At 69.5% G+C, this 57,128-nt stretch carries 51 protein-coding genes, 1 tRNA gene and 1 pseudogene (1 of these 53 running past the window's edge); 27 read left to right on the top strand and 26 right to left on the bottom strand.

All coding sequences use genetic code 11. The features are described from left to right. Positions 1-1,492 carry the 5' portion of a thioredoxin domain-containing protein gene (locus tag ACT3TD_RS02270; protein WP_441588277.1) on the bottom strand. The gene continues 506 nt to the left of window position 1, outside the view, so the window shows 1,492 of its 1,998 coding nt (coding positions 1-1,492); its start codon is at positions 1,490-1,492; the stop codon falls past the left edge of the window. Positions 1,493-1,568: 76 nt separating this feature from the next. Between ACT3TD_RS02270 and ACT3TD_RS02265 the strand changes: the two genes are divergently transcribed. From ACT3TD_RS02265 to ACT3TD_RS02255, 3 genes are read left to right on the top strand one after another with little or no spacing between them, the layout of a single operon-like run. Next, entirely contained in the window at positions 1,569-2,957 is a 1,389-nt protein-coding gene (locus ACT3TD_RS02265; protein ID WP_301443920.1) for an FAD-binding oxidoreductase, read from the top strand. Further along, a complete protein-coding gene (locus ACT3TD_RS02260; RefSeq protein ID WP_301443919.1) occupies positions 2,954-4,360 on the top strand; it encodes an FAD-binding oxidoreductase in 1,407 nt (468 codons plus the stop codon). Before ACT3TD_RS02265 ends, ACT3TD_RS02260 begins: the two co-directional genes overlap by 4 nt. Beyond that, positions 4,357-5,163 (top strand): RecB family exonuclease, encoded by an 807-nt coding sequence (locus tag ACT3TD_RS02255; protein ID WP_301443918.1) that lies wholly within the window; start codon positions 4,357-4,359, stop codon positions 5,161-5,163. The genes ACT3TD_RS02260 and ACT3TD_RS02255 overlap by 4 nt, the downstream gene beginning before the upstream one ends. A gap of 30 nt (positions 5,164-5,193) precedes the next feature. On the opposite strand, the gene ACT3TD_RS02250 is transcribed toward ACT3TD_RS02255, so the two are convergent. The 6 genes from ACT3TD_RS02250 to ACT3TD_RS02225 all read right to left on the bottom strand — a co-directional run bounded on the left by ACT3TD_RS02250 (position 5,194) and on the right by ACT3TD_RS02225 (position 10,517). Further along, on the bottom strand, positions 5,194-6,123 hold the full coding sequence (locus tag ACT3TD_RS02250) for a Sir2 family NAD-dependent protein deacetylase (protein ID WP_301442574.1): 930 nt from the start codon (positions 6,121-6,123) through the stop codon (positions 5,194-5,196). 10 nt (positions 6,124-6,133) lie between these two features. After that, a complete protein-coding gene (locus ACT3TD_RS02245; protein WP_441579426.1) occupies positions 6,134-6,934 on the bottom strand; it encodes a DUF1266 domain-containing protein in 801 nt (266 codons plus the stop codon). 122 nt (positions 6,935-7,056) lie between these two features. After that, positions 7,057-8,574, bottom strand: a complete 1,518-nt coding sequence (gene aspA / locus ACT3TD_RS02240) for an aspartate ammonia-lyase (protein ID WP_301442572.1) — start codon at positions 8,572-8,574, stop codon at positions 7,057-7,059. Between the two features lie 43 nt (positions 8,575-8,617). Beyond that, positions 8,618-9,463, bottom strand: a complete 846-nt coding sequence (hisG, locus tag ACT3TD_RS02235) for an ATP phosphoribosyltransferase (protein WP_301442576.1) — start codon at positions 9,461-9,463, stop codon at positions 8,618-8,620. Positions 9,464-9,504: 41 nt separating this feature from the next. After that, a complete protein-coding gene (locus ACT3TD_RS02230; protein ID WP_301442571.1) occupies positions 9,505-9,768 on the bottom strand; it encodes a phosphoribosyl-ATP diphosphatase in 264 nt (87 codons plus the stop codon). A gap of 56 nt (positions 9,769-9,824) precedes the next feature. Then, positions 9,825-10,517, bottom strand: a complete 693-nt coding sequence (locus tag ACT3TD_RS02225) for an HAD family hydrolase (RefSeq protein ID WP_301442570.1) — start codon at positions 10,515-10,517, stop codon at positions 9,825-9,827. Between the two features lie 48 nt (positions 10,518-10,565). Here ACT3TD_RS02225 and ACT3TD_RS02220 point away from each other — a divergent pair, with 48 nt between their 5' ends. Then, complete coding sequence (locus tag ACT3TD_RS02220) at positions 10,566-11,414, top strand: thioesterase family protein (RefSeq protein ID WP_301442569.1); 849 nt, start codon at positions 10,566-10,568, stop codon at positions 11,412-11,414. Positions 11,415-11,428: 14 nt separating this feature from the next. Here the strand turns inward: ACT3TD_RS02220 and ACT3TD_RS02215 are convergent, their stop codons facing one another. The 3 genes from ACT3TD_RS02215 to ACT3TD_RS02205 form a co-directional block, all read right to left on the bottom strand. Next, the gene (locus ACT3TD_RS02215) at positions 11,429-11,812 is read right to left on the bottom strand and encodes a hypothetical protein (protein ID WP_301442568.1); all 384 of its coding nucleotides are present in this window, start codon (positions 11,810-11,812) and stop codon (positions 11,429-11,431) included. Then, on the bottom strand, positions 11,809-13,056 hold the full coding sequence (mshC, locus tag ACT3TD_RS02210; RefSeq protein ID WP_301442567.1) for a cysteine--1-D-myo-inosityl 2-amino-2-deoxy-alpha-D-glucopyranoside ligase: 1,248 nt from the start codon (positions 13,054-13,056) through the stop codon (positions 11,809-11,811). Before mshC ends, ACT3TD_RS02215 begins: the two co-directional genes overlap by 4 nt. Before the next feature lie 61 nt (positions 13,057-13,117). Next, the gene (locus tag ACT3TD_RS02205; protein ID WP_301442575.1) at positions 13,118-13,945 is read right to left on the bottom strand and encodes an undecaprenyl-diphosphate phosphatase; all 828 of its coding nucleotides are present in this window, start codon (positions 13,943-13,945) and stop codon (positions 13,118-13,120) included. A gap of 170 nt (positions 13,946-14,115) precedes the next feature. Between ACT3TD_RS02205 and ACT3TD_RS02200 the strand changes: the two genes are divergently transcribed. Both ACT3TD_RS02200 and ACT3TD_RS02195 read left to right on the top strand, forming a co-directional pair. Continuing rightward, complete coding sequence (locus ACT3TD_RS02200) at positions 14,116-15,258, top strand: hypothetical protein (protein WP_301442566.1); 1,143 nt, start codon at positions 14,116-14,118, stop codon at positions 15,256-15,258. 24 nt (positions 15,259-15,282) lie between these two features. Beyond that, positions 15,283-16,389 (top strand): quinone-dependent dihydroorotate dehydrogenase, encoded by a 1,107-nt coding sequence (locus ACT3TD_RS02195; RefSeq protein WP_301442565.1) that lies wholly within the window; start codon positions 15,283-15,285, stop codon positions 16,387-16,389. A gap of 27 nt (positions 16,390-16,416) precedes the next feature. Here the strand turns inward: ACT3TD_RS02195 and ACT3TD_RS02190 are convergent, their stop codons facing one another. After that, complete coding sequence (locus ACT3TD_RS02190) at positions 16,417-16,971, bottom strand: YbhB/YbcL family Raf kinase inhibitor-like protein (RefSeq protein WP_301442564.1); 555 nt, start codon at positions 16,969-16,971, stop codon at positions 16,417-16,419. Positions 16,972-17,178: 207 nt separating this feature from the next. On the opposite strand from ACT3TD_RS02190, the gene ACT3TD_RS02185 reads away from it, so the two are divergent. The 3 genes from ACT3TD_RS02185 to ACT3TD_RS02175 all read left to right on the top strand — a co-directional run bounded on the left by ACT3TD_RS02185 (position 17,179) and on the right by ACT3TD_RS02175 (position 18,681). Continuing rightward, positions 17,179-17,267: transfer RNA gene (locus ACT3TD_RS02185), tRNA-Leu, on the top strand. 66 nt (positions 17,268-17,333) lie between these two features. Continuing rightward, the gene (locus ACT3TD_RS02180) at positions 17,334-18,008 is read left to right on the top strand and encodes a TVP38/TMEM64 family protein (protein ID WP_444614827.1); all 675 of its coding nucleotides are present in this window, start codon (positions 17,334-17,336) and stop codon (positions 18,006-18,008) included. A gap of 28 nt (positions 18,009-18,036) precedes the next feature. Beyond that, the gene (locus ACT3TD_RS02175; RefSeq protein WP_301442562.1) at positions 18,037-18,681 is read left to right on the top strand and encodes a DNA-binding protein; all 645 of its coding nucleotides are present in this window, start codon (positions 18,037-18,039) and stop codon (positions 18,679-18,681) included. On the opposite strand, the gene ACT3TD_RS02170 is transcribed toward ACT3TD_RS02175, so the two are convergent. Genes ACT3TD_RS02170 through ACT3TD_RS02160 form a run of 3 tightly spaced genes read right to left on the bottom strand, consistent with a single transcriptional unit; the run spans position 18,578 to position 21,196 of the window. Next, positions 18,578-19,861 (bottom strand): SPFH domain-containing protein, encoded by a 1,284-nt coding sequence (locus ACT3TD_RS02170; protein WP_301442561.1) that lies wholly within the window; start codon positions 19,859-19,861, stop codon positions 18,578-18,580. The genes ACT3TD_RS02175 and ACT3TD_RS02170 overlap by 104 nt on opposite strands. 9 nt (positions 19,862-19,870) lie before the next feature. Continuing rightward, positions 19,871-20,308 (bottom strand): NfeD family protein, encoded by a 438-nt coding sequence (locus ACT3TD_RS02165; protein ID WP_301442560.1) that lies wholly within the window; start codon positions 20,306-20,308, stop codon positions 19,871-19,873. A 12-nt stretch (positions 20,309-20,320) separates the two neighbouring features. Beyond that, positions 20,321-21,196 carry a DUF3097 domain-containing protein gene (locus tag ACT3TD_RS02160; RefSeq protein WP_441579423.1) on the bottom strand — a complete coding sequence of 292 codons (876 nt, stop codon included), beginning with the start codon at positions 21,194-21,196 and terminating at the stop codon, positions 20,321-20,323. A gap of 25 nt (positions 21,197-21,221) precedes the next feature. On the opposite strand from ACT3TD_RS02160, the gene ACT3TD_RS02155 reads away from it, so the two are divergent. Continuing rightward, positions 21,222-22,085, top strand: coding sequence for a hypothetical protein (locus tag ACT3TD_RS02155; RefSeq protein WP_301444201.1), 864 nt, complete (start codon positions 21,222-21,224; stop codon positions 22,083-22,085). 36 nt (positions 22,086-22,121) lie between these two features. Here the strand turns inward: ACT3TD_RS02155 and ACT3TD_RS02150 are convergent, their stop codons facing one another. Beyond that, complete coding sequence (locus ACT3TD_RS02150; RefSeq protein WP_441579647.1) at positions 22,122-23,966, bottom strand: DIP1281 family NlpC/P60 protein; 1,845 nt, start codon at positions 23,964-23,966, stop codon at positions 22,122-22,124. Positions 23,967-24,509: 543 nt separating this feature from the next. Then, on the bottom strand, positions 24,510-24,986 hold the full coding sequence (locus ACT3TD_RS02145; protein ID WP_301443783.1) for an Rv1476 family membrane protein: 477 nt from the start codon (positions 24,984-24,986) through the stop codon (positions 24,510-24,512). 337 nt (positions 24,987-25,323) lie between these two features. Here ACT3TD_RS02145 and acnA point away from each other — a divergent pair, with 337 nt between their 5' ends. The 5 genes from acnA (at position 25,324) to ACT3TD_RS02120 (ending at position 31,331) form a co-directional block, all read left to right on the top strand. Continuing rightward, on the top strand, positions 25,324-28,125 hold the full coding sequence (acnA, locus tag ACT3TD_RS02140; protein WP_441579648.1) for an aconitate hydratase AcnA: 2,802 nt from the start codon (positions 25,324-25,326) through the stop codon (positions 28,123-28,125). Between the two features lie 84 nt (positions 28,126-28,209). Then, positions 28,210-28,791, top strand: a complete 582-nt coding sequence (locus ACT3TD_RS02135) for a TetR/AcrR family transcriptional regulator (protein ID WP_301442664.1) — start codon at positions 28,210-28,212, stop codon at positions 28,789-28,791. Positions 28,792-28,884: 93 nt separating this feature from the next. Further along, complete coding sequence (locus ACT3TD_RS02130) at positions 28,885-29,151, top strand: ACT domain-containing protein (protein ID WP_301442665.1); 267 nt, start codon at positions 28,885-28,887, stop codon at positions 29,149-29,151. A gap of 14 nt (positions 29,152-29,165) precedes the next feature. Further along, the gene (locus tag ACT3TD_RS02125) at positions 29,166-30,536 is read left to right on the top strand and encodes a PFL family protein (protein WP_301442666.1); all 1,371 of its coding nucleotides are present in this window, start codon (positions 29,166-29,168) and stop codon (positions 30,534-30,536) included. 6 nt (positions 30,537-30,542) lie between these two features. Further along, positions 30,543-31,331 carry a hypothetical protein gene (locus tag ACT3TD_RS02120; protein WP_301442667.1) on the top strand — a complete coding sequence of 263 codons (789 nt, stop codon included), beginning with the start codon at positions 30,543-30,545 and terminating at the stop codon, positions 31,329-31,331. Between the two features lie 17 nt (positions 31,332-31,348). Here ACT3TD_RS02120 and ACT3TD_RS02115 read toward each other — a convergent pair whose 3' ends face one another. Beyond that, complete coding sequence (locus tag ACT3TD_RS02115) at positions 31,349-32,662, bottom strand: alpha-hydroxy-acid oxidizing protein (protein WP_301442668.1); 1,314 nt, start codon at positions 32,660-32,662, stop codon at positions 31,349-31,351. A 117-nt stretch (positions 32,663-32,779) separates the two neighbouring features. Between ACT3TD_RS02115 and ACT3TD_RS02110 the strand changes: the two genes are divergently transcribed. Further along, complete coding sequence (locus tag ACT3TD_RS02110; RefSeq protein ID WP_301442677.1) at positions 32,780-33,934, top strand: agmatine deiminase family protein; 1,155 nt, start codon at positions 32,780-32,782, stop codon at positions 33,932-33,934. Positions 33,935-34,109: 175 nt separating this feature from the next. Here ACT3TD_RS02110 and ACT3TD_RS02105 read toward each other — a convergent pair whose 3' ends face one another. Beyond that, positions 34,110-35,738: an ABC-F family ATP-binding cassette domain-containing protein gene (locus ACT3TD_RS02105; RefSeq protein WP_301442669.1), complete on the bottom strand. Its 1,629-nt coding sequence runs from the start codon at positions 35,736-35,738 to the stop codon at positions 34,110-34,112. 454 nt (positions 35,739-36,192) lie between these two features. Here ACT3TD_RS02105 and ACT3TD_RS02100 point away from each other — a divergent pair, with 454 nt between their 5' ends. After that, positions 36,193-37,311: a lycopene cyclase family protein gene (locus tag ACT3TD_RS02100; protein ID WP_301442670.1), complete on the top strand. Its 1,119-nt coding sequence runs from the start codon at positions 36,193-36,195 to the stop codon at positions 37,309-37,311. A 2-nt stretch (positions 37,312-37,313) separates the two neighbouring features. On the opposite strand, the gene ACT3TD_RS02095 is transcribed toward ACT3TD_RS02100, so the two are convergent. The 7 genes from ACT3TD_RS02095 to ACT3TD_RS02065 are packed head-to-tail and all read right to left on the bottom strand — an operon-like array spanning position 37,314 to position 43,649. Beyond that, positions 37,314-37,739: a metal-sulfur cluster assembly factor gene (locus ACT3TD_RS02095; RefSeq protein ID WP_301442671.1), complete on the bottom strand. Its 426-nt coding sequence runs from the start codon at positions 37,737-37,739 to the stop codon at positions 37,314-37,316. A 12-nt stretch (positions 37,740-37,751) separates the two neighbouring features. Next, complete coding sequence (sufU, locus tag ACT3TD_RS02090) at positions 37,752-38,204, bottom strand: Fe-S cluster assembly sulfur transfer protein SufU (RefSeq protein ID WP_301442672.1); 453 nt, start codon at positions 38,202-38,204, stop codon at positions 37,752-37,754. Further along, the gene (locus tag ACT3TD_RS02085) at positions 38,201-39,496 is read right to left on the bottom strand and encodes a cysteine desulfurase (protein ID WP_301442673.1); all 1,296 of its coding nucleotides are present in this window, start codon (positions 39,494-39,496) and stop codon (positions 38,201-38,203) included. The genes sufU and ACT3TD_RS02085 overlap by 4 nt, the downstream gene beginning before the upstream one ends. A gap of 6 nt (positions 39,497-39,502) precedes the next feature. After that, the gene (sufC, locus tag ACT3TD_RS02080) at positions 39,503-40,267 is read right to left on the bottom strand and encodes a Fe-S cluster assembly ATPase SufC (RefSeq protein WP_301442674.1); all 765 of its coding nucleotides are present in this window, start codon (positions 40,265-40,267) and stop codon (positions 39,503-39,505) included. 36 nt (positions 40,268-40,303) lie between these two features. Continuing rightward, positions 40,304-41,506, bottom strand: a complete 1,203-nt coding sequence (gene sufD, locus ACT3TD_RS02075) for a Fe-S cluster assembly protein SufD (RefSeq protein WP_301442675.1) — start codon at positions 41,504-41,506, stop codon at positions 40,304-40,306. 3 nt (positions 41,507-41,509) lie between these two features. Further along, on the bottom strand, positions 41,510-42,976 hold the full coding sequence (gene sufB / locus ACT3TD_RS02070) for a Fe-S cluster assembly protein SufB (RefSeq protein ID WP_441579381.1): 1,467 nt from the start codon (positions 42,974-42,976) through the stop codon (positions 41,510-41,512). Between the two features lies 1 nt (position 42,977). Further along, positions 42,978-43,649, bottom strand: coding sequence for a helix-turn-helix transcriptional regulator (locus ACT3TD_RS02065; RefSeq protein ID WP_444614826.1), 672 nt, complete (start codon positions 43,647-43,649; stop codon positions 42,978-42,980). A 190-nt stretch (positions 43,650-43,839) separates the two neighbouring features. On the opposite strand from ACT3TD_RS02065, the gene mptB reads away from it, so the two are divergent. The 4 genes from mptB to ACT3TD_RS02045 all read left to right on the top strand — a co-directional run bounded on the left by mptB (position 43,840) and on the right by ACT3TD_RS02045 (position 48,479). Further along, positions 43,840-45,531: a polyprenol phosphomannose-dependent alpha 1,6 mannosyltransferase MptB gene (gene mptB, locus ACT3TD_RS02060; RefSeq protein WP_441579380.1), complete on the top strand. Its 1,692-nt coding sequence runs from the start codon at positions 43,840-43,842 to the stop codon at positions 45,529-45,531. A gap of 11 nt (positions 45,532-45,542) precedes the next feature. Next, complete coding sequence (locus tag ACT3TD_RS02055) at positions 45,543-46,490, top strand: ABC transporter ATP-binding protein (protein ID WP_301443551.1); 948 nt, start codon at positions 45,543-45,545, stop codon at positions 46,488-46,490. Continuing rightward, the gene (locus tag ACT3TD_RS02050; RefSeq protein ID WP_301443552.1) at positions 46,487-47,287 is read left to right on the top strand and encodes an ABC transporter permease; all 801 of its coding nucleotides are present in this window, start codon (positions 46,487-46,489) and stop codon (positions 47,285-47,287) included. Before ACT3TD_RS02055 ends, ACT3TD_RS02050 begins: the two co-directional genes overlap by 4 nt. A 154-nt stretch (positions 47,288-47,441) precedes the next feature. After that, the gene (locus ACT3TD_RS02045; RefSeq protein WP_301443554.1) at positions 47,442-48,479 is read left to right on the top strand and encodes a COX15/CtaA family protein; all 1,038 of its coding nucleotides are present in this window, start codon (positions 47,442-47,444) and stop codon (positions 48,477-48,479) included. Between the two features lie 371 nt (positions 48,480-48,850). On the opposite strand, the gene ACT3TD_RS02040 is transcribed toward ACT3TD_RS02045, so the two are convergent. Next, positions 48,851-49,777, bottom strand: coding sequence for a heme o synthase (locus ACT3TD_RS02040; protein WP_301443282.1), 927 nt, complete (start codon positions 49,775-49,777; stop codon positions 48,851-48,853). Positions 49,778-50,043: 266 nt separating this feature from the next. On the opposite strand from ACT3TD_RS02040, the gene tkt reads away from it, so the two are divergent. The 6 genes and pseudogenes from tkt to ACT3TD_RS02010 all read left to right on the top strand — a co-directional run. Next, a complete protein-coding gene (tkt, locus tag ACT3TD_RS02035; RefSeq protein WP_301443283.1) occupies positions 50,044-52,125 on the top strand; it encodes a transketolase in 2,082 nt (693 codons plus the stop codon). A gap of 50 nt (positions 52,126-52,175) precedes the next feature. Next, the gene (gene tal, locus ACT3TD_RS02030; RefSeq protein WP_301443284.1) at positions 52,176-53,270 is read left to right on the top strand and encodes a transaldolase; all 1,095 of its coding nucleotides are present in this window, start codon (positions 52,176-52,178) and stop codon (positions 53,268-53,270) included. Next, positions 53,267-54,802 carry a glucose-6-phosphate dehydrogenase gene (gene zwf, locus ACT3TD_RS02025; protein WP_301443285.1) on the top strand — a complete coding sequence of 512 codons (1,536 nt, stop codon included), beginning with the start codon at positions 53,267-53,269 and terminating at the stop codon, positions 54,800-54,802. Before tal ends, zwf begins: the two co-directional genes overlap by 4 nt. After that, positions 54,802-55,854: a glucose-6-phosphate dehydrogenase assembly protein OpcA gene (locus ACT3TD_RS02020; RefSeq protein WP_301443286.1), complete on the top strand. Its 1,053-nt coding sequence runs from the start codon at positions 54,802-54,804 to the stop codon at positions 55,852-55,854. The genes zwf and ACT3TD_RS02020 overlap by 1 nt, the downstream gene beginning before the upstream one ends. Next, positions 55,851-56,654, top strand: a complete 804-nt coding sequence (gene pgl / locus ACT3TD_RS02015) for a 6-phosphogluconolactonase (RefSeq protein WP_301443287.1) — start codon at positions 55,851-55,853, stop codon at positions 56,652-56,654. Before ACT3TD_RS02020 ends, pgl begins: the two co-directional genes overlap by 4 nt. A gap of 141 nt (positions 56,655-56,795) precedes the next feature. After that, positions 56,796-57,128 (top strand): annotated as a pseudogene (locus ACT3TD_RS02010) (HNH endonuclease signature motif containing protein); the annotation flags it as partial.

The following is a 57,128-nucleotide window of genomic DNA, read 5'->3' as shown; positions in this document are numbered from 1 at the left end:
GGTGACGGATCAGTTCGGAGACCGACCCCGCCACGTCCATCCCCCGGTAGGTCGGCCCCTGGTGCTCCCAGAGCCGCACGAGCGCCAGCAGCAGCCACGCCCCGTCCTCCAACGTGCCCGGGGCGTGCGGGGTGCCGGCACACCGCAGGACGCCGCGAACGGTGCTGTCGCCGTCGCCCGTTCCGGTGTCCACGGCGTGGTGCCACAGCGCCAGGGTGGTGCGTGCCCCGGCCTCCGGATCACCGGCCTCGGTGAGCGCGACGGCGGCCATCGCGTTCCACGCGGTGACGACCTTGCCGTCCACCGCAGGACGCGGCCGCCCGGCGCGCGTCCGGTGCAACTCCTCGCGCACCTCCGGGTCCAGGGGCAGCCCCTCGCGCCGGGTGAGCACCACCCGCCCGTCCACGTCACCCTCACCGGTCAGCCCGACGGCCTCGAGTTCGCCGGGTGCCCAGGTGTACGTGTAGCCCTCCACGCGGGCGCCGTCGACGACGGTGTCGGCGTCTAGCCCGCTGGCGAGCAGGTCTGTTGCATCGGCAGGCAGGTCACGGCGAAGGAAGCCGCGGGTCAGCTCGCAGGCCTCGGCGGCCAGGGCGTCGTCGGGACGCCGCACCAGGTAGGCGGACAGGGCGCGCAGCAGCAGGGCGTTGTCGTAGAGGGTCTTCTCGAAGTGCGGCACCGTCCAGTCACCGTCCACGCAGTAACGGTGGAACCCGCCGTCCACCGCGTCGAAGAGGCCCCCGCGCAGCATCGCGGCGACGGTACGTCCCACGATGTCGAGCACCTCGGTGGCGGCGTCCGGCGATCCGGTGCGCTCGGCCCAGCGCACCAGGCCCAGCAGTGCGCCGGCCGGCGGGAACTTCGGCGCCCCGCCGAAGCCGCCGGTGGGGTGCTCGGCGGCGCGCATGCGCTGCACGATGCGGGTCGGCAGCTGCGTCGTGGCGTCCTGCGCGGCCCAGGAGGCGGTCGAGGACGCGTCACTCTCTTCCTCGCTGCCGCCGATCGCCTCGTTGAGCCGGGCGCTGATCTCGTCGACCCGGCCCCGCTCGGTCGTCCACGTGCGGGTGACCGCGTCGAGTACCTGGGAGAACGACGGGCGGCCCTGCCGCGGTTCCGGCGGGAAGTAGGTGTCGGCGAAGAACGGGCGTCCGTCCGGGTCGGTGAACACGGTCATGGGCCACCCGCCCTGGCCGCTGAGCGCCACCGTGGCCTGCATGTAGTAGGCGTCCACGTCCGGGTGCTGCTCGCGGTCGACCTTCACCGCCACCATCGTCTCGTTGATGGTCCGGGCGATCCGCGGGTCGCTGAAGGACTCCTCGGCCATCACGTGACACCAGTGGCAGGTGGCGTAGCCGACGGACACGAGCACCGGCACGTCGCGCTCCCGGGCCTCGGCGAAGGCCTGCTCACCCCAGGGTCGCCAGTGCACCGGGTTGTCGGCGTGGGCGAGGAGGTACGGGGACGTCGATCCGGAGAGTGCGTTGCTGTGCATGCACACCACGGTAACCGCGACGGCGGGCGAGCACCGACGGAACACCGGTGGAACACCGCCTACTACAGTGACGGGAATGAGCTTCCCCGACACCGCCGAACTCGCCGCCCAGCTGACCGGCTCCCTCAGCACGGACCCCGACGTGCTCGCCGCCTACTCCTCCGACGAGGCGCTGTACAGCCCGGTCGGCACACCGCTGGCCCTGGTGCGCGCGGTGGACGTCGACGACGTGGTCGCCACGATGCGCTTCGCCCACGCCCACGGCGTCCCCGTGGTGCCGCAGGGCGCACGCTCGGGGATCTCCGGGGCGGCCAACGCCGTCGACGGTGGCATCCTGCTCTCCCTGGCGTCGATGACCCACGTGCTGGAGGTTGACGAGGCGAACATGACCGTCACCGTGCAGCCCGGCATCATCAACAAGGACCTGAAGGACGCGCTGCGCCCGCGTGGGCTGGCGTACCCGCCGGATCCCGGCAGCTACGCGATGTGCTCCATCGGCGGCAATATCTCGACCAACGCCGGCGGCATGTGCTGCGTGAAGTACGGCGTGACCCGCGAGTACGTCCGTGAACTTACCGTGGTGCTCGCCGACGGGACGGTGACCCGCCTGGGACACCGCACCGTCAAGGGCGTGGCCGGTCTCGACCTCGCCAGCCTGTTCACCGGCTCCGAGGGAACCCTCGGGGTGATCGTGGAGGCCACTTTGAAGGTCGTGCCCCTGGGGGCGGACCCGCTGAGTGCGCTGGCCACCTTCCCCACCGTGCGCGCCGCCGCCGAGGCCGTCTCGGCCTACATGGCGACCGGTGCTGCGCCGTCGCTGCTGGAGATGATGGACGCCGCGACCATCGCCATGGTCAACGACCTCGGCGACTTCGGACTCGACGCCTCGGTCGGCGCGGTGCTGATCATGCAGTCGGACGCCACCACCGCCGCCGACGACACCGAGGCCTTCGCCGCCGTCGCCGGTGAGCACGGGGCGATCGACGTGGCCTTCGCCGACAACGCCGTGGACTCCGAACTCCTCGTCGCCGCCCGGCGCTCCGCCCAGCCCGCCTGGGAGCACTACGCCCGCGCCCACGGCGGCGGACAGCTCCTCGACGACGTCTGCGTGCCGCGCTCCCGCATGGCGGAGTTCTGTGACGGTATCGAGGACGTGCGCACCGCCACCGGCGCCCAGGTCACCGTGATCGGCCACGCCGGCGACGGCAACATGCACCCCTCGGTCTTCTTCGACACCTCCGACGAGGCCTCCGTGGCCGCCGCGCAGGACGCCTTCGACCGCATCATGGCCCTGGGCCTGGAACTCGGCGGCACCATCACCGGCGAGCACGGTGTCGGCAACCTGAAGAGCCACTGGCTCGCCACCGAACTCGACGAGGGCAGCCGACGCCTGCACCGCGACATCAAGGCCGCCGTGGACCCGACCGGGATCCTGAACCCCGGCAAGATGCTGGAGCACCTGTGACGGAAACTGCTACTGGTCTCGATACTGCTCTCGCCGAGCTGCGCGGCCGGCTCAGCGGCTCGCTGAGCACCGACGCCGACGTCCTGGCGTCCTACTCCACCGACCAGTCCGCGCACCGCGCCGACGGCGCGGCACGGGCCCTCGTGCGCGCCGGGTGCGTCGACGACGTGGTCGCCACGATGCGTTTCGCCCACGCCCACGGCGTCCCGGTGGTGCCGCAGGGTGCGCGCTCCGGGCTGTCCGGTGGTGCGTGCGCGGTGGACGGCTGCATCCTGCTGTCCGTGGCGTCCATGGACCGCGTGCTGGAGGTCGACGAGGCGAACATGACCGTCACCGTGGAACCCGGCATCATCAACAAGGACCTCAAGGACGCGCTGCGTCCCCGCGGTCTCGCCTACCCGCCGGACCCCGGGTCGGTGGCGATCTCCTCGGTCGGCGGCAACATCGCCACCAACGCCGGCGGCATGTGCTGCGTGAAGTACGGCGTGACCCGCCAGTACGTCCGTGAGATCTCCGTGGTGCTCGCCGACGGCACCCTCACCCGGCTGGGCCAGCGCACCGTCAAGGGCGTGGCGGGCCTGGACCTGGTGTCCCTGCTCACCGGGTCCGAGGGGACCCTCGGGGTGATCGTGGAGGCCACGCTGAAGGTCGTTCCCTTAGGGGCCGATCCGCTGAGCGCGCTGGCGACCTTCCCCAGCGTCGCCGCCGCGGTGCAGACCGTGGCCGCCTACATGGCGACCGGGGCGTCCCCGTCGATGCTGGAGATGATGGACGGCATGACCATCGGGCTGCTCGGCGAGGTCGGTGACTTCGGGTTGGACGCTTCCGTGGGCGCGGTGCTGCTCATGCAGTCCGACGCCACCACCGCCGCCGACGACACCCGCGCCTTCGCCGCCGTCGCCGAGGCCCACGGGGCCGTCGACGTCGCCTTCGCCGACAACCCGGTCGACTCCGACCTGCTCGTCGCCGCCCGGCGGGCGGTGCAGGTCGCCAATGAACGCTACGCCTCCACCCACGGCGGCGGGCAGATGATCGACGACGTGTGCGTCCCGCGCAGCCGCCTGGCGGACTTCTGCGCCGGGGTGGAGGCCATCCGTGACGACACCGGCACCACCGTGGGCCTGGTCGCCCACGCCGGCGACGGCAACGTCCACCCCTCGGTGTTCCACGACCTCGCCGACGAGACCTCCGTCGCCGCGGCGACCACCGCCTTCGACCGCATCATGGCCCTGGGCCTGGAACTCGGCGGCACGATCACCGGCGAGCACGGCGTCGGTGCGCTGAAGGCAGCCTGGCTGCCCACCGAGCTCGACGCCGGCAACCGCGCCCTGCACCGCGCGGTCAAGAGCGCCCTTGACCCGACCACGATCCTCAATCCCGGAAAGATGCTGGAACACCTGTGAGCCGCCGTCCCCTCGCCCTGTCCCCGTCGCGTGTCGGCGACTACCGCCAGTGCCCGCTGCTCTACCGGCTGCGGGCCATCGACCGACTGCCCGAACCGAGCACCGTCGCCCAGGTCAAGGGCACACTCGTGCACGCCGTGCTCGAGGACCTGCACGGCATGCCGCGCGAGGAACGCACCTACCCGGCGGCGGTGAAGATGCTCTCCCCGCACTGGACGGAGATGAAGGCCAAGGACCCGCAGCTCGACGAGCTCGTGCCCGAGGACACCACCATGGACTTCCTGGTGGAGGCCCGTTCCCTGGTCAAGGGGTACTTCCAGATGGAGAACCCGGGCGGTTTCGACGCCGAGTCCGTGGAGAAGTTCGTGGACACCACGCTGCCCAACGGGGTGCCTGTGCGCGGGTTCATCGACCGTGTCGACGTGGCACCCACCGGCCAGGTCCGGGTGGTCGACTACAAGACCGGCAAGAAGCCCATCCCCCGGTTCTCCGCGCAGGCGGTGTTCCAGATGCGTTTCTACGCCCTGGTGTGGTGGCGCCTGTTCGGCCACATCCCCGAGCAGCTGCGTCTGATGTACCTGAAGGTGCAGGACGACATGGTGCTCTCCCCCACCCCGGCGGAACTCAACTACGTGGAACGCGACCTCGGTGACATCTGGTCGAGTATCGGGGCCGACGCGCGTAGCGGGAACTTCGCGCCGAAGACCTCGAAGCTCTGCGGCTGGTGCTCCTTCAAGCCCATCTGCCCCGCCTTCGGCGGGACACCGCCGGAGTACCCCGGGGTGCCCGAGGAGTTCGCCTGAGGAGTTCGCCTGAGGAGTTCGCCTGAGCGCTCAGGAGAGGTCGAGGGCGTCCAGCAACGAGAGGAACGCCGGGGCCACCGGGGTGCGCCAGAGCACGTCGGCGCGGCGGTCGGCGCGCCCCGGCCCGCCGTTGACCACCGCGACCGTCTTGCCCTGGCGTGCGGCGTCCAACGCCAGGCGGTACCCGCTCATCACCGCCAGCGACGAGCCGACGACCAGCAGGCTGGACGCCGTGTCCAGCATGGAGTCCGCGCGGTGCTTTCGTTCGGCCGGCACCGGCTCACCGAAGTAGACGACGTCCGGTTTGAGCAGGATGCTGCCGCACCGCCGGCACCCGGCCATGCGGAACTCGCGGACGTGGGCCTCGTCGAGGCTCACGTCGCCGTCCGGGTTGACCTGCGAGGCGTCCAACCGGATGCTCTCGGCGTAGCCGGGGTTGAGTTCCTCCAGCCGGGCGTCCAACGACGGACGGTCCTCGAGGTGCCCGCAGTCCAGGCAGATCACCCGCGCCAGATCCCCGTGCAGGCTGAGCAGGTTGTGCGAGCCGGCCGCGGCGTGCAACCCGTCGACGTTCTGGGTGACCACCCCGGTGACCAGACCCGCCTGCTCAAGCTCGACGAGGGCGTAGTGGGTGAGGTTGGGCCGTGCGGCGGCCATGCGGCGCCAGCCGACGAAGGAGCGTGCCCAGTAGCGGTGCGAGGCGTCCGGGTCGTGCCGGAACTCCTGGTAGGTCATCGGACGGTGGCGGGTCAACGACCCGGACGGGCCCCGGTAGTCCGGCACCCCGGAGTCGGTGGACACCCCGGCGCCGGTGAGCACCAGCGCCGGGGTGGCGCGCAGCTGCGCGGTGAGCGCCTGCAGCGCCTCGTCCGGCGGGGTGGGTGTGGCGGTCTCGTCGACGACCCGGGCGATCGAGCGCAGTGCGGACCGGTGGACCGGGGTCACGAGGTCAGGGAGCATGCCCGCCAGGCTACCCCTGCAGGTCCAGGCGGAACCACGGCGAGTCCGGGTGGTTCAGCGCCACGGCGGTGTCGTGGACGAAGCGGTGGCAGGAGTCGTCCAGGCGCCCGTCGGACACCGCCCGGCCGACGACCACACCGTCGGCGTAGTCCGTCCAGCTGCCGTAGGCGTCCCGCGCCATCGCCAGGGCGCGGCCCAGGGGTGCATCGCACTGCTCTTCGGTGAGCAGTCCCCCGCCGTGGGCCAGCCACAGCAGGTGTACGGCGACCGAGATGTCCCAGGCACAGATGTCCTCCGGCGGGGTCGGGGTAAGGGCCTGGTACGCCTCGGGCTGCAGGAACGGCACGACCACGTGGTGGTGGTCGGCGTCCACCGGCCCCAGGACCGTGTGGGCCGCCGGACGCTCGGACCATGCGGTGGCGCACAGGTCGGCGAGGACGCCGTGCTGTGAACTGTAGGCCGGGTCCCCTGCCGCGGAGAGCCGGTCGGCGACGGCGTCGAGGGCGTCCTGGCCGGAGCGGATGCCGAAGACGCGGGCCAGGTGGTGGCGGTGGGTCTCGCCCGGGTCGACGACGAAGATCTTCTGGAACCCCGCGTTCGGGGGGTGTGCGGCGGCGGGGCCGTCGACCATCCTGCCGTCGGCGAGTCCGTGGGGCAGACTGAGTGCCCAGGCACGGGCGGAGTCGTCCGGTCTCCCCTTGTCCCGGACGACGGCGATATCACGCAGTGACCAGGGAACTTCCCCCAGGATGGTGCGGTAGCTGAGTGTGGTGGTGTCGGTGGTGCTGGTGCTGTCAGCGGGGTATGTCACGCCCATGATGTTAGTCATGAAAACTAACCTCGTGGGCGGCCGTGCGGGATTCACCCCCCGCGTGGGGACACCCGGGGAACACCCCCGGTGCCGTGGCAGGGTGCCGTGGCGGGTGTCGGGGCTCAGTTGTCGTAGAGCGTGCCGCGCCACACCGGGTGCAGCAGGTTCTCCTTGCTGAGCACCTGGTCGAGCGTCTCGGCGTCCAGCAGCTCGCGCTCCAGCACGACCTCACGCACCGACTTGCCCGTGCGTGCGCACTCCTTGCCGACCAGGTCACCGTTGTGGTGGCCGATCAGCGGGTTGAGGTAGGTGACGATACCGATGGAGTGCTCGACGTAGGAGCGGCACACGTCCTCGTTGGCGGTGATGCCCACCACGCACAGCGTGCGCAGCGTGGTGCAGGCGCGGGCGAGCAGACGGATCGACTCGAACAGGGACTGCGCGATCACCGGCTCCATCACGTTGAGCTGCAGCTGGCCGGCCTCCGCGGCCATCGAGATGGTCACGTCGTTGCCGAAGACCTTGAAGCAGATCTGGTTGACGACCTCCGGGATCACCGGGTTCACCTTCGCCGGCATGATCGACGACCCCGCCTGACGCTCCGGCAGGTTGATCTCGTTGAGCCCGGCACGCGGACCCGAGGACAGCAGGCGGAGGTCGTTGCAGATCTTCGACAGCTTCATCGCCACACGCTTGACCACGGAGCTGGCGTTGACGTACGCGCCGGTGTCGCTGGTGGCCTCGAGCAGGTCGTTGGCGGAGACGATGTCCAGGTCGGTGACCTCACGCAGCGCCTCGATGACCTCGGCGCGGTAACCGGTGTGCGCGTTGACGCCCGTGCCGATCGCCGTACCACCGAGGTTGACCTCCAGCATGAAGCCGGCGGCCCGGTCGAGCTGGGCCTGCTCCTCCGACAGGTTCTGGGCGAAGGCGGTGAGCTCGTCGCCCAGGCTCACCGGCACGGCGTCCTGCAGCTGGGTGCGGCCCATGGTGATCACGTCGCGGAACTCGTCACCCTTGTTCGAGAAGGCGCGCTCCAGCGCGCTGAGGTGGCGGATCAGGTCCTGGAAGGCGGTGTGGATGCCCAGCCGGAACCCCGTCGGGTAGGCGTCGTTGGTGGACTGGCCCATGTTGACGTCGTCGTTGGGGTTGATCACGTCGTAGCTGCCCTTGGGCTTGCCCAGGTACTCCAACGCCAGGTTGGCGACGACCTCGTTGACGTTCATGTTCGTCGACGTGCCCGCACCGCCCTGGTAGACGTCGATCGGGAACTGGTCCATGCAGCGGTGGTCGAGCAGGATCCGGTCGCAGGCCCAGACGATCGCCTCGGCCTTCTCCGTCGGCAGGGTGTGCAGCCGCTGGTTGGCCAGCGCCGCCGCCTTCTTGACCTGCACCATGCCGCGGATGAACTCCGGCAGCTGGTTCAACGTGGTCCGGGAGATCTGGAAGTTGTCCACCGCACGCAGTGCGTGCACGCCGTAGTAGGCGTGCTCGGGCACCTGCATGGTGCCGAGCAGGTCCTCCTCGGTGCGGAAGGTGTCCGCGGCATGGGCGCTGAGGGAATGGGTCTCAGCAGCCGTGATCAGCTGAGTCGAGGACGTGACCGGCGAAGACTCGGGCCGGTACTCGGGGACGGTCATGGGAGGTCGTGGCCTTTCGGGAAAGGGGGGTTGGAGGGTCAGATCAGATTCGTGCGATGCGGATGTCGCTGGCGAGGATCGCCTCGGCACCCAGCGCCGAGAGATTGTCCATCAGGGTGTTGGCGTCCTTGCGCGGCACCATGGCACGCACCGCCACCCAGTTGTCCTGGGCCAACGGGGCGACCGTGGGCGCCGACAGGCCGGGCGTGACCGCCGCGGCCCGGTCGAGGATGTCCCGGGAGCAGTTGTAGTCCAGCATCACGTAGTTGCGTGCGTGCAGGATCCCCTCGATGCGCTTGAGCAGCACCCGCTGCCGGTCGTCGACGGGGGCACCGCGACGCCCCACGACCACCGCCGTCGAGCTGATCACCGGGTCGCCGAAGGGACGCAGCCCCTGCTGGCGCAGGGTACGGCCGGTGGAGACGACGTCGGCGATGGCGTCCGCCACGCCGAGGCGGATCGAGATCTCCACCGCGCCGTCCAGACGCACGACGGTGGCGTCGATGCCGCGGGACTGCAGGTCGCGGCGCACGAGGTTGGGGTAGGACGTCGCGATGCGACGGCCCTGCAGCCCCTCCACCGTCCACTCCTGGTCGGCGGGCGCGGCGTAGCGGAAGGTCGAGTCGCCGAAGCCGAGCTCGAGGAGCTCCTCGGTCTCCTCACGGGTGTCCGCGGCCAGGTCCCGGCCGGTGATGCCCATGTCCAGGTGGCCGCTGGCCACGTAGATCGCGATGTCCTTGGGGCGCAGGAAGTAGAACTCGACGCCGTTGTCGGCGTCGACCACGGTCAAGGACTTGGAGTCGCCACGGCCCGGGTAACCGGCCTCGGAGAGGATCTCCGTGGCGGTCTCCGACAGCGACCCCTTGTTGGGGACCGCGACCCGCAGCAGGTCGGGCTGGTTGTTCTCTGGATTGCTCACGCCGCCGCCTCTCAGAGGAACTTGTAGATGTCGGCAGGGTTCAGGCCGCGGCCGACCATCACGACCTGCAGCCAGTAGATCAGCTGGGAGATCTCCTCGGAGAGCTCGTCGTCGGACTGGTACTCCGCGGCGAGCCAGACCTCACCGGCCTCCTCGACGATCTTCTTGCCCTGGAAATGCACCCCAGCGTCGAGTGCCTCCACGGTTCCGGAGCCGGCGGGACGATCCGCGGCACGCTGGGACAGTTCCTCAAACAGGGAGTCGAAGTTCTTCACGGCACTCATTCTGTCACAGACCAGCACCCGCGCGCCGACGCGGTCACCCCGACCGCTCACCCCACCCGGGCGCGACCGAGCTGTTCCCAGAAGCCGCGCAGGTCGTCGATGACCAGTCCCCCGAGATTCGGCTCCCCGCCACGCAGCACCGCCACCGGCACCGCACCGTCCGGCACCACAGCCCCGTCCGCGGGAAGTCCCACGACCCGGCACCCCGCGGCGACCGCGGAGGTCATGCCGTTGGTGGAGTCCTCCATCACCAGGCAGTCGTCGGGGGCCAGGCCGAGCCGGTCGGCGGCCAACAGGTAGGGCGTCGGGTCGGGTTTGCCCGTGGCCACCTCGTCGCCGCACACCGAGTCGACGAAGAACTCGTGGCCGATCGAGCCCAGGGCCTGGTCCGTCAGCGAACGGAAGGTGTTCGTGACCACCATCATCGGCAGACCGGCCCGGTGGCCCTCGGCGAGCAGCCCGCCGACGCCCGGACGCAGTTCCAGCCCCTCGGCGAAGAGGGCGGAGACGTGGTCGTAGAGCCAGGTGATCCACCCGTCGACCTCGTCGTCGGTGGGCTCCAGCCCCGCCCACCGCGCCACCAGGCGCACCGTCCCGTCCGCGGTGCCGCCCACCGTCGTGGCCCGGACCTCCGGGGTCAGTTCACGGCCCATCGCCGCGGCCATCGCGTACGTCGCCTCACCCCACAGCGGTTCGGTGTCGACGAGTGTGCCGTCCATGTCCCAGAGAATCGCCTTCATGCTTCCCATCATGCCCGCCGGGACGACCGGCCGATACAATCGCCCACCATGACCTCCGTCACCCCAGACATCTCCACCCCCGCCCACTCCACCGACGCCTACTTCGAGCCCGCGGCCGTGACCACCGACGACCTCGGGGCCACCTGGACCGACTACGTCGCCACCGCGCACACCGTGAGCCCCTGGGGCCCGGACCTGCAGCACGGCGCTCCCCCGTCCGCCCTGGTCACCCACGTCCTCGAAAAGGCCGCACCGCAGGGAGGGCGCCTCGTGCGCGTCACCACCGAACTGCTCGGCGCCGTGCCGGTGGCACGGTTGCGCACCACCGCCAGGGTCGTGCGCCCGGGCCGGCGGATCAGTTACCTGGAGGCCGTCGTCACCGACACCTCCGGCCGCGAGGTCGTGCGCGGCAGCGCCTGGTGGATCAGGACCACCGACACCACCGCCGTGGAGAACCCGCAGGTGCCCAGCGCCGCGGAGATGCTCCCCCGTGACCGGTGCGCCGACGCCACGGAGTTCCTCGAGGCCTGGGCGAGCCCGTACATCGACACCATCGAGATGTACGGCTCCGGACGCCAGGCCTGGATACGCAGCACGATCCCCGTCGTCGCCGGTGTCCCCGACTCCCCCTGGACCTCCCTGATGGCCGTGGCGGACGCCACCAACGGCGTCGACCGCGTCCTCGACCCGCGTGAGTGGCAGTTCATGAACACCGACCTCACCGTGTCGCTGCACCGCCTGCCCGGGCAGGGGTGGGCCGGCGACGGGTGGACCGGGGTGCAGGCCGAGGCCAACCTGGGACCCGACGGGGTCGGGCTGACCATCGGACGCCTCCACGACGCCCGTGGTCCCCTCGGCTCGACCAGCCAGTCGCTGCTGCTGCAGCCGGCCGGGTGATGTAGCTCCCCCGGCTACTCCTGCTCGATGATGCTGTCGAGGTCGTCGAGCACCTCGTGGGAGTCCGCCCCGACCTCCTCGCACAGCACGGTCACCAGCGCACGGAAGTCCTCGACCTCCTCGTCCTCGTAGACCGCGTCGGCGTGCCGGTCGCTGAGGGCACGCAGTGCGTCGTGCGCGGAGATGACCTGCAGCACGACCTCCCCGGTCGGGTCGGCGCGCACGCCGGCGACCAGGCGGTGCAGGATCTCGGCGGACTCGTCCACCACGGACTCCGGGAACGGAGCCTCCCAGAACTCCCGGTCCTCCTCGCGCAGGTAGCTGCCGGTGGCCATGGACCGCAGGTTCCCGATGAACTCCTGACGGGCCGCGTCGGTCGCGGCGACGAACTCGTTCACAGTGCCACCCCCAGCAGGGCCGCGCACACGGTGCGCAGCGTCGGTGCGTCCGGTTCCGGTGCCCCGTCACTCCCGGCATCGCCCCAGGCGACACACCAGGAGTCGAGGAGACGCAGGACGCCCGGGGTGTCCAGGTCGTCGGCCAGCGCGGCGCGCACCGCGGTGACGGTCCCGGCGTCCACCGCGGCGTCCGCCGCCGTGCGCCAGTGCGCCAGGCGCCGCTCGGCGCGGGCGAGCACCGCGTCCGACCAGTCGCGGTCGCGGCGGTAGTGCTCCTCGTAGAGGCCCAGGCGGATGGCCGCCGGGTCGTGGCCCTGCGCGGTCAGGCGGGAGACGAACACCAGGTTGCCCAGCGACTTGCTCATCTTCGTGCCGTCCAGACCGATCATGCCGGTGTGCACGTAGTGCCCGGCCATGCGCTCCACGCCGTGCGCGGCCTCGGCGTGGGCCGCGGAGAACTCGTGGTGCGGGAAGCGCAGGTCACTGCCGCCGCCCTGGACGGCGAACGAGGAGCCCAGGCGGTTGGTGGCGATGGCGGAGCACTCCACGTGCCAGCCGGGTCGTCCGGCGCCGAAGGGCGAGTCCCAGGCGGGCTCGCCGTCGCGGTGGGCGCGCCAGACCAGCGCGTCCATCGGGTGCCGCTTGCCGGGACGCTCCGGGTCTCCGCCACGCTCGCCGAAGAAGCGGGCCATCGTCTCGGAGTCGTAGCGCGACTCGTAGCCGAACTGTTCGGTGAAGGTGTGGTCGACGTAGACGTCGGGGAAATCGTCTTCGAGACGGTAGGCGGCACCGGCGGTGACCAGGCGCTCGACCATGTCGATGACCTCGTCGACCGACTCCATCGCGCCGACGTAGTCTCGCGGCGGGACGACGGAGAGCGCCGCCATGTCCGAGCGGAAGAGGTCGATCTGGCTGTCGCCGAGCTCGCGCCAGTCCACCCCGTCGCGCTCGGCCCGCTCGAACAGCGGGTCGTCGACGTCGGTGATGTTCTGCACGTAGTGCACGCCGTGACCGTTGTCGAGCAGCTGGCGGATCGCCAGGTCGAAGGTCACGTAGGTGGCCGCGTGGCCGAGGTGGGTGGAGTCGTACGGGGTGATCCCGCAGACGTAGACACCGACCTCGCCGGCCGGTGTCAGGGTGCCGGTGTCGACCGGCAGGACGTGGTCGGCGGCGGTGTCGTGGAGAGTGAGCGGGACACCGTCACCGGCGAGGACGGGGACGTCGGGGGTGGGCCAGGAACGCATGGGGCCTGAGTCTAGTCACCCCGGGCCCGGCGGTACGCCACCGGTGGGGCCGGTGCGTGGATCAGGCGTTGATCATGCCGGTGGCCAGCAGGATCAGCACGATCACACCCACCGGGATGCGCCACAGGGCGAACCAGGCGAAGGAGTGGTTGGCGACGAACTTCAGCAACCAGGCGATCGAGACGTAACCCAGGACGAAGGCGATGGCGGTGCCCACGACCAGCTGGGGCGCGCTGGCGGCCTGCCCGGCGGCGGGGTCGAAGGCGTCCGGCAGGCTGAACAGGCCGGACGCCAGGACGGCGGGGATGGCCAGCAGGAAGGAGAAGCGGGTGGCGACCTCACGGTCGAGGTTGAGGAACAGGCCGGCGGACACCGTCGCACCGGAGCGCGACACCCCGGGGATCAGCGCCAGGCACTGGGCGAAGCCCATGAGCAGGGCGTCCTTCATGGTGAGCTTGTCGTAGCTGCGCTGGTGGGTGCCGACCTTCTCCGCCCAGATGAAGACGAAGGAGAACAGGATCAGCACGATCGCGGTGATCCACAGGTTGCGCAGGTTGTCGCGGATGAGGTCCTTGGCGAGGAAGCCGATCAGACCGACCGGGATCGTCGCGGCGATGACCATCCAGCCCATGCGGTAGTTCTGGTTGTCGCGCTTGGCCGGGTCGAAGACACCGGCGAACCAGGCCGACAGGATCATCCAGATGTCCTTGGCGAAGAACACCAGCACCGCCAGCTCGGTACCCAGCTGGATCACGGCGGTGAAGGACGCGCCCGCGTCCTCCCCCCAGATCAGCTGGGAGACGATGCGCATGTGCCCTGAGGAGGACACCGGCAGGAACTCGGTGAGCCCCTGGACGATCGAGAGGATGATGGTCTGCAACCACCCCATGTCGGTGGTGGTGACGACGTCGCCGGCGTCGGAGGCGAGATGTGAGGAAAACTCCATGGCTGACGAGAGTACCCTGCCGCGACCCCGCCATCACCTCGCCGTCACTTCGCGACAGCCCCCCGCCCCGACACAGGCCGGAGTCCCGCACCGCGTGTAGTAGCGTGATTGGCGTGAGAAGCCTGTTGACACAGCCGCGGATGAGCCCGGCCAAGCCCCTGACCGTCGCGGCCCTGGCCATGGTGCCGCTGGTGACGTTGTCGGGGTGCGCCGAGCAGATGATCGGGACCGACGGTTCCGACGACGGTGACGGGGAGACCGTGGTCGGCGTCGCCGCCAAGCCGCTGGAGTCCCCCGACACCGACGCCTCCGACGTGACGGGCACGCTCGACTCCGGCGAGGCCCTGCTGGGCCTGGTCCGCGCCGGCGTGGGGACGTCCGTCACCGAAGACTCCCCCGCCCTGGTCGCCGCGCTGGAGCAGGGGCGGCTGGTGATCGGCCCGCTGGAGGACGTGGCGTCCGGCTCCGCACCGTCGGTGGACGTCGACGACACGTGCACCACGGTGACCGGTGCGGTCGACGGCGTCGTGCTGGGCTGTGGGACGACCGTGCGCATCCTCGACGCCGAAGGCCAGGAGGTGCGCAGTCTCGAGGCCCCCGGCGAGGTGACCGCCGCCGCGGTGCACCCCGACGGCAAGGTGGCGTTGACCGTGGAGTCCGACAGCGACGTCCACTGGTTCGACGCCGACGGCGAGGAGACCAGCTCCGAGGACATGACCGCCACCGGCAGCGACATGCAGCTGGTCGGCAACACCCGCAACGCCGACAACGAGGACGACGCCGACAACGAGGACGCGGAGTGGCGCGCCGCGCTCATCGACGCGCAGCAGACCAGCGTCACCGACATCGACATCGCCGGCGAGTCGCGCGTGGCCGCGCTGCGCATCGGCCAGGGCGTGGGGACGGTCTCCGCCGGCACGCAGCCCGACGGGGTGCTCGTCGCCTCCGACGCCCGTCGCGGACAGGCACTGGTCTACACCCTCACCGACGTCATCCGGCACACCCAGGCGGTGCCCACCGGTGAGGGCGCGTGGGCGGTGCTGTGGGACTCCGAGCGTGAGGTCATGTGGGTGTCCACCACCGGCGACAACACGCTGACCGGCTACGACCTGTCGACCGGCACACCGGAGGAGGTCGGCAAGGTGCCGACGACCTCGGACGTGCGCCACATCATCGACGACGGCAGCGGCGACCTGCTGCTCGTCGCCGCCGACGGGACCCGTGAACTCATCCCCGCCGACGACCTCCCCAGCTAACCCTCCCGAGAGGACACCAGACTCATGACCACCTTCCGTGCCTTCCGCGGGGCCGTCTACGACTCCTCACTGCGCGTGCTGTTCACGCTGCGGGCCGAACGCATCCACGGGCTGATGACGTCCGCACTGTCCGTGGCCGCCCGGTCCGCCGCGGCGCGCGCGGCACTGCGCCGCTGCCTCGTGGTCACCGACCCGGTGCTCGCGCAGACCGTCGCCGGGGTCCGCTTCCCCCGCCCGCTGGGGCTGGCCGCCGGCTTCGACAAGAACGCCACCGAGGTCGACGTGTGGGGCCCGCTCGGATTCGGTTCGGCAGAGGTCGGCACCGTCACCGCGGTGCACCAGCCGGGCAACCCGACCCCCCGCCTGTTCCGCCTCCCGGCCGACCGGGCGCTGCTCAACCGGATGGGCTTCAACAACGACGGTGCACTGGCCGCGGCCAAGCGCCTGGGAACCCGGGTCTCCCCCGAACCGGTGGGGGTGAACCTCGGCAAGACGAAGAACACGCCCGTGGAGTGCGCCCCCGGCGACTACTTCGAGTCCGCCCGCGCCGTCGACGACGTCGCCGACTACCTGGTGATCAACGTCTCCTCGCCCAACACCCCCGGGCTGCGCGACCTGCAGGCCGTGGAGAGCCTGCGGCCGATCGTGGAGTCCGTGCGCCAGGCCAGCGACCGGCCCCTGTTCGTGAAGATCGCCCCCGACCTCACCGACGAGGACGTGGACGCGGTCACCGACATGGCCCTGGAGTTCGGCCTCACCGGTCTGATCGCCACGAACACGACCATCAGCCGGGACAACCTCGCCACCGGCGCCTCCGACGTGAAGGCGCTCGGTGCCGGCGGGATCTCCGGCGCCCCGGTGGCAGACCGGGCGCTCGAGGTGCTGCGGCGTATCCGGCAGCGCGCCGGCGACCGTCTCGTCCTGATCGGCGTCGGCGGCATCGAGACACCGGAGCAGGCGTGGGAACGCATCGGCGCCGGGGCGACCCTGCTGCAAGGCTACACCGGCTTCATCTACGGCGGCCCCGACTGGATCCGGGACATCCACCTCGGTATCGCCCACCAGGTGCGGCAGCACGGTCTGACGAACCTCTCCGAGGCCGTCGGTGCCGAACTTCCCTGGAAGGACTAGCCGAACTGCCCGGGGGCGGTCGGTCGTCTAGTTCTCGGCCCAGCCCCAGAGCAGGCCGCGGGCGGTGGCCGTGAAGTTCAGGTTGAATCCGAGGATCGTCGGGGTGGAGCGGTCGTTGATCTCCAGGAACTGCGGGAGGGCGTGCACGGCGAAGATGTAGCGGTGCGGACCGTGCCCGGCCGGGGGCATCGCACCGTAGTAGCCGCGGCTGCCCGAGTCGCCGCGCAGCGCCATCGCCCCGTCCGGCAGGCCGGCCAGCTCGGCGTCGCCCGTGCCGGCGTCCAACGAGGTGACCGAGGCCGGGATGTTGAACACCGCCCAGTGCCAGTAGCCCGACGTCGTCGGCGCGTCCGGGTCGAAGCAGGTCACCGCGTAGGACTGCGTACCCTCCGGAGCCCCCGACCACGACAGCTGCGGGGAGACGTCGCTCCCGCCGAGCTGGTCGCCGGGCAGACGGTCACCGTCACCGAAGTCCGCGCTGGAGACCTCCAGGCGCGGCAGGTCGGTCAGCGGGGCGTAGGGGTCCGCGGCGGGGAACCGGTCGTCGAGGTAGGTGGGCTGGTGGTGGGTCTTGTCACTCATGGCAACCAGTATGCCGCAGTGTTTCGTACCCCGCAGTAAGACTCTGAAGTCATAGCCTGTGGTGGCCCGACCTGTGCCCCGATATACGCGCCGGCCTGGGCATTCGGCACAGATTTGTCACCGCGGCACCGACTCGTTATAGTTACCGGAGTGCGACGGACACAGGGTTGGATATCAGCCGCGACCGTGTTCGGCGTCCGCATCCATGTCCGGGTGGCGGAATGGCAGACGCGCTAGCTTGAGGTGCTAGTGTCCTATTAACGGACGTGGGGGTTCAAGTCCCCCTCCGGACACCACAGAAGAGGCCCACTACGGTGGGCCTCTTCGTCGTTTCAACTGACCCTCGCGAAGGCGTACCCGACATGTCCAGAGACCACCTGCTCCCCTTCGCCGGGCTCGTGGCTCTGGGGATCGCCGTCGTGGTCGCGGCCGTGCTCCTGCCCACCCCGGACCTCGACTCCGTGCGCACCACCGTGGAGAACAGCGGGAGCGTCGCGTGGGTGACCTTCCTGGCCCTGATGGTCGGCGCCACCCAGCTGCCTGTCCCCCGCACCATCTGGACGGTGTCCGCCGGCGTGCTCTTCGGCCCCCTCGTCGGCAGTGTGCTGGCACTCACCGGCATGGCCCTGTCGGTGACGCTGTCGCTGCTCCTCGTACGCTGGATCGGCGGCCCGGCCGTGCGTCGTGCCGAGACCATGCCGCGCGTGCACGCCCTGCAGCGGGCCCTGGAGGCCCGTGGCTGGCTCGCGGTCCTCGGGCTGCGCATGGTCCCCCTGGCCCCCTTCAGCCTGCTGAACTACGCCTGCGGGCTGAGCCGCATCCCGCTGGTGTCCTGTGTGCTGGCGACCGTGGTGGGCTCCGCCCCGCTCACCGTCGCCCTCGTAGTCTCCGCGGACACGCTGGCCGGCGGTGGTGAACCGTGGTTCCTGCTGCTCAGCGTGGTGCTCGCCGTGGTGGGCCTGGCGCTCACCGTCGGTGCGTTGCGCGGCGTGCGGGCCGAACTCGCGGCGGCGGGGACCGGGCCGGTCAAGCCCTGACAGTAGACACACATGTAGGGTGGCGGGCATGTACTCCGTCCACGCCACATACCGCGGAACGTCACTCCGGCGGGCCGACTACGTCCGACAGGTCGCCGACGCCCTGGGCAACGCCCACAACGTCGTCGACGTCCGGGTCCTGGGGCCCGGTGAACTCGCCGTCCTCGCCGACGACGCGGACAGTGCCTCGGGCGTCGTGATGAACCTCATCCAGGCCGGCGACTTCGCCATCGGGATCGGCGCCGTGGTCGGCGGGGACGGAGAGGCGGACGGGCGGGAGGACGCGTCGGACGCCGTGCTGCGCGACCAGCTCGTGGCGGCGTCCGGCCGGGCGGTGCGGGGTTCCCGGCGTGCCGGCATGATCCGTGCGAGGGTCGAGCAGGCCGGTCCCGGTGGCGTGCAGGCGGTGGGGCGTGGCGCGGACGTGGCCGGGGACATCGCCGCGGCGTTCACCCTGGTCTCCCACGTACTGAACCGCCGCACCGCCGAAGGGCGGGAGGCGACGGCTCTGGTCCGGCAGGGCCACCTGCAGAGTGAGGCGGCGGAGATGCTGGGCATCTCGAAACAGGCTATGTCTCAGCGTCTTTCTGCTGCGGGGTGGCAGGCTGAGCAGGCTGGTTGGCTTCTGGCTGTCCATATGTTGGCCAGGACGGAGACTCTTCCCCTCGGGTGATCGCCGCCGCCTCCTCGGTCGCCGCGGAGGAGGCGGATGAGGAGGTGGCGGACGGGGACGCAGGTGACGGGGTGGGCACGTCGGTCGGTTCGTCGACCGAGCGGTTGGCCACCGCATTGGCCTCGGCCACGGCCTTGGCGATCTCGGGGGCGGACTCGGTGTTGAACCAGTTCTCCGAGGTCGTCTCGTTGGCGACGTCGCGGAAGGACTCGTCGACCGGGGTCGGCTCGTAGCGGAAGGTGCCGTCCTCGTCCTTGTTCGCGAAGGCCTTCGCGAACTGCTCCAGGGAGTCGCCGAACTGCATCGGCAGCATCCACACCTTGTTCGCGTCGCCCTGCGCCATCTCCGGGAGCTTCTCCAGGTACTGGTAGGACAGCACCTCCGGGGTGACCTGGGAGGACTTGATGGCGGCGGTGACCTTCTGGATCGCCTTCGCCTGGCCCTGCGCCTCGAGGTACTTCGCGGCACGCTCACCCTCGGCCAGCAGCATGCGAGCCTGTCGCTCGGCCTCTGCGGAGAGGATCTGGGCGTGCTTGTCACCCTCGGCACCGAGGATCCGGGCCTGCTTCTTACCCTCGGCGGTCTTGATGTCCGACTCGCGCTGGCCCTCGGCGGTGAGGATCATCGCACGCTTCTCACGGTCCGCCTTCATCTGCATCTCCATGGACTGCTGGATGGAGGGCGGCGGGTCGATGGCCTTGAGCTCCACGCGGCTGATGCGCAGGCCCCAGCGGGTGGTGGCGGCGTCCAGCTCGCCGCGCAGCCGACGGTTGATCACGTCACGGGAGGTCAGCGTCTCCTCCAGCGTCATGCCGCCGACGACGTCACGCAGCGTGGCCACGGAGATCTGCTCGACGCCGATGATGTAGTCGTTGACACCGTAGATCGCCCGCGCGGCGTCGTTGATCTGGAAGGTCACGACGATGTCGATGGCCACGGTCAGGTTGTCCTGGGTGATCACGGCCTGGGGAGGGAACGACACGACCTGCTCACGGGTGTCCACCCGGTCGCGGACCCGGTCGATGAACGGCACGAGGATCGTCAGCCCGCCGGACACCGTCCTGGTGTAGCGGCCGAGTCGCTCGATGACCGCAGCCTCCCCCTGTGGGATCAAGGCCACGGACTTGAACAGGGCTACTGCGACGAGGATGACGAGGAGGATCAGAAGGATCGAGATCATCTCCACGGGTCACACTCCTTTCCACACCACGGCTGTGGTGCCGTCAATGGAGACGACCTGCACACGGTCCCCTTCACTGAATGAGGACCCGGGGTGTGCCGCCCGGGCTGACCAGATCTCGCCGGCGATGCGCACCTGGCCCGACGAGTTCTCGGAGGTGACGTCGGTCAGGACCTGCGCCGGCTGCCCCTCGAGCTCCTTGGTGGTGAACTCCCGGACCTCGCCCTGCGCGATGTAGCGGCGCCGAAGCACCGGGCGCAACAGCAGCAGCGTGGCCGCGGAGGTGGCCCCGAAGACACCGACCTCCGCCCACACCGGGATGTCCACGACGGCGACCCCGGCGGTGGTCAGGGCGGCGACCGCGAGCATCAGCAACGTGAAGTCCATGACCAGGAATTCGCCGACCGCGAGGACGGCCGCTGCAATCAACCAGATAATCGGGCCCATGCCCGCAGAATATCAGTTCGCGGGGTTCCCGGGTTCCGTGACGAAGTCCACGAGACGTTCGACGGCCCCGATGAGGGTGGCGTCGAGATCCCGGAACGTCCGCACCTTGGAGTACACGTGCCGCCACCCCTCGGTCGGCGTGCCCCACCCCAGCCGCTGGCACACGCCGGTCTTCCAGTCCTCCCCGTAGGGAACCTTCGGCCAGGCCCGGATGCCGACGGTCGCCGGTTTCACCGCCTCCCAGATGTCGATGTACGGGTGTCCGGTCACCATCACGTCCGGTCCGAGACCCTGGGTCAGCCGGGTCTCCTTCGACCCCTCCACCAGGTGGTCGGCGAGCACTCCGACCCGCCTGCCGGGGCCCGGGCGGAACTCCTCGAGCATGGCGGGCAGGTTGTCGAGTCCCTCGATGAATTCCACCACGACCCCCTCCACGCGCAGGTCGTGGCCCCACACCTGCTCGACGATGGCGGCGTCGTGCAACCCCTCCACCCAGATCCGCGAGGGGGCCGCGACCTTGGCGCGCACGTCCCTGACCCTGCGCGACCCGGAGTTCGAGCGCTGCTGGTCCTGCGGCGTCTGCGACGGGGCCACGTAGCGGGTGAGGGTGACCGGCCGACCGTCGACGAGGAAGCCCCCGGGACGCAACTTGAACAGACGGTCGCGGCCGTGCCGGTCCTCCAGCCGGACGAACTGCCCGTCGTAGGTCTTCTCGAAACCGACGACGGCGCCGACCCAGCCCCCGTCGGCGACCTCGACGACGGTGCCCGGCTTCGCGGGCATTTCCGGTGCCGGCGGGGCCTGGCGGGAACGGTGCCCCCCGGCCGCCCCCTGCCCGTCTCCGGAACCCCCGAGGATGTCACGGCCGTACCTGTCGTTGAAGCTCATGGGCTCCAACTCTAGGCTAGGTGCAATGTCGTCAAGAAACCCCGCCGGTGACGCCACCGGCACGAGGCGGGCCACCCCGCTGCGCGAACAACTGTGGTCCCCGGTGCAGAACACCACCGTCTGGCTGGGATGGTGGCTGCACGGCCTCGTCTCCGCCGACGACGTCATCGACGCGTTCCAGGACGTCCAGGGCCCGGCGCACTCCCTGACCGTCGACCCCGGCGGCGACGACCCCTTCGCCGGACGCTTCGACGACCGTGCCACCGGCCTGGTCGACCTGCTGCACGCCGTGCGCGAGGTCACCCGTGACGTCCCCGTCGAGCTGTCCTCGCGTCCCCTCGTCGGACTCGTCCTCGCCGGTCCCGGCGACCCGCCGGCCCTGCCCGCGGGAAGCCGCGGGGCGGCCGCGGTGTCACGCGCCGGTGCCGGTATCAGCGTCGCCGACGCCGACCCGCTGGTCACCCATGTCGTCGTGCCCACGGTCGTGGACAACTCGCTGGTGCAGTGGGTGTGGTACCGGTGCGAAGGCCGCGTGCGCGCCGGCGAGTTCTACGGCCCCGGCGAGGCGGACACCCGGCTGCGCGAGGCCACGGAGGCCGCGGCCGCACTCGTCGAGGCGTCCGGCACGACCGGGATCCGTCACCACTCCCCGCGCCTGGCGGTCGGCGCCCTGACCGACTTCTTCGGTCTGCCCGGACTGCCGCCCGGGGTCTCGCCGCGGGCGGAGAAGCTCATGGCCCGTGCCGACGTCGTCGCCTCCGTCATCGAGGTCACCCGCGCGACCGACCACGGCGCCGAACTCGACCCGCAGCTGCTGCCGCTGTCCGGGGCGGTGCGCACAGCGAGAATCACCGCAGTCGACCACGCGATGCGTGAACTCCTGCGGTGATGTCGGTGTGACGGGGCCGCCGTGGCCCCGGGTGCGCTACTCGATCATGCGCACGGCCATCGGCTCGATCCCGTCCCAACGGACCGGCGAGACCTTGACCACGTCGCCGGACTGCGGTGCCTCGAGCATCGTCCCGTCGCCCAGGTACAGGGCCACGTGGGAGCTGCCGCCCACACCCCAGAAGAGCATGTCGCCACGCTTGGCGTCGCCGACCGGGACCTGGTTTCCGGAGGTGTACTGGTAGCCCGAGTACTTCTCCAGCTGGATGCCGGCCGCGGCGAAGGAGTAGACCATCAGACCGGAGCAGTCGAAACCGACCTTGGAGTAGTCGCCGTGGGAGTCGGCGACGCCACCGTCACGCACACCCATGGTGGGACCGTCGGCGTTGCCGCCGCCCCAGGCGTAGGTCACGCCCAGCTGGCCCATGCCGCGCTCGATGACGCGCTCGATCTGCTCCTCGCTGGTACCGGAGGAGTCCGGCTCCGCAGGCTCCTCACCCTCACCGGGGTTGACCTCCGGCAGGACGCCCTCCTCGCCTTCGGTGCCCTCGACACCCTCGACGCCTTCGGTGTCCTCGACGCCCTCGGTGCCTTCGGTACCTTCAGGCAGGTTTGCGTAGGCGTTGGCGGCCGACTCACGGCCGGCGTTCGTCGCAGCCTCGAGAGCCCCGTCGGGGTCGCCGGAGAGGTGGGAGCTGATGCCGGCGTACGCGGCATCGCCCGCCGCGCCGACGAGTCCGTCGATCGCGGCCTGCCTCAAGGCGTCACCCTCGGTGCTGCCGTCGAAGCTCCCCGGGATCTCGTCGACCTCGGGCACCTCACCGGTGTCGGCGGCGTCGTCGGCCTCGTCGGCCTCGGTGTCGTCGACGAGCTGGTCGTCGAGCGGCTCCTCGGTCACCGCGTCCTCACCGGTGGCCTCGTCCGTGGTGTCCTCGGTGACTTCGTCGGTCGCCTCGTCGGTCGCCTCGTCAGCGGTCGGACCGGCGACCTCGTCGCTCTCACCGTTGCCGTCGTCGACGTCGACCTTCGTGTCGACGGCGGGCGTCGACTCGATACCGTCGGCGGCCGCCTCGGCGGCGCGGCGCTTGTCGAAGGAGCTGGCGGCGGCGTTCTCGGAGACCTTGTCCACGGCCTTCTTCGCGGCAGCCAGACGCGACTGCGCATCGGACAGGGTGTTCTTGACGCGCTCGAGTTCCGCGGACTTCGCGGAGATCGTCGACTGTGCGTCGGTGAACGCCTTCTCCGCGGCGGAGTGTGCGTCACGGGCCGCGGTGACGAGACCGTCGGCGTCATCGCGGGAGACGCGCAACGAGGACTCCTCGTTGGCGGCCTGGGTGCGCGCGAGGTCGAGCTTGTCGATGTCGGCCTGCTGCTTCTCGGCGGCCATCCGCATGTAGGTCGCGCGGTCGATCGTGTCGCCCGTCGCGTCCGACCCGGAGGCCAGTGCGATCGGGGCCGAGTCGCCGCCGCGGGTGTATGCGGAGCGGGCCAGCTCGTCGAGGGTGGACTGCGCGTCCTTGACCTCGGAGTCGGATCCGTCGAGACGGCTACGCGCCTCGGTGACGTTGTCCTGTGCCTCCTGGGCGGCGCGCTGGCTCCGGTCCACGTCGACGCGAGCCTTGTTCACCGACTCACGGAGCCCACCGAGCTCGAGTTCCAGTGAAGACACCTCACCCTCTGTCGAGGAGACGGTGCCAACGAGGTCGGCGAGGTAGGCCTCGGCGGTCTGGTCTTCAGCGCTCGATGAGCTGTCGGACGGGGCGGCGACGGCAGTGGCGGCGGGGACAGCGAGTCCTGCGGCCACCGCGAAGGACAGCAGCGCCCGAGTGGACCGGACGGTCGACCTGCGGACGGTGCCGCGGGTGTTCAGCCTAAGTGCCACGGTGAGTCTCTCCTTGCAATGGCGTACCGGTCATTACGGTCAAGTCGTCGTTCTTGACGTCAGCCTGTCTCGGCCACCTGTCCACCGCGCTTCCCCGCGAGGTGGTCCAGGGCCCGGGCCCAGGTTCCGGCGGCCCGGTTGATCACCGCCGGAAATGTCACGAACAGGTCTCGTTCCGATATCGGATCGTTACCAATTGACGACAACTGAACCGTAAGCCACTCCGGACCCATGCGAAACCCGAATCCCACTAACCACATAAGAATCAGCAGGCACACTTGTCACGCTGAATGCCTTGACCTGCGGCCACAGAGGCCAGTTCCTTAAATGTGATCTTTGTCACAAAGATGGTGGCTTCGGCGTGTCCCGTTGCAATGATCCCCCGAGGTCAACTCAAACTCTGAACCTTGACTTGAGCATAGACAATCCCAGTGCCTTGACTAGTGTATTCGCGCGGCTCCCCGCCCCTATTTATGATGGCTCGCGCTAGCTTCTAACTGCAGAACTGTCTGGGCGCCACGGGGGCGCTCTCCGGGCTTCCGCTCAGCGGCGGTAGGTGATGCGGGCGAACACGGCGGTGGCTGCGACCGCGAGCAGGACGCCCGCGACGGCCAGGACGTAGATCCAGGAGAACGCCGGCTGGGCGTCCTCGGCGGAAGACAGGAACGCGGCCACGTCCTGCGGTCCCGTCGAGCCGTGGAGCTCGCCCTGGGTCGACTCGATCTGGTAGCGCGACATCACGTCGCTGACGACCTGGGTGTTGTTCGGGGCGCTGACGACGACCGTCGACGCCTCCGCGCCCGCCTCGCCGGAGTCCTTCACGGTCTGCGCCAGATTGCGCAGGTCCGTGGACTGGAGTGCGTCGGTGTCGACGACCACGACCCCCACGCCGTCGTCGGCGAGGTCCCGGTAGCCGGCCAGGTCCGAGGCGGACGGCTGCTCCCCCGCCTGGGAGGTCGAGTACCCGGTCTCGGCGATGTCGTCGAGGACCGCCTGCAGGTCGACGTTCTCGAAGTCCACGGCGTGCTCATTTCGCTGGAGGTGGGTGGGTTTGTTATCTGACTGTATAGATTTCTAGCACCTGACCCCGCCGTCCGGGGGTGCCGACACGCGGGGTTGGGACGCATAAATCTCTACGTCCTGCGGTTATGTAGCATTACGGTCGTACTGTTATAGTAGTTCCGACGGAATCCGCGACAACTGCTGACACAATGGTGGTAGTCCGCGACGGCACCATCGTGCCCGGTGCCGGGGACCAGGTCCAGACGAGGTCCGTGAGGTCCGCGCCGCGGGATGACGTCAGACGAACGTCAACACAACTGACGACGATAACGAGAAGAGATTCAGGAGTACTGCCGTGACTGACAGCAAGAATTCTTTTGGAGCAGAGGGGACTCTGGAGGTCGGTGACCGGTCCTACAAGATGTACCGCCTGAGCGCGGTCCCGGGTATGGAGAAGCTGCCCTACTCGCTGAAGGTCCTCGGAGAGAACCTTCTCCGCAACGAGGACGGCGCGAACGTCACCAGTGAGCACATCCAGGCCATCGCCAACTGGGACCCGTCCGCCGACCCGAGCATCGAGATCCAGTTCACCCCGGCACGTGTGGTCATGCAGGACTTCACCGGTGTGGCCTGCGTGGTCGACCTCGCCACCATCCGCGACGCGGTCGTGGCCCTCGGCGGCGACGCCGACCAGGTCAACCCGCTGAACCCGGCCGAGATGGTCATCGACCACTCGGTCATCATCGAGGCGTTCGGTGACGAGAACGCCCTCGAGCAGAACGTGGCCATCGAGTACCAGCGCAACGAGGAGCGTTACAAGCTCCTGCGTTGGGCCACCGGCGCCTTCGACAACTTCCGCGTCGTGCCTCCCGGAACCGGCATCGTCCACCAGGTCAACATCGAGTACCTGGCCCGGTCGATCTTCGACAAGGACGGCATGGCCTACCCCGACACCTGCGTCGGTACCGACTCCCACACCACGATGGAGAACGGCCTGGGCATCCTGGGCTGGGGCGTCGGCGGCATCGAGGCCGAGGCGGCGATGCTCGGCCAGCCGATCTCCATGCTCATCCCCCGCGTCGTCGGCTTCAAGCTCTCCGGTGAGATCCCCGTGGGCGTCACCGCCACCGACGTGGTGCTGACCATCACCGACATGCTGCGCCAGCACGGCGTGGTCGGCAAGTTCGTCGAGTTCTACGGCAAGGGTGTCGCCGAGCTGCCGCTCGCCAACCGTGCCACCATCGGCAACATGTCCCCGGAGTTCGGCTCCACCGCCGCGATGTTCCCCATCGACAAGGAGACCGTCGACTACCTGGCGCTGACCGGTCGCGACCAGGAGACCCTGGACCGCGTCGAGGCCTACGCCAAGGAGCAGGGCATGTGGCTCGACCCGGAGAACGACGCCGAGTACTCCGAGTACCTCGAGCTCGACCTCTCCACCGTCGTGCCCTCCATCGCCGGCCCGAAGCGTCCCCAGGACCGCATCGAGCTCTCCGACTCCAAGGCACAGTTCCGTAAGGACCTGCACAACTACGCCGACAGCAACTCCGGCAACGCCGACGCCCAGAACTTCGTCGCCGAAGGCGGCAACGTCGGCGGCCACACCGGCAACCCGGCCACCGCCGCGGACGCCAAGGGCAACCTGCCGTCCGCAGCCACCGGCAACGAGGGCCGTCCGTCCAACCCGATCGAGATCAACTACGACGGCAAGGACATGGTCCTGGACCACGGCATGGTCGGCATCGCGTCGATCACGTCCTGCACCAACACCTCGAACCCCTCCGTCATGGTCGGCGCCGGCCTGCTGGCCCGCAAGGCCGCGGCACTCGGCCTGCACTCCGCACCGTGGGTCAAGACCTCCATCGCCCCCGGCTCCCAGGTCGTCACCGGCTACTTCGAGAAGGCCGACCTGTGGAAGGACCTCGAGGCCATGGGCTTCTACCTCGTGGGTTACGGCTGCACCACCTGCATCGGTAACTCCGGTCCCCTGCCGGAGGCCATCTCCGAGGGCATCAACGAGGCCGACCTCGCCGCCACCGCCGTGCTGTCCGGTAACCGTAACTTCGAGGGACGTATCTCCCCCGACATCAAGATGAACTACCTGGCGTCCCCGATCCTCGTGATCGCCTACGCCATCGCCGGCACCATGGACTTCGACTTCGAGACCCAGCCGCTGGGCCAGGACAACGACGGCAACGACGTCTTCCTGCGCGACATCTGGCCGGCCACCGAGGAGATCGAGTCGGTCATCAAGTCCTCGATCACCAAGGAGCTCTACTCCGAGGACTACGCCGACGTCTTCAAGGGCGACGAGCGCTGGCAGTCCCTGCCCGTGCCGGAGGGCAAGACCTTCGCCTGGGACGACGCCTCCTCGTACATCCGCAAGGCACCGTACTTCGACGGCATGGAGCCCACCCCGGGCCCCGTCTCCGACGTCAGCGGCGCCCGCGTCCTGGCGCTGCTGGGCGACTCGGTCACCACCGACCACATCTCCCCGGCGTCCTCCATCAAGCCCGGCACCCCGGCAGCCCAGTACCTGGACTCCAAGGGCGTCGAGCGCAAGGACTACAACTCGCTGGGTGCCCGTCGTGGCAACCACGAGGTCATGGTCCGCGGTACCTTCGCCAACATCCGTCTGCAGAACCAGCTGCTCGACGGCGTGACCGGCGGCTACACCCGCGACTTCACCCAGGAGGGTGGCCCGCAGTCGTTCATCTACGACGCCTCCGTCAACTACCGCGAGCAGGAGACCCCGCTGGTCGTCCTCGGCGGCAAGGAGTACGGCACCGGTTCCTCGCGTGACTGGGCCGCCAAGGGCACCCTGCTGCTGGGCGTCAAGGCCGTCATCGCCGAGAGCTTCGAGCGCATCCACCGCTCCAACCTGGTCGGCATGGGTGTCATCCCGCTGCAGTTCCCGGAGGGCGAGTCCTGGAAGTCCCTGGGCCTGGACGGCACCGAGACCTTCGACCTGGCCGGCATCGAGGCCCTGAACGAGGGCACCACCCCGGACTCCGTCCACGTGACCGCCACCAAGGAGGACGGCAACGTCGTCGAGTTCGACGCCGTCACCCGTATCGACACCCCCGGTGAGGCCGCGTACTACCGCAACGGCGGCATCCTGCAGTTCGTCCTGCGCAACATGATGGAAAACAGCTAGTCCGGCTAGTCCCGTAGTCCATCCCCGCCCGCCCCGCGGACTCCGTGAGGCGGGCGGACGTGTACCGGAGAGGGGTGCCCGTCCATGCCCAAGGTCAGTGAAACTGATCTCTCAGAACGGCGCACCGACATCCTCCGCGCAGCCAGGACCTGCTTCGTGACCTACGGTTACGACGGGGCGACGGTGTCACGCCTGGAGAAGGAGACCGGGAAGTCCCGGGGAGCCATCTTCCACCACTTCCGCAACAAGGAGACCCTCTTCCGTGAGGTCGCCCACCGCGACATGGTGCGCATGACCGACCTCGCCGGAAACCGGGGAATGATCGGCCTGATCAGGTACCTCCTGGAGGACCCCGAACTCGCCGAGTGGTGGGGCCTGCGGGTGGAGATCACCCGACGGATCCGGCTCGACGACGAACTCCGGGGCGTGTGGGAGGCCGACCAGAACGCGCTGCGAGGGGCGGTCACCGAACGCCTCGAGGAGCAACGGGAGTCCGGTCGGCTGCGCACCGACATCTCCACGGCCACCACGCTGCAGCTCCTGGAGCTCGTACTCGAGGGCGTGATGGCGCACCTGGTGTCCGACCGCGAGAGCGGGCTCCTCCCGGAGGCGCTCGACATCGTCGAGCAGTCCCTGCGTTCCGCGGAGGTCCGCGACAGCGCGTGAGTGTGCGTGCGTGAATGCGCCCGAGGCACCCACCGGCCAGACCCCCTGGCCCGGTGGGTGCCTCGTCGCGTCCGGCAAGTAGCATGGTGTCTCATGATCGCGATCATGACCGTTACCGGGCGAGACCACACCGGAATCATCGCAGCCGTGTCTACCGCATGTGCTGACCTGCAGATCAACATCCGCAACGTCTCCCAGACCATCATGGACGACTGGTTCACGATGATCCTGCACGTCGAACTCCCCGAGGACCTGTCGGTCACCGAGGTCAACGCGCGGATGAGCGAGGTGGAACAGCGGGAGAAGCTGGTCATCACGATCCAGTCCCAGGCCATCTTCGACGCGATGCACGAGATCTGAGGTTCCGGGACACCATGACTGCATTCCTGCCCTCGTCCTCGATCCTCGAGACCATCGAGATGATCCAGCGCTACCGTCTCGACATCCGCACGGTGACCATGGGGATCAACCTCCTGCCCGCCGTCCGGGCGACGCCGGAGGCCACCTGTGAGGCGGTCTACGACCTGGTGACCTCGCGTGCCGAGCACCTCGTCCCGGTGTGTTCCGGCATCGAGGAGGAGCTCGGCATCCCGATCGTGAACAAGCGCATCTCGGTCACCCCGGTGGCCCTGGTGTCCTCCGCGGTGCCCGGCTGTGACCCGGTGGACATCGCCCGCGCGCTCGACCGTGCCGCGGTCGCCGTGGGCGTGAACTTCATCGGCGGCTACTCCGCCCTCGTGGAGAAGGGCGGTTCCTCCGGCGACAAGCGGCTGATCCGCTCCATCCCGGAGGCGCTGAGCGAGACGGACGTCGTCTGCTCGTCGGTCAACATCGCGTCCTCACGCGCGGGCATCAACATGAACGCGGTGCGTGAGATGGGCCAGGTCGTCAAGGACTGCGCCGAGGCCACCGCCGACCGCAGTTCGATCGCCTGCGCCAAGCTCGTCGTCTTCGCCAACTCGGTAGGCGACAACCCCTTCATGGCCGGTGCCTTCCACGGCATCGAGGAGCCGGACTGCGTGATCAGCGTCGGCGTCTCCGGCCCCGGCGTCGTGGACCGCGCGGTCGCCGCCCTGGGCCCGGAGGCCCGGCTCGACGAGATCGCCGAGGAGATCAAGCGCGCGGCGTTCAAGGTGACCCGCACCGGCCAGCTCGTGGGCACGATGGCCGCGGAGCGTCTGGGCGTGCCCTTCGGCATCGTGGACCTCTCGCTGGCCCCGACGGCCGACATCGGTGACTCCGTCGCCCACATCCTGGAGCACATGGGCCTGGGTCAGGTCGGCGGGCACGGCACCACCGCCGCTCTCGCCCTGCTCAACGACGCGGTGAAGAAGGGCGGCATGATGGCCTGCTCGCGCGTCGGCGGGCTCTCCGGCTCCTTCATCCCGGTCTCCGAGGACGCCGGCATGATCGACGCGGTGCGTGCCGGGAACCTGACCATCGAGAAGCTCGAGGCGATGACCGCCATCTGTTCGGTGGGTCTGGACATGATCGCCATCCCGGGCGACACCCCGGCGTCCTCCATCGCCGGCATGATCGCCGACGAGGCGGCCATCGGCGTGATGAACCACAAGACCACGGCCGTCCGCGTCGTGCCTGCGGTGGGCTCTTCCCCCGGCGACGACGTCGACTTCGGCGGCCTGCTGGGCCACGCGCCCGTCATGCCGGTCAGCACGGTGGACGCCGCGGAGTTCATCTCCCGCGGCGGCTACATCCCCGCCCCCGTCCACGGCTTCCGTAACTGAGAGGCGGTGACCGTCGACGTGCCCCGGATCTTCACCCACGCGCGTAGCGCCACGACCATCGCCGACCCCGGCGGGCTCGTCGAGGACGGCTACGGTGCAGGACGCTTCGGCACCGCCTGCCCCTTCCCGTCCGACTACGAGGCCGTGACCGACGCGCTGTCGGCCAACGGCACGATGCCGGTCGCCGGGGCCCGCCTGTTCGGTCTGGCCACGGCCCAGCTGGTGCTGGTGGCCTGCGCGGTGGCGGTGGTCCTGGTGGGCGTGCTGCTGCTCGGCGCCGGCTCGGTCTCGGGCACGGGTGTGGGCGTGGTGCTGATCCTGCTGGGTGCAGGACTGGCGGGACTGTCGCTGGTCACCGCACGCAGTCGTCGGCGACGCCTGCTCGCGCTGGCCGCGGCATGGCGCAACGGGTGGCTTCGCTTCGCCCCGGCCCGCGTCGGCGCGGTGTGGGTCGACCGCCTGGTCACCCACGGGCGGGCGAACAGCCAGGGCGCCAACCAGGACAACCGGTACTGGTTCCGGGCGCTCTTGGAGGTCCACCCCACCGACGGCTCACCGGTCTTCACCGTGACCACCGCACCCTTCCAGGCCCTCGCCGACCACGCCGGCACGCCGCACGACCTGGTCAGCGCGCCGAACCCGGTGGACGTCTTCGAACCGGAGTACTCCAACGGCTGGACGGTGGTGCGTTACCTCGCCGGCGACCACGACACCGTCGCGGCCTCCTCCACGGTCACCACGAACCTCTCGCTCAACCAGATCGGGGCCGCGCTGCGCGCCGCCGGGGTGCGCTGAGCGTCCGGGAACCAGCCCTAGACACGCCGCAGCTCCAGCTCCCGTAGTCCTGCGACGTCGCGGGCACCGGTCAGTGCCATGGTCAGGTCCAGTTCGGCCAGCACGTTGTCCACGACCTCCCGCACACCGCGCTGCCCCGCCACGGCAAGCCCGTAGAGGTGGGGACGGCCCAGCAGGACGGCGTCCGCGCCGAGGGCGAGGGCCACGGCGACGTCGCGTCCCGTGCGTACCCCGGAGTCGAGCAGGACGGTACGGTCGTCGCCGACCCGTTGCCTGATCTCCACGAGTGCGTCGAGCGAGGCGACGGAACCGTCGACCTGGCGTCCCCCGTGGTTGGACACCACGACGGCGTCCGCACCGACCTCGAAGGCACGCTCGGCGTCGTCCGGGTGCAGGACGCCCTTGAACACCACCGGCAACGATGTGCGGTCCTTCAGCGTCGCCAGCAGGTCCCAGTCCAGCCCCGGGTTGGAGTAGACGTCGAGGAAGGTCTCCACCGCCGCGCGCGGCTCCGGTGCGACGAGGTTGCGCAGCGTGGAGCCCGGGTGGTGGCGTGCGATGGACAGCAAGGACGCCGCGGCGGCCGGGGTGACGCGCACCCCGCCGGTCCCGCCGGCCAGTCCGCGTTCCAGCCGGTCGCGCACGATGCCAAGGAAGCGGCTGTCCGAGGTGTACTGGCTGATGCCCATCCCGCGGGAGAACGGCAACGACCCCAGGTTCAGGTCCTGCGGACGCCAGCCGAGCACCGTGGTGTCGAGGGTGACCACCAGTGCACCGGCACCGCTGGCCTCGGCACGGGCGATGAGACTGTCGACGAGCTCCTCGTCCGTCGACCAGTACAGCTGGAACCAGTGTCCAGGAATTTCACTTGACCCGCTCGATGATCTCCAGGCGGCGGCGGTGTCCTCCAGCGGCGAGGACCCCTGGTTGCTGACCACGTAGGGGACGCCCGCGGCGCCGGCGGCGCGGGCGACGCGCAGGTCGGCGTCGCGGTGGACGAGCGCGCCGGCGCCCACTGGCGCCAGCAGCAGCGGCGAGGCGTGCGTCCTGCCGAACAACGTCGTCGACAAGTCACGTTCCTTGATTCCGTGTGCCATACGTGGCGCGATCCGGTAGCTGTCGAAGGCCTGCCGGTTGTTTACCGCGGTGCGGTTCTCCCCCGCCCCGCCGTTGACGTACGCCCACGCCCTGCGCGACATCCGGCGCCGTGCCGCGCGCTCCAGCCCCGCGGCGTCCGTCGGGACCTGTGGGCGCAGGCCTGCGATGCCCGCGCGGTAGATGGCGTCCTGCCGTGCGCGCCCGGGGCCCTGGGTGTTGTCCGTGATCCTCATTCCGCGATGGTATCGGCTGCGAAAGCTGCTGCGGACGGTTTCGGCCGTATCCGTGCCCCGCGCTAGGCTTATGCAGGTCAGTACCCTGACCACATCCTTCGACCCTAAGGGACACCCATCGTGCGCCGCCGGATCTTCCTCCAGTCCTCCATCACTGCGCTCGGAGGTGCCCTGCTCGCCTCGTGCGGGCTGGGCTCCTCTGACTCTTCTGGTGCCTCCGACTCCTCCGGCTCCTCGAGCGTCGTCGACCCGGACGACACCCGTCGCTGGCTCATGCCCGACGAAGGTGACCGCCACGCCCGCACCTGGATGGCCTTCGTCGCCGAGAAGGACATCTGGGGCCGGGACCTCGCCCCCGGGGTGAAACGCGACCTCGCCGGCATCGCCACCGCCATCGCCGCCTTCGAACCCGTCTCCCTGCTCGTGCCCGAGCACGAGATGGACCTGGCCCGGGAACTCACCGGAACCGCCGGCGTGGACCTCGTCGCCTGCGAGCTGGACGACCTCTGGGTCCGTGACACCGGCCCGGTGTTCGTGCGCCCGGTCGACGGCGGGGAGGTCAGTGCCGGAGTGGACTTCAACTTCAACGGCTGGGGCGACAAGCAGGAGCACCGCAGCGACCGCGAGGTCGCCGGATTCGTCACCGGCGAGGCCGGGGTGGAACACCTGCGCACCGACCTCGTCCTGGAGGGCGGCGCACTGGAGGTCGACGGCGAAGGCACCGCGATCATCACCGAGAGCTGCGTGCTCAACGACAACCGCAACCCCGGCTGGTCCAAACAGGACGTCGAGGAGGAGCTCGAGCGACTGCTCGGCGTGACGACCGTCATCTGGCTGCCCGGCATCGCCGGCATGGACATCACCGACGGGCACACCGACTTCTACGCCCGCTTCGCCCGGCCCGGCGTCGTCGTGGCCGGCCTGGAGACCGACCCAGACTCCTTCGACTACGACGTGACGCGCACCCACCTGGACATCCTGCGCGGGGCGACCGACGCCGCCGGACGCGAACTGCAGGTGGAGGTGCTGGAAAGCCCGTCGAGCGTGCGCGAGGAGTACGACAGCGAGGACTTCGCCGCCGGCTACATCAACTTCTACCTGTGCAACGGCGCCGTCATCGTGCCGGAGTTCGGCGCCGAGGACACCGACACCGCCGCACGTGACCTGCTGCGTCGGTTGTTCCCCGAGCGTGAGGTCGTCCAGCTCAACATCGACGCCATCGCCGCCGGTGGCGGCGGCATCCACTGCGCCACGCAGCAGCAGCCCGCCTGAGGCGGCGCGTCCGCGGGTTCTGGGGAGGCATGGGGTGCCCTGGGAGTCCCTGAAGACGCCAATGTCATCTGAGCCATGCCTCAGGGCAGGAAACGGCCGAAATCGGCCCTGGGGCATGACACAGATGACATCAGGTCGTCTGGGCCGGAACGGGCACGGCCCAACTGGGGTCTAGCTAGGCCAGCTCCACGATATCCATGTAGGCATCCGACCAGAGGTCCTCGTCGCCGTCGGGCAGCACGATCACGCGCTCCGGTTCCAGGGCACGGACCGCGCCCGGGTCGTGGGTGACCAGGATGACCGCGCCGGTGTAGGTGCGCAGGGCGTTGAGCACCTGCTCGCGGGACTGGGGGTCGAGGTTGTTCGTCGGCTCGTCGAGCAGCAGCACGTTCGCACGCGAGCTGACCAGCGTGGCCAGGGCCAGGCGGGTCTTCTCACCGCCGGAGAGCGTGCCGGCCGGCTGGTTGAGCTGCTCGCCGGAGAACATGAACGCGCCGAGCAGGCCACGTAGGTCCTGCTCGCCGGCTTCGGGGCAGGCGCTGATGGCGTTGTCCCACACGCTGGCGTCCGGGTCGATGGTGTCGTGCTCCTGGGCGAAGTAACCGACCTTCAGCCCGTAGCCGGACACGATGCCGCCCTCGCCGTCGGTGCGCTCCACCCCGGCCAACAGCTTGAGCAGCGTCGTCTTGCCGGCACCGTTGAAGCCGAGGACGACCACGCGGGAACCGCGGTCCACCGCCAGGTCCACACCGGCGAAGACCTCCAGGGAGCCGTACATCTTCGTCAGACCCGTGGCGTTCATCGGGGTCTTGCCGCAGGGGGCGGGCTCCGGGAAGGAGATGCTGGCGTACTTGTCGTCCTGACGGACCTCGTCGAGGTCGTCGATCATCCGGTCGGCACGGGCGATCATCTGCTTGGCAGCGGCGGCCTTGGTGGCCTTCGCACCCAGCTTCGCGGCCTGCTGGCGCAGTGCGCCGGCCTTCTTCTCGGCGTTGGCCTTCTCGCGACGACGACGGGCCTCGTCGGTGGCGCGGGCGTCGAGGTACTTCTTCCACGTCATGTTGTAGACGTCGGCCTCGCCACGCACGGCGTCGAGGAACCAGACCTTGTTGACCACCGCGGCCAGCAGGTCCACGTCGTGGGAGATCATGACCAGTCCACCCTCGTGGCGCTGCAGGAAGTCGCGCAGCCAGGTGATGGAGTCGGCGTCGAGGTGGTTGGTGGGCTCGTCGAGCAGCAGGGTGGTCGCCGATCGGCCGGAGCCGGAGGTGGCGGCGAAGAGGATCTGCGCGAGCTCCACACGGCGACGCTGTCCGCCGGACAGGGTCTTGAGCTGCTGGTCGAGCACGCGCTGCGGCAGCCCGAGGCCGTCACAGATCCGGGCGGCCTCGGAGTCGGCCTCGTAGCCGCCGAGCGCGGAGTAGCGCTCCTCCAGCCGGCTGTACTTGAGGATGGCGGCGTCGCGCTGGGAGTCGGTCCCGGTCTCCATGAGCTCCTGCTGACGGTCCATCGAGGAACGCAGCTCGTCGAGTCCACGCGCGGAGAGCACCCGGTCGCGGGCGGACTGGTTGATGTCGCCCTCCTTGGAGTCCTGCGGGAGGTATCCGATCTCGCCGGCGCGGGTCACCGTGCCGCCGTAGGGCTCGCCCTCGCCGGCGAGGATGCGCATCGACGTGGTCTTGCCGGCACCGTTGCGGCCGACGAGGCCGATACGGTCGCCCGGCTGCACGCGAAGCTGTTGGCCGGGGGCATTGAGGAGGGTGCGTGCCCCCACGCGCACCTCGAGGTCCTGAGTAACAATCACAACGGTACATCCTAACACCGCCTGTCAGCAGTCGTGGAGGTGGGCGCCGCGCTCTCCTTCTCCCCCCGAGAGGAGAGAGCCGCGTCGGTCCTCAGGTTCGAGGTCCGAGGGCGTCCCACCCGCCACTTCCGCTGAATCTTCCGGCGAACGGGATGACCCCAGACGTCCGGTCCGCTCGGCCGGGGCCTGTTGGACAGATATCAATATAAACTTTTCGATCCTGTTTGAATAGTGTTTCGTGAATGATACTTACCCCTCGGCTTATAGCCGGGGGTAGAATGCCGGACGTCCCGTCCGGCGCACCGCACATTCGTCGACCTGCATCCCGCCTAGTGAGCATAACTATTGTTGATGTGAGGCGAGGCTGTGCAAAGCCCATGTCGACGGGGGTGGTCCCGGGTGGTCCCCGCATATCTCCCCCAGCCCAGTGAACCGATCCAGTACAGGAGTCCCCGTGCACATCGCCGTCGTCGGCCTCGGTCCTGCCGGTGCCCTGCTCGCCCACCGCGCGGCATGTCTGGGCTGGACCGTCGACGGCTACGACCCGGCGTGCGGGACGGGGCCGGACGCCGGGGAGACGCTGCCACGCTGGCGCAACACCTACGGAATGTTCCTGGAGGACCTGCCGTCGTGGGCCCGCGAGGCCCTGGTCTTCTCGGCGGTCGTGCCGGAGCCGCAGGTGCACACCGCCCACTCCCGTCGCCTGCACGGGCGCACCTACGCCATCGTCGACTGCGGCGCCACGACGCGGCGCCTGCACCACCCCGGCATCCGCCTGCACCGACGCAAGGTCGATGCTCCGGATCCCCGGGAGCTGGGCGTCGACGTGGTCGTCGACTGCCGTGGTGTGGTCGACCGTCCCGGGGCCATCCGCCAGGTCGCCTACGGGGTGGTGGTCCCTGAGCTGCAGGACGCCCCGTCGGTGTTCATGGACTGGCGTCCGGCGGCCGTCCCGGGGCCGCAGGACGCCGGGCCGCCGAGCTTCCTCTACGTCCAGCCCGTCGCCGGCGGCACCCTGTACGAGGAGACCGTCCTGGTGACCAGGGCGGCGACGCGGGAGACGCTGGAGGTGCTGCAACGGCGCCTGGAGCAGCGCCTGGGTGGCTTGCCGGGGGGCCACACGCTCACGGAGACCGTGCACTTCCCCACCGACCGGCGTGTCCGCGGCTGGTACTCCGGGGTGCGTGACGGGGTGGCCGTGTTCGGGGCGTCCGGTGGGCTGACCCACCCCGCCACCGGCTACTCCGTGGCGGCCTCGGCGGCCACTGCCGACCGCATGCTGCACCTGCTCAGCCACGGTGCACTTCCCCGGCGGGAACGCCTGTCGGCCGCATGGGCCCACCGGCTGCGTGGCTTCGGCGCCGAACTCCTCGTGCTCGCCGACGCCCCCACGCTACGCAGCTTCTTCGACGCTTTCTTCGGGCTCCCCACCCACCGGCAGGCGTCCTACCTCGCCGGGCAGGACGCGGGACGCGTCGCGCTGGCGATGCTCGCCCTGGCACGCCACCCCCGCCGCGTCCTGCCGTTCCTGCGCAACACCCCCGCCGCGTTGCGGCGGGTTGCCAGACGCTGAAGTTAGACGCTGAAGCCGAGGTAGCGCAGCTGCTCGCGGCCGTCGGCGTTGATCATGTGCGGGCCCCACGGCGGCGACCAGACCCAGTTGATGCGCAGGGCGGAGACCTTCTCGATCCCGTCGACCACGGCGGTGTTCGCCTGGTCCTCCAGCATGTCGGTCAGCGGACACGCCGGCGAGGTCAGGGTCATGTTGATGACCGCCTCGGTGCCGACGTCGGTGTGCTCGACCCACACCTGGTAGACCAGCCCGAGGTCCACGACGTTGATGCCCAGCTCGGGGTCGATCACGTCGAGCATCGCCTCCTCGATCTGGTCGGAGAGCATCACGTCCTCCTGCGGGATGTCCTTCGGAGGCTCCGGGACGGCGTCCAGCGGGTTCGGGTCCATCTGCGGGGAGGTGGGTTCGGTGGTGGTGTCGTCACTCATGGTGCGTCCTTACTACTCGTACTGCTTGTTGGTTGACTCGCTCGTGGCGGCCTCGAAGGCCTTCCAGCCGAGCAGTGCACATTTCACACGGGCGGGGTACTTGGACACCCCGGCGAAGGCCACGCCGTCGCCGATCACGTCCTCGTCGCCCTCGACCGTGCCACGCGAGGTGACCATGTGCTCGAACTCCGCCAGCTTCGCCATCGCGTCCGGCACGCTCAGCCCGGTGAGCTCCTCGGCCATCACCGAGGTCGCCGCCTGGCTGATCGAGCAGCCGGTCGCGTCGTAGGAGATGTCGGCGACGGTGCCCAGGTCCTCCGACAGGGTGACCCGAAGGGTCACCTCGTCGCCGCACGAGGTGTTCACGTGGTGGACCTCGGCGTTGAAGGGGGCGCGCAGCCCCGCGTGCTGCGGGTGCTTGTAGTGGTCCAGGATGACCTCCTGGTACATCTGCTCCAGTTTCACTGCGGCTGCCTCACGTTCTCGTCCACGTTCTCTTCACTGCCCCGGTCCTCGAGCGTGCCGAAGAACCGCTGGGCGGTACCGATGGCGTCGACCAGGGCGTCGACCTCCCCGGTGGTGTTGTACAGGTAGAAGCTCGCCCGCGCGGTGGCCTGCACGCCGAGCGCGCGGTGCGCCGGCCACGCGCAGTGGTGGCCGACCCGGATGCACACGCCGTTGTCGTCGAGCACCTGGCCCAGGTCGTGCGGGTGGATCCCGTCGACGACGAAACTCACCGCCGAACCACGGTCCACGTTCTCCGCCGGGCCCACGATCCGCAGACCCTCCACCGAGGACAGACGCTCCAGCGCGTAGCCGGTGATCGCGTGCTCGTGGGCGGCGACGTTGTCCATGCCCACCTGCTCCAGGTACCGCACCGCCGCACCCAGGCCCACGACCTGGGAGGTCATCTGGGTTCCGGCCTCGAAACGCTGCGGGACCTCGGCGAAGGTGGTCTTCTCCATCGTGACGATCTCGATCATCGAGCCGCCGGTGAGGAAGGGCGGCAGCGCCTCCAGCAGCTCCGCCTTGCCGTAGAGCACGCCCACACCGTTGGGTCCGAGCATCTTGTGCCCGGAGAACGCGGCGAAGTCCACGTCCAACGCGTGGAAGTCCACCGGCATGTGCGGCACCGACTGGCAGGCGTCCAGCACCACCAGTGCGCCGACGGCGCGGGCACGCCGCACGACCTCGTCGACGTCGAGCTGCGCACCGGTCACGTTCGACTGGTGGGACAGGGCGACGACCTTCGTGCGCTCCGAGAGCTCGAGGCTGTCGAGGTCGATGCGCCCGTCGGCGGTCGCGGTGTACCAGCGCAACGTGGCGCCCGTGCGCTGGGCGAGCTCCTGCCACGGCACCAGGTTCGCGTGGTGCTCGAGCTCGGAGATCACGATCTCGTCGTCCGCGCCCACGCACAGGTCACCGGCACGCGGGTCGCCCAGGACGTAGGCGACCTCGTTGAGCGCCTCGGTGGCGTTCTTGGTGAACGCGATCTCGTGGCCTGCGGCACCGACGAAGGACGCCACGGCGTCGCGCGCGGACTCGTAGGAGTCCGTCGCCTCCTCGGCGATCTCGTAGGCGCCACGGTGCACCGGTGCGTTGTGCTCGGTGAGGAAGGTCCGCTCGGCGTCGAGGACCTGCAGCGGCCGCTGCGCAGTCGCACCGGAGTCCAGGTACACGAGTGGACGACCGTCCCGCACCGTGCGCGACAGGATCGGGAAGTCCGCCCTGATGGCGGCGGTGTCCAGTGGGGTCATTCGATATCAGGCCTTTGCGGTGAATCGCTCGTAGCCGTGCTCCTCGAGCTCCTGGGCGAGCTCGGGGCCGCCGGACTCCACGACGCGTCCCTTGGCGAAGACGTGCACGAAGTCGGGCTTCACGTAGTTCAGGATGCGCTGGTAGTGGGTGATCATGATCAGGCCACCGTCCTCATGCTCCTTGTACCGGTTGATGCCCTCGGAGACGGTGCGCAGCGCGTCCACGTCGAGGCCGGAGTCGGTCTCGTCGAGGATGGCGAACTTCGGCTTGAGCAGGGAGAGCTGCAGGATCTCGTGGCGCTTCTTCTCGCCGCCGGAGAAACCCTCGTTGACCGAACGCTCGGAGAACGCCGGGTCGATCTCCAGCTCGTCCATGGCGGTGCGCGCCTCCTTGACCCACTGGCGCAGCTTCGGGGCCTCGCCGCGCACAGCGGTGGCCGAGGAGCGCAGGAAGTTGGCCATCGACACACCGGGGACCTCGACCGGGTACTGCATGGCGAGGAACAGGCCGGCGCGGGCGCGCTCGGAGACGTCCATGTCCAGCAGGTTCTCCCCGTCGAGCAGCACCTCGCCCTCGGTGATCTCGTAACGCGGGTGACCGGCGATGGCGTAGGACAGCGTGGACTTGCCGGAGCCGTTCGGGCCCATGATGGCGTGGGTCTCGCCGGAGTTCACGGTGAGGTTCACACCGTGGAGGATCGGCTTGGGATCCTCGTTCTCGTCCTGGGGGACGACCTGTGCGTGCAGGTTCTTGATCTCGAGAGTGCTCATTGTTCTTTCTAGTTCCTTACCGGGGTGTGGGGTGGATCAGAGGACCGTGTTGGCGAGTTCCTGCTCGACGACGTCCTCGAGGTTCTCGCGGACGCCGTCGACGGGGACGCGACGGATGACGTCGGTGAAGAAGCCGCGGATGATCAGACGGCGGGCCTCGTCGTCCGGGATGCCGCGCGACATCAGGTAGAACATGTGCTCGTCGTCGAAGCGTCCGACGGTGGCGGCGTGGCCGGCACCGACGATCTCGCCCGTCTGGATCTCCAGGTTCGGCACCGCGTCGGCACGCGCACCCTCGGTGAGCACCAGGTTCTTGTTCGTCTCGTAGGTGTCCGTGCCGGTCGCCTCCGGACGGATCAGCACGTCACCGATCCACACGGTGCGGGCCTCGGACCCGTGGCGCCCGGTCTCGCCCTGCAGCGCGGACTTGTAGAGCACGTTGGAGCGGCAGTTCGGCTCGCTGTGGTCGACCAGCAGGCGCTGCTCGAAGTACTGGCCGGCGTCGGCGAAGGACACGCCCAGCAGCTCGGCGTCGCCGCCGGGGCCGGTGAACCGCACGTGCGGCACGGAGCGGACGACGTCGCCGCCGAAGGTCGCCACGGTGTGGCGCACCGTCGCGTCGCGTCCGACGAGGATGTGCGAGTTGGACAGGTGCACCGCGGTGCGGCCCCAGTCCTCCCACACCACGGTGGTCAGGCGGGCGCCGTCGCCGACGACGAACTCCAGGTTGTCGGAGTGCGCACCCTCGCCCTGGTACCGCAGCACCACGATCGCCTCGGCGTGGGGCTCCAGCTCGATGACGGTGGTGCCGTAGGTGGTCACCTCGTCACCGGAACCGGTGACGGTCACGGTGACCGGCTCGGCCAGGACGGTGTCCTTGGCGACCAGCACGTGGTCGGCGACCGGGCTGTTGACCCAGGCCTCCGCCGCGGGACGGTCGACCGGCAGGCCGGCGCGTCCGGTGCGCTCGTCGTCCATGGCGAGCTCGGAGTAGCTCACGCCGTCCTGGTCGCCGGTGTCCACGGAGATCTTCGTGCGGGCCGCCGGTGCGGCCTTGCCCGCCGAGGTGTCCTCCAGGCCACGCAGACGACGCAGCGGCGTGAACCGCCAGTCCTCGTCCTTGCCGTGCGGCACGGGGAACGACGCCGGGTCGGCCGACTGGTAGCGGTCGCCCTTCGTCGGCATGCTGTTCGCCGGGGTGACGGCGTTGTCTTCAGGGGTGGTGACAGGTGTGGTCATCGGTTAACCCACGGATCCTTCCATCTGCAGTTCGATCAGTCGGTTGAGCTCCAGGGCGTACTCCATCGGGAGTTCCTTGGCGATCGGCTCGACGAAGCCGCGCACGATCATCGCCATCGCCTCGTCCTCCTCGAGCCCGCGGCTCATGAGGTAGAACAGCTGGTCCTCGGACACCTGGGAGACCGTCGCCTCGTGGCCGAGGGTCACGTGGTCGTTGCGGATGTCGTTGTAGGGGTATGTGTCCGACCGCGAGATCGAGTCGACCAGCAGGGCGTCGCACTCCACGTTCGCCTTGGAGTGGTGCGCCTCCTTGTTGATCTGCACCAGACCGCGGTAGGCGGCACGGCCACCGGAACGCGCCACCGACTTCGAGACGATGTTGCTGGAGGTGTACGGCGCCATGTGCACCATCTTCGCGCCCGTGTCCTGCACCTGGTTCTCGCCGGCGAAGGCCACGGAGAGCACCTCACCCTTGGCGTGCGGACCGGTCATCCACACCGCGGGGTACTTCATGGTCACCTTGGAGCCGATGTTGCCGTCGACCCACTCCATGGTGGCGCCCTCCTCGGCACGGGTGCGCTTGGTGACCAGGTTGTAGACGTTGTTCGACCAGTTCTGGATGGTCGTGTAGCGGCAACGACCGCCCTTCTTCACCACGATCTCCACGACCGCGGAGTGCAGGGAGTCCGACTTGTAGATCGGCGCGGTGCAACCCTCGACGTAGTGGACGTAGGCGTCCTCGTCGACGATGATCAGCGTGCGCTCGAACTGGCCCATGTTCTCGGTGTTGATCCGGAAGTAGGCCTGCAGCGGGATGTCGACGTGCACGCCCTTGGGCACGTAGATGAACGAGCCACCGGACCACACGGCGGTGTTCAGGGCGGAGAACTTGTTGTCACCGGCGGGGATGACGGTGCCGAAGTGCTCCTTGAACAGCTCCGGGTACTCCTTGAGGGCGGAGTCGGTGTCCAGGAAGATCACGCCCTGGCTCTCCAGGTCCTCTCGGATCTGGTGGTAGACGACCTCCGACTCGTACTGCGCGGCCACACCGGCGACCAGACGCTGCTTCTCCGCCTCGGGGATACCCAGCTTGTCGTAGGTCTCCTTGATGTCGTCCGGCAGGTCCTCCCAGGTCTGGGCCTGCTTCTCCGTGGAACGCACGAAGTACTTGATGTTGTCGAAGTCGATCCCGCCGAGGTCGGCACCCCAGGTCGGCATCGGCTTGCGGTCGAAGGTGCTCAGCGCCTTGAGACGACGTTCGAGCATCCACTCGGGCTCGTTCTTCTTGGCGGAGATGTCCCTCACCACGGCCTCGGACAGGCCACGCTCGGCCGCGGCACCCGCGGCGTCCGAGTCGTGCCAGCCGTAGCCGTAGGCACCGATCGAGTCGATGATCTCGTCATCGGTCTGCGGTGCGTTCTGGGGCGCATTCTGGGGCTTGTTGTCAGGTAGTTGTGCAGCTTGAGTCATGTCAGCTCTCCTTCGTGGATGAAGGGTGGATTGTGGTCAGCGGGATGTGGGTCGTGCATATTCCGTTGCCGTCGGCGATGGTCGCCAGTGGTTGGGTGTGGTGGCCGAGGAGTTCGGTGACCACCCGGTGCTCCGCCGCGCAGAGTTCGGGGAACTCGTGGGCGACGTCCTGGACCGGACAGTGGTGGCGGCAGATCTGCACGCCGGTCGCGGCCTCGTTGACCGTCGCGGCGTAACCGCGGTCCGTCAACGCCTCGGCGATGCGTCCGGCGCGGTCCACCACGGCCCCGGGGGCGTCCCCGGACTCGTCGTCCTCCACCGACCCGAACAGTTCCTGCATGCGCTGGTCGGCGAACGCCGCGACCGCGTCGTCCCCTCCGGTCTCCCGGAGGGCCCGCAGGGCCAGGAGCGCGAGTGTGTCGTAATCATGGCCGAAACGTCCGCGTCCCGCGTCGGTCAGGCGGTACTGCCTGGCCGGGCGGCCGCGCGTGCGGCCGTTGGCCGACCGCGGGGCCTCCACGGTCTCCGCGAGACCGTCCGAGACGATGTTGTCCAGGTGCCGTCGCACACCGGCGGCGCTCAGTCCGAGCGCGTCGCTGATGTCGGTGGCGCTGACCGGACCGTTCCGGAGGATCTGCGCCAGAACTTCACGACGGGTGTCCCGTTCGCTCATGAGCTGTTCCCTCCTCGACGACAGTTGTGGCAGCGGGTCATGATTAGACAACACGAGTGTCGCGTAAATCATTCCCGTTGTCTAATAAGGGCAGGCTGACCTGTTGTTTCTCTGCTCTACCGACAGTCCTATTTTCGCAACGGCAGGGTGTCTGCCACGGTCCACGCGGCCCGACCCGTAGAATGCCGGTGTGACTCAGCCACCCCCCTCCGAGAGCCCTGTGACCGACGACCCGGCACAGGAGTCCCCGGAGCGGCGGCAGGCGGGGGGACGTGGCCTGACCCGGATGTTCGGCCTGCTGCCGAACATCGGCACCGCCGGCTCGCGCAGTGCCACCCTGCACACCACCAGCCCGGCGGCCCCCGTCCGCCGTTTCACCGGCGGTGAACTGCTGCGCCTGCGGCTCGGCGTGTTCACCGGCATCATCGGCTCGGTATTGATCGCCGTCGGCGGCGTGGGTGCCGGGGCGCTGCCCGTGGTCGGCAACACCCTGTGGTCGTTGCCGATCAGCGGATTCCTCTCCCGCATGCTGCACACCACCACCGTTGCGGTCTTCGTGGGCATCAGTCTGCTGATCGTGGGGTGGCTGCTGCTCTGGCGCTACTGCGTGCCACGGCGGGACGCCGACGTGCCGTTGCTGCCGACGGCGTCGCTGGTGCGCATCGGCGTGCTGTGGGTGCTGCCGTTGCTGGCCACCGCACCGATGTTCACCCAGGACATCTACTCCTACCTGGCCCAGGGATCCATCGCAGCCCAGGGGATGGACCCCTACTCCGCCGGGCCGGTGGACCTGCTCGGCGTGGACAACGACCTGGCCCGCTCCGTGCCCTTCGAGTGGTCGCACTCCCCCGCCCCCTACGGCCCGGTCGCCGTGGGAATGGCGGCGGTGATCTCGAAGCTCACCGGCGACGTCATCGCCCTCGGGGTGATCGCCCACCGGCTGATCTCCGTGGTCGGCGTGTTCGTGGCGGCGTGGGCGGTGGTGCGTCTGGCGCGCCGCTGCGGTGTGCACCCGCAGGCGGCGTTGTGGCTGGGCATCCTCAACCCGCTGGTCTACCTGCACCTGGTCGCCGGGGTGCACAACGAGTCGGTGATGATGGGCATGCTGCTCGCCGGCGTGGAGTGCGGCCTGCGCGCGGTGGACGCCGGCCCGGTGCCGGCCGTGCGCCGGTGGCTGTGGGGTGCGTCCGGCATCGTGCTGATCAGTGCGGCGGGCATGGTCAAGGTCACCGCCTTCCTCGCCCTCGGCTTCGTCGGCGTGGCACTGGCCCGCTACCTCGGGGGACGCTTCCGCGACCTCTTCGCCGCCGCGGCGATCTACGCCGTCGGCACGGGCGTGGTGGTCGTCGCCGTGTCGCTGGCCTCCGGGCTCGGCTTCGGCTGGATCACCGTGCAGGGCGGGGCGACCGAGGTGATCAGCTGGATGTCGGTGACCACCGACATCGGCCTGCTCACCGCGAACAGCGGCATGTGGCTGGGGCTGGGCGACCACACCGACGCCGCCCTGTCCACCGCCCGGCTGATCGGGTTGATGATCGGCGGGTTCTGGGTGGTGCGCATGCTGTGGGCGTCCTTCCGCGGACGCGTGCACCCCGTCGGCGGGCTGGGCGTGGCGACCTTCTTCCTCGTCGTCTTCTTCCCCGTGGTGCACCCCTGGTACGTGCTGTGGGCGGTGATGCCGCTGGCGGCGTGGGCCAACCGCGGCACGTTCCGGGTGGCCGTGGTGGCCTACTCGGCGATCCTGAGCTACTTCATCCTGCCGCGCGGGCTGAACCTGCCGCCGGCGACGGTGGCGGTGATGTACCTGATGTCGGCGCTGTTCTCGGTGGTGTTCATCGTGGTGGGCTGGCTGCTTTACCAACGCCGTCAGCGCAACGGATAGACTCTGGCACCGTGGTTAGCGCAGGGAAGGACGCGGGCAGCCGGGCTGCACTCCGTTTACGCGGGGTCGTCAAGAGGTACGGGGACGTCACCGCGGTGGACGGCCTGGACCTCACCGTCGGGCAGGCCGAGGTCCTTGCCCTGCTGGGCCCCAACGGGGCGGGCAAGACGACGACGGTGGAGATGTGCGAGGGCTTCCTGGCCCCCGACGAGGGCACCGTCGAGGTGCTCGGCACCGACCCCTCGCGCGACACCGACCGGCTGCGCGGACGCATCGGCGTGATGCTGCAGGGCGGCGGGGCGTACCCGGGCATCCGCGTCGGCGAGATGCTCGACCTCGCGGCGTCCTACTCCGCCGACCCCCTCGACCCGGCCTGGCTGCTCGAGACCGTGGGCCTGACCGGCCACGAGAAGTCCAGCTACCGCCGCCTGTCCGGCGGCCAGCAGCAGCGCCTCTCGCTGGCGCTGGCCCTGGTGGGACGTCCCGAGCTGGTCTTCCTCGACGAACCGACCGCGGGGCTGGACGCCCAGTCGCGCCTGGCGGTGTGGGACCTGATCACCGCGCTGCGCGGCGACGGGGTGTCGGTGGTGCTCACCACCCACCTCATGGACGAGGCCGAGGCGCTCGCCGACCACGTGGTCATCATCGACCACGGCAAGGCGGTGGCCCAGGGCACGATCAGCGAGCTCACCAGCACCTCCGACCCGCGCGTCACCGTGTGCACCGACCGCGAGCTGGACGTGGCGGCCCTGGCCGAACGGCTCGCACCGTCCGGCGCCACCGTCTCGGTGACCCGGCCCGCGCGGATCTCCGTGTCCGCGACGGTGACCCCCGCGCTCGTCGCCGAGATCACCGCCGAGGCAGCCCGCCAGGACGTGCTCGTGACCTCCCTGGAGGTCGACCAGCGCAGCCTGGAGAGCGTGTTCCTCGACATCACCGGAAGGGAGATCCGCGCATGATCCGGTCCCGTCAGACCTCCGGGCGTTTCGCCCCCGGCCAGTTCACGCCCGACCCGCACCAGGCGCCGACCGGGCGGATGCTGCTGGCCCAGGCCCGCATCGAGACGCTGCTCTTCCTGCGCCACGGCGAACAGCAGCTGCTGTCGCTGGTGATCCCGCTGGGCCTGCTCGTGGCCCTGAGCCTGATCCCCGTGGTCCCGCTGGACGACGCGGTGCAGAACGTGTACCCGATGACCGTGGGCATCGCGCTGATGAGCGCCGGGTTCACCGGACAGGCCATCGCCGTGGCCTTCGACCGACGCTACGGGGCGCTGAAACGCATCGGCGCGTGCGGCGTTCCGCGCCGCGTCCTGATCGCGGGCAAGATCATGGCCGTGGGCGCCGCGGTGCTCGTGCAGCTCGTCGTCCTCACCGCCGTGGCGCTGCTGCTGGGCTGGTCGCCGAGCGCGGCCGGCGCCCTGCCCGCGGCCCTGTTCATCCTCGTGGGCGTGGCCACCTTCACCGCCCTGGGACTGCTGCTCGGCGGGACGCTGAGCTCCGAACTGGTGCTCGCACTCGGCAACACGATCTGGTTCGTGCTCATGGGGGCCGCCGTCGTCGCGGCGATGGACACCGACCTGCCCGGCCCGGTGCACGCCGGACTGCGCGTCCTGCCGTCCGTGGCGCTGACCGACGGGCTGGTGGACGCCTCCGCCGGCACGATGAACCTGCCCGCCCTGCTCGTCCTTGCCGCCTGGGGTGTGGTGGGCGGCGCACTGGCCGTGCGGTTCTTCTCCTTCACCATGGACGACGACTGAGCCGACGACTGAGCCGTTCAGATTACGGCCGTCGCGCCCTGTAGCGATAGACTGGCACACCGTGAAGGTCTCGCAGAAACCCCAGGACGGCAGCCCGACAACCAGCACGGACCCCGGGGTCGTGCCCCGGGTGAGGGACACCACACTGGTGGCGATGCGCGACCGTGTGCAACACACCTCCAACCCGGTGAACCGGGGCTTCCTGCGCTTCTACGCCGCGATCCTCGCCCTGTGCGCGTGGTCGCCGGTGCCCACGGTGAAACGCCAGCGCCTGTACGCGATCATCCTCATGGTCTGCCAGGGCGGCATCACCTTCACCGGTTCGCTGGTGCGCGTCACCGGCTCGGGTCTGGGCTGCCCCACCTGGCCGCAGTGCCACCCCGGCTCGCTGGTGCCGGAGTCCGGGACGACCCCGGCGATCCACCAGGCCATCGAGTTCGGCAACCGGATGCTGACCTTCGTTCTCATCGTCGCCGCCCTGGTGGCCTTCCTGACGGTCCTGCGGGCGGCCCGTCGCAACTCGATCCTGCACATCGCCTTCCTGCAGGGCATCGGCATCATCGCCCAGGCGGTCATCGGCGGCATCACCGTGCACCTGGACCTGGCGTGGTGGATCGTGATGGCCCACTTCCTGCCCTCGATGGTGCTGGTCTTCTTCGCTGCGGTGATGCTCGTCAAGATCGGTGAGGACGACGACGCCCCGCGTCGCGCCACCATGCCGCGGCCGTTGCGGTGGGCCACCTGGGGTTCGGCGCTCGGCCTGGCGATCACACTGGTCACCGGCACGATGACCACCAGCTCCGGCCCGCACGCCGGCGACGAGGCGATCATGGAGGGCGACCGACTGCAGATCGCCCTGTTCGAGATCGCCAACATGCACGCCCACGCGATGTACCTGTACATGGGCATCACCATCGGCCTGCTCGCCGGCCTGCTGGCCGTGCACGTGGACCGTCGGATCAAGACCGCCGCCCTGGTGCTGATCCTGGGGATCGTGATCCAGGGCGTGGTCGGCGTGGTGCAGTACAACCTCGGTGTGCCGCGCTGGACGGTGCCGCCGCACGTCCTCGGCTCCGCGGTCGTGACCGCCGCCACGGGCCTGCTGTGGGCGATGCGCTTCCGCCGTGGCGAGGACGCCGCGGACCGCGACTACGACACCGAGGACGCCGCGGACACAGTGGACGCCTCGTAGCGTCCGGCGGTGGTCCCCGCCCATCCACACTCCCCACGGGCACGTGGCAATCCCCCCAGGTCGGTGCTACCGACCTGGGGGGGGGGGTTGCTCGTTGCCGGGGCCCTCCAGCCCTCTCTCGTGTCCCTCCCCGTCCCCTCCCGGTCGATGGTCAAGATGTGTGTCCGTGACCGGTACTCCACGGCCGGTCTGCGTCCGCTGATTCCGAGTAGCCCGACGTAGCTCGTGCCCACACCACGGCGCAATCACTGCATTCCGGTCCGGTCACTGCCAGTGACCGGACCGGAATGCAGTGATTGCGCCGGGCAGAGAACAACCCCACAGGGTGGTCTCTGACCGATCTGTGGGGTTGGACGCTGGAGTTGGGGCCCTTAGCGGCCGAGCATCTCGCTGACGGTCTCCAGGCCGAGGACGGCGTCCACCGACAGACCCACGAAGAGCACCGAGAGATAGTTGTTCGACAGGAAGAAGAGGTTCATCGGCTTGACCTTCACGCCCTTCTTCACCCCGTTGTGCAGCCCGTGGGCGCGCAGGATGAACCACGCACCGCTGAGCAGCGCCACCACGGCGTAGACCCAGCCGGTCGCCGGGACGAGCAGCAGCGATGTGATCACCGTCGCCCACGTGTACCAGAGGATCTGGCGGGTGACCTCGAGCGGGGGCTTGACGACGGGCATCATCGGCACGCCGGCGGCCTCGTAGTCCTCGCGGTAGCGCATGCCCAGCGCCCAGGTGTGCGGCGGCGTCCAGAAGAAGATGATCAGGAACAGCAGCAGCGCCTGGCCCCAGGACGCCCAGCCGGCGTTGAAGGAACCGCCGTTGGCCTCGGTCACGGTGGCCCAGCCGACCATCACCGGCATACAGCCGGCCGCCCCGCCCCAGATCACGTTCTGCCAGGTCCGACGCTTGAGCCACTTGGTGTACACGAAGATGTAGAACCAGATGGTCAGCAGGATGAATCCGGCGGCCAGCCACGAGTGGCACAGCAGGCCGAGCCACAGCACACTGCCTACGGTCAGCGCCCAGGCGAAGATGCGGGCCTCGGTCTTGTTCACCGTGTGCTTGGCCAGCGGCCTACGGTGCGTGCGACGCATCTTCTGGTCGATGTCGTAGTCGGCGACCATGTTGAAGGTGTTCGCCGCGGCGGCGCCCATCCACCCGCCGACCAGTGTCAGCAGGATCAGGCCGAGGTTCACCTCACCGCGCTGCGCCTGGAGCATGGACGGGATGGCGGCGACAAGCAGCAGCTCGATGACCCGGGGTTTCGTCAGCGAGATATACGCCTTGATCTTGTCCACCGGTCAGTCCGCCTCCATAAACGCCATCGTCACCGTGTGTTCCTGGTTGTCGGGACACACGGATCTGCCAAACGGACAGGTTACCCGAGCCGGTGGTGGGACCGAAAACCGCTGTCGCCTCCGGGCCTGCCGGTGATCCGCCAGTGACACGGTCGACCTCCGCCCACTACACTGGTCGGGGTTACACGGGCCGCGTCCTGCGACCAGCTGTGGTCACCGCGCCCGTGTCCTCTTTATGTCCCCCGACGACAGGAAGGCTACCCAGCGTGACACTCCCCAAGGACCTCGAAGCCCGTACGGTCCGGAAGTACCCGGACGACTGGTCGGAGTTGGACACCCGTGCGGTGGACACGGTCCGCGTCCTCGCGGCCGACGCCGTGGAGAACTGCGGATCCGGCCACCCGGGCACCGCGATGTCCCTCGCCCCCCTGGCGTACACGCTGTACCAGCGCGTCCTGCGCCACGATCCGTCCGACCACAACTGGGCCGGGCGCGACCGCTTCGTCCTGTCGGCCGGCCACAGCTCGCTGACGCAGTACATCCAGCTGTACCTCGGCGGTTTCGGCCTGGAGCTCGACGACCTCAAGGCGCTGCGCACCTGGGGCTCGAAGACCCCGGGACACCCGGAGGTCGGCCACACCGACGGTGTGGAGATCACCACCGGCCCGCTCGGCCAGGGCCTGGCGTCCGCCGTGGGCATGGCCGTGGCGTCGCGCCGTGAGCGCGGTCTGTTCGACCCGTCCGCGGCGGAGGGGACCTCCCCGTTCGACCACCACATCTACGTCATCGCCTCCGACGGTGACCTGCAGGAGGGCGTGACGTCCGAGGCGTCGTCCTTCGCCGGCACCCAGCAGCTGGGCAACCTGGTGGTCTTCTGGGACGACAACAGCATCTCCATCGAGGACAACACCGACATCGCCTTCGGCGAGGACGTCGTGGCCCGCTACGAGGCCTACGGCTGGCAGACCCTGGAGGTCAACGCGGAGGACGTGACGGGCATCCTCGTCGCCGTCGAGGAGGCCAAGGCCGACACGGTGCGTCCGACGTTCGTGCGCGTGCGTTCGGTGATCGGCTACCCGGCGCCGACGAAGATGAACACCGGTGCCGCCCACGGCGCCGCCCTCGGCGGCGAGGAGATCGCCGGGGTGAAGAAGGCCCTCGGCTTCCCCACCGACGTCGACTTCCCGGTGGAGGACGAGGTCCTGGCGCACGCCCGCGGTCTCGTGGAGCGTGGCCGCGAGGCGCACACCTCCTGGCAGGACGGCTTCGACGCCTGGGCGCAGAGCAACCCGGAGGCCGCCGCGCTGCACGCGCGCATCGCCGCCCGCGAGCTCCCGGAGGGTTTCGACGCCGAGCTTCCCACCTGGGACGACGGCGACAACCTGGCCACCCGCAAGGCCTCCGAGGCCGCGCTGCAGGCCCTCGGCGCCACGCTGCCGGAGCTGTGGGGCGGCTCCGCCGACCTCGCCGGCTCCACCAACACCATCATCAAGGGCGACAAGAGCGTGGGCCCGGAGTCCATCTCTACCGACGCCTGGTCGGCGACCCCCTACGGCCGTAACCTGCACTTCGGCATCCGCGAGCACGGCATGGCCGCGATCCTCAACGGCATCGCCCTGCACGGCGCGACGCGTCCCTACGGCGCGACGTTCCTGCAGTTCTCCGACTACGCCCGTGGCGCGGTGCGCCTCGGCGCGCTGATGAGCAGCGACGTCTACCACGTGTGGACGCACGACTCCATCGGCCTCGGCGAGGACGGCCCGACCCACCAGCCCGTCGAGCACCTCGCCGCGCTGCGCGCCATCCCGAACCTCTCGGTGATCCGTCCCGCGGACGCCAACGAGACCGCCCAGGCGTGGTCCGCAGCACTCAAGGCCCCGGCCGCTCCGAAGGCACTGATCCTCACCCGTCAGGGTGTGCCGGTGCTGGAGGGCTCGAAGGAGAAGGCCGCCGAGGGTGTCGCCCGCGGTGCCTACGTGCTCGTCGAGTCGTCCACCGAGACCCCGCAGGTGATCCTGATGGGCTCGGGCTCCGAGGTGCAGCTGGCCGTCGAGGCGGCCGCCGCGCTGGAGTCCGAGGGCATCGGCACCCGCGTCGTCTCCGTGCCCTGCATGGAGTGGTTCGAGCAGCAGGACGCCGAGTACCGCGAGTCCGTCCTGCCGTCCGGGGTCACGGCGCGCGTGTCCGTCGAGGCGGGCATCGCGATGCCGTGGAAGGGCTACACCGGTTTCGCCGGACGCAACGTCTCGCTGGAGCACTTCGGCGCCTCCGCCGACTACAAGACCCTCTACCGCGAGTTCGGCATCACCGCTGAGGCGGTCGCCACCGCCGCCCGCGACATCCTCTAACACCCCCAGAGAACCACGCACCCATTTCGTAGAAAGTTGGTTGATCACCCGTGAACCACGTCACCGAACTCGCCGCCGCCGGAACCTCCGTGTGGCTGGACGACCTGTCCCGCGACCGTCTCGACACCGGTAACCTCGCCGAGCTCATCGCCGACTCCGGCATCGTCGGGGTCACCACCAACCCGGCGATCTTCGCCAAGGCCATGTCCGTCGGCACCGCCTACGACGCCCAGGTCGCCGAGCTCAAGGCCGCCGGCTCGGACGTCTCCGCCGCCGTGTTCTCCATGGCCGTGCAGGACGTCCGCAACGCCTGCGACGTCTTCTCCGAGGTCTACGAGTCCTCCGACGGCGTCGACGGCCGGGTCTCCATCGAGGTCGACCCGGGTCTCGCCGACGACCGCGAGGGCACGGTGGCGCAGGCACGCCAGCTGTACATGGACGTCGCACGCGAGAACGTGATGATCAAGATCCCCGCCACCGAGGCGTGCCTGCCGGCGATCACCGAGGTGCTCGCCGACGGCATCAGCGTGAACGTGACCCTGATCTTCAGCGTGGAGCGCTACCGCCAGGTCATCGCCGCCTTCGTCGAGGGAATCGCCCAGGCCCAGGCCAACGGCCAGGACATCTCGAAGATCCACTCGGTGGCCAGCTTCTTCGTCTCCCGCGTGGACACCGAGATCGACCGTCGCCTCGACGAGATCGGCACCGCCGCGGCCCTGGCCGTGCGCGGCAAGGCCGGTCTCGCCAACGCCCGCCTGGCCTACGAGGCCTTCGAGTCCGAGCTGCGCCAGGACTCGCGCTGGCAGCAGCTCGAGGCCGCCGGCGCGCACCCGCAGCGTCCGCTGTGGGCGTCCACCGGCGTGAAGAACCCCGACTACCCCGACACCCTGTACGTCTCCGGCCTCGTCGGACCGGACACGGTGAACACCATGCCGGAGGACACCCTCAACGCCACCCTGGACCACGCCACGGTCTCCGGTGACACGCTCAGCGGCACCGGCGAGGACTCCCGCGAGATCTTCGCCGCCCTCGAGGACCTCGGCGTGGACCTCAAGGACGTCTTCCTCGTCCTGGAGCACGAGGGCGTCGACAAGTTCGTCAGCTCCTGGCAGGAGCTTCTCGACACCATCGGGGAGCGTCTGTGAGCTCCGAGTCACCACAGTGGGAGAATCCGCTGCGCGACGCCGCCGACCGGCGCGTCCCGCGGATCGCCGGGCCCAGCGGCCTGGTGATCTTCGGGGTCACCGGCGACCTGGCCCGCCGTAAGCTCCTGCCCGCCGTGTACGACCTCGCCAACCGGGGCCTGCTGCCGGCCGGCTTCAGCCTGATCGGTTACGGGCGTCGTGACTGGACGAAGGAGGAGTTCGAGGCCGAGGTGCTCGACGCCGTCCGCGAGCGGGTGCGTACCCCCTGGCGTCAGGCCGTGTGGGAGCAGCTCGCCGCAGGCATCCAGTTCGTCAAGGGCGACTTCGTCACCGACTCCGCCTTCGACGACCTCGCCGCGATGACGAAGAAGATGGACGAGGAGCGTGGCACCGGCGGAAACTGGGCCTACTACCTCTCCGTCCCGCCGCAGTACTTCTCCGAGGTGTGCAACCAGCTGGAGCGTTCGGGTCTCGCCGACTCGACCGACGGGTGGAAGCGCGTGGTCATCGAAAAGCCCTTCGGCCACGACGAGGAGTCCGCGACCGAGCTCAACCGGATCGTGAACTCCGTCTTCCCGGAGTCCTCGGTGTTCCGCATCGACCACTACCTCGGCAAGGAGACCGTCCAGAACATCCTGGTGCTGCGTTTCGCCAACCAGATGTTCGAGCCGCTGTTCAGCTCCGGCTACATCGATCACGTGCAGGTCACCATGGCCGAGGACATCGGCCTGGGCGGGCGTGCCGGCTACTACGACGGCATCGGTGCCGCCCGCGACGTGATGCAGAACCACCTGCTCCAGCTGCTGGCCCTGGTGGCGATGGACGAGCCGGTGACCTTCTCCCCCGACGAGCTCAAGGCCGAGAAGCTCAAGGTGCTCAAGGCCACCCGCCCGGTGGGGCCCTTCGCGCAGACGACCGCGCGTGGCCAGTACACCTCCGGGTGGCAGGGTTCCGAGCACGTCCCCGGACTGCGCGACGAGGAGGGTTTCGACCCGTCCTCGACGACGGAGACCTATGCGGCGGCGACCTTCGAGATCAACTCTCGGCGGTGGGCCGGTGTGCCGTTCTACCTGCGTACCGGCAAGCGTCTGGGCCGTCGGGTGACCGAGATCGCCCTGGTGTTCAAGGACGCCCCGCACCAGTCGTTCAGCCCGGAGCAGACCGAGGCACAGCAGTCCAACGTGCTCGTGATCCGCGTGCAGCCCGACGAAGGTGTGCTGCTGCGCTTTGGCTCGAAGGTGCCGGGCTCGGCGATGGACGTGCGCGACGTGAACATGGACTTCTCCTACTCGGAGGCGTTCACCGAGCAGTCGCCGGAGGCCTACGAGCGGCTGATCCTCGACGCCCTGCTGGACGAGGCGAGCCTCTTCCCCACCAACGAGGAGGTCGAGGAGTCCTGGCGGATCCTGGACCCGGTGCTCAACTACTGGGCCGACGCCGGACGCCCCGAAGACTACGACCCGGGCACCTGGGGCCCTTCGGGGGCCGACCGGATGCTGTCCCGACACGGCAGGAATTGGAGGCGTCCCTGATGCCATGGAAGACGTTCACCGACGCCGGCGACCACGCCGCGGTCGTCGACCTGGGAACCACCACCACACACGAGTTGACCGACCGGCTGCACCAGCTGCGTGAGGACCGGGGCGAGATCGCCACCGGCCGCGTGCTCACGCTGATCGTGTCGGTGCGCTCCGAGGAGGACCTGGACACGGTGGTCAACGCCACCGTGGACGCCTCACGTGAGCACCCGGCCCGGGTGATCTTCGTCGTGCACGACCGCTCGACCGACGAGGTCAGCATGGACGCGGCGATCCACCTGGGCGGTACCGCGGGCGCCTCGGAGATGATCCTGATGCGCCTGCACGGGGAACTGGCCGACCACGCCGACCACGCGGTGATGCCCCTGCTGCTGCCGGACACCCCGGTGGTCGTCTGGTGGCCGTTCACCTCTCCGCGCAACCCGGCGGCCGACTCCCTCGGCGCACTGGCGACCCGACGGATCACCGACAGCTTCGCCGACGCGGCGGCGGGACGCGGTGCCGAGGCGATCTTCCGCCGACGCATCGGCTACTCCCTCGGTGACTCCGACCTGGTGTGGAGCCGTATCACCCCGTGGCGCGGGCTGCTGTCCAGTGCGCTGGATCAGCGGGTCGGCGACACCTTCCTGTCCGCGGAGGTCTCCGGACCGGCGGACGACCCGGCGGTGGACATCGCCGCCGGGTGGCTGGCCGACCGTCTCAACGTGCCGGTGACCCGGTGCGCCGACGGCTCGCCGGCGGTCCCCCTCGACGACGAGGGCAAGCCGATGTCCCCGATTCAGCGCACGGTGATCACCTGCTCCAACGGGTCGGTGGAGCTCGCCGTCGTCAACCACCGCTCGGTGCGGGTGAGCACCGGCGTGGGCACGGACACCCTGGTGAACCTGGCGCGGCGTCAGGTCGGCGACTGCCTCGCCGAGGAACTGCGTCACCTGGAGCCCGACCGTGCCTTCGGCCAGGCCCTGCACGGGCTGCCGCGTGTGCGGACCCCGCGTGACGGCATGACCGCCTCGATCCCCTTCTCCGCGCAGGAGAGCACCCGGTGAGCGGCGGCAGGAACCTCGAGGTCGTCGGCTGGCAGGACGGCGACGCCCTGGCCGCCGGCGTGGCCCGCGACATCGTGGATCTCGTCGCCGGCGTCCAGCGCGACGGTGGGGTGAGCGAGGACGGTTTCGCCAGGATCGTGCTGACCGGCGGTGGCGCCGGCGGTGCGGTGCTGCGCCAGCTCGCCGCCCTCGACCACGCCGCCCGTGCGTCCGCCGACTCCTTCCCCGTCACCGCGATCGACTGGGCGAAGGTGCACGTCTTCTTCGGCGACGAGCGTTTCGTGCCGACCGGCACCACCGGTGCCACGGCGCGCAACGACGACCTGGCGCACGCCGAACTGCTCTGCCACGTCGACGTCCCGGAGGCCAACGTCCACCGCGTGGGCGTTCCCCGCGACGACGAGCCGGTCGACGGGTCCGGGTTGGACGCTGCGGCGGAGGCCTACGGTGAGGCCGTGGCCGCCTTCGCTCCGGACGGTTTCGACCTGCACCTGCTCGGCATGGGGCCGGAGGGGCACGTGAACTCCCTGTTCCCCCACACCGCCGAGCTCTCCCCCGCCGCGGGCACCTCCGTGGTGGCGGTGCGTGAGTGCCCGAAGCCGCCGTCGGAGCGGGTGTCGTTGACCCGTGAGGCCATCGCCACCGCCTCCGAGGTGTGGCTGCTGGTCACCGGCGAGGCCAAGCGGGAGGCGGCCGGCGAGGTCGTCTCCGGTGAGGATCCCGCCCAGTGGCCGGCGGCCGGGGTGTCCGGTTCGCGCCGGACCGTGCTGCACGTCGACGCCGCCGCGGACCCGCGCTAGCGGATTCCTCCGGTTGGGCCCACCAGGTATCGTGCTTGGTGGGCCTTCTTTTATGCACCCTGTTCGAACACGTGCGCGTTTCATGTCCGGACCCTGGTATACACTTCGTCCAACAAACGGAAGAAGGGGGAAACCAGGGACATGACCACCACCGACGAGCCAGCCACTGTCGACATCGATGCCCTGCAGCGCCACATCAACATCGTCGAAATGGGCCTGATCATCCACCTGCGTCAACTACCGGCCAGCGAACGCCTCGGCTCAGCACTGGCCCTACGCGGACGCTCCCGCAACGACGCGACCCGCTTCGCTCACGCAGGCGAACTCGCCGCACGCAACCTCGAACTCTTCTGCGCCGTGGTGACCACCGGCATCCTCGCCGCCGACCACCTCGCCCTGATCCGCCGGCTGATCCACGCCCAACTATCCACCGTGCCCAAGGGTCGCCACGACGAGATCACCGCCTGCCTGGAT

It is taken from the genome of Corynebacterium sp. AOP36-E1-14, assembly GCF_052377495.1.
Lineage (GTDB): Bacteria > Actinomycetota > Actinomycetes > Mycobacteriales > Mycobacteriaceae > Corynebacterium.
Note: the sequence above shows the minus strand (reverse complement) of the source record. Positions and strands in the feature narration are given on the sequence as shown.

What these genes read in the sequence shown, in the direction of transcription:
- ACT3TD_RS02095 (WP_301442671.1), bottom strand. Translation starts at nt 37,739, where the DNA reads ATGAGTGACGACACCACCACCGAACCCACCTCCCCGCAGATGGACCCG.
- ACT3TD_RS02130 (WP_301442665.1), top strand. Translation starts at nt 28,885, where the DNA reads ATGATCGCGATCATGACCGTTACCGGGCGAGACCACACCGGAATCATC.
- ACT3TD_RS02065 (WP_444614826.1), bottom strand. Translation starts at nt 43,649, where the DNA reads ATGAGCGAACGGGACACCCGTCGTGAAGTTCTGGCGCAGATCCTCCGG.
- ACT3TD_RS02050 (WP_301443552.1), top strand. Translation starts at nt 46,487, where the DNA reads ATGATCCGGTCCCGTCAGACCTCCGGGCGTTTCGCCCCCGGCCAGTTC.
- ACT3TD_RS02195 (WP_301442565.1), top strand. Translation starts at nt 15,283, where the DNA reads ATGACCACCTTCCGTGCCTTCCGCGGGGCCGTCTACGACTCCTCACTG.
- ACT3TD_RS02250 (WP_301442574.1), bottom strand. Translation starts at nt 6,123, where the DNA reads ATGCTCCCTGACCTCGTGACCCCGGTCCACCGGTCCGCACTGCGCTCG.
- ACT3TD_RS02265 (WP_301443920.1), top strand. Translation starts at nt 1,569, where the DNA reads ATGAGCTTCCCCGACACCGCCGAACTCGCCGCCCAGCTGACCGGCTCC.
- ACT3TD_RS02190 (WP_301442564.1), bottom strand. Translation starts at nt 16,971, where the DNA reads ATGAGTGACAAGACCCACCACCAGCCCACCTACCTCGACGACCGGTTC.
- ACT3TD_RS02135 (WP_301442664.1), top strand. Translation starts at nt 28,210, where the DNA reads ATGCCCAAGGTCAGTGAAACTGATCTCTCAGAACGGCGCACCGACATC.
- ACT3TD_RS02020 (WP_301443286.1), top strand. Translation starts at nt 54,802, where the DNA reads ATGCCATGGAAGACGTTCACCGACGCCGGCGACCACGCCGCGGTCGTC.
- aspA (WP_301442572.1), bottom strand. Translation starts at nt 8,574, where the DNA reads ATGACCGTCCCCGAGTACCGGCCCGAGTCTTCGCCGGTCACGTCCTCG.
- ACT3TD_RS02205 (WP_301442575.1), bottom strand. Translation starts at nt 13,945, where the DNA reads ATGGGGTGGTTGCAGACCATCATCCTCTCGATCGTCCAGGGGCTCACC.
- ACT3TD_RS02220 (WP_301442569.1), top strand. Translation starts at nt 10,566, where the DNA reads ATGACCTCCGTCACCCCAGACATCTCCACCCCCGCCCACTCCACCGAC.
- ACT3TD_RS02045 (WP_301443554.1), top strand. Translation starts at nt 47,442, where the DNA reads ATGCGCGACCGTGTGCAACACACCTCCAACCCGGTGAACCGGGGCTTC.
- ACT3TD_RS02155 (WP_301444201.1), top strand. Translation starts at nt 21,222, where the DNA reads ATGTCGTCAAGAAACCCCGCCGGTGACGCCACCGGCACGAGGCGGGCC.
- ACT3TD_RS02125 (WP_301442666.1), top strand. Translation starts at nt 29,166, where the DNA reads ATGACTGCATTCCTGCCCTCGTCCTCGATCCTCGAGACCATCGAGATG.
- ACT3TD_RS02225 (WP_301442570.1), bottom strand. Translation starts at nt 10,517, where the DNA reads ATGAAGGCGATTCTCTGGGACATGGACGGCACACTCGTCGACACCGAA.
- ACT3TD_RS02085 (WP_301442673.1), bottom strand. Translation starts at nt 39,496, where the DNA reads ATGACCCCACTGGACACCGCCGCCATCAGGGCGGACTTCCCGATCCTG.
- ACT3TD_RS02170 (WP_301442561.1), bottom strand. Translation starts at nt 19,861, where the DNA reads ATGATCTCGATCCTTCTGATCCTCCTCGTCATCCTCGTCGCAGTAGCC.
- ACT3TD_RS02115 (WP_301442668.1), bottom strand. Translation starts at nt 32,662, where the DNA reads ATGAGGATCACGGACAACACCCAGGGCCCCGGGCGCGCACGGCAGGAC.
- mshC (WP_301442567.1), bottom strand. Translation starts at nt 13,056, where the DNA reads ATGCGTTCCTGGCCCACCCCCGACGTCCCCGTCCTCGCCGGTGACGGT.
- sufB (WP_441579381.1), bottom strand. Translation starts at nt 42,976, where the DNA reads ATGACTCAAGCTGCACAACTACCTGACAACAAGCCCCAGAATGCGCCC.
- sufC (WP_301442674.1), bottom strand. Translation starts at nt 40,267, where the DNA reads ATGAGCACTCTCGAGATCAAGAACCTGCACGCACAGGTCGTCCCCCAG.
- ACT3TD_RS02175 (WP_301442562.1), top strand. Translation starts at nt 18,037, where the DNA reads ATGTACTCCGTCCACGCCACATACCGCGGAACGTCACTCCGGCGGGCC.
- ACT3TD_RS02180 (WP_444614827.1), top strand. Translation starts at nt 17,334, where the DNA reads ATGTCCAGAGACCACCTGCTCCCCTTCGCCGGGCTCGTGGCTCTGGGG.
- ACT3TD_RS02165 (WP_301442560.1), bottom strand. Translation starts at nt 20,308, where the DNA reads ATGGGCCCGATTATCTGGTTGATTGCAGCGGCCGTCCTCGCGGTCGGC.
- ACT3TD_RS02160 (WP_441579423.1), bottom strand. Translation starts at nt 21,196, where the DNA reads ATGAGCTTCAACGACAGGTACGGCCGTGACATCCTCGGGGGTTCCGGA.
- sufD (WP_301442675.1), bottom strand. Translation starts at nt 41,506, where the DNA reads ATGACCACACCTGTCACCACCCCTGAAGACAACGCCGTCACCCCGGCG.